Source organism: Microcoleus sp. F4-D5, from assembly GCF_036704885.1.
In the GTDB taxonomy this organism is placed as follows: domain Bacteria; phylum Cyanobacteriota; class Cyanobacteriia; order Cyanobacteriales; family Microcoleaceae; genus Microcoleus.
Window position 1 is genome coordinate 10,798 of record NZ_JAUBSX010000030.1, and the last position, 56,069, is coordinate 66,866.

At 45.6% G+C, this 56,069-nt stretch carries 65 protein-coding genes (1 of these 65 running past the window's edge); 37 read left to right on the top strand and 28 right to left on the bottom strand.

The window, feature by feature from the left end; translation table 11 throughout:
- A partial coding sequence (locus QUA80_RS15700) for a WD40 repeat domain-containing protein (protein ID WP_333425948.1) occupies positions 1-962 on the top strand: 962 nt, incomplete at its 5' end.
- A gap of 463 nt (positions 963-1,425) precedes the next feature.
- Entirely contained in the window at positions 1,426-3,081 is a 1,656-nt protein-coding gene (locus QUA80_RS15705; RefSeq protein WP_333425950.1) for a SpoIID/LytB domain-containing protein, read from the top strand.
- A gap of 265 nt (positions 3,082-3,346) precedes the next feature.
- Here QUA80_RS15705 and QUA80_RS15710 read toward each other — a convergent pair whose 3' ends face one another.
- Together QUA80_RS15710 and QUA80_RS15715 are read right to left on the bottom strand one after the other, a co-directional pair.
- The gene (locus tag QUA80_RS15710) at positions 3,347-3,646 is read right to left on the bottom strand and encodes a ferredoxin (RefSeq protein WP_333425952.1); all 300 of its coding nucleotides are present in this window, start codon (positions 3,644-3,646) and stop codon (positions 3,347-3,349) included.
- Between the two features lie 201 nt (positions 3,647-3,847).
- Positions 3,848-4,045 (bottom strand): hypothetical protein, encoded by a 198-nt coding sequence (locus tag QUA80_RS15715; protein WP_333425954.1) that lies wholly within the window; start codon positions 4,043-4,045, stop codon positions 3,848-3,850.
- A 129-nt stretch (positions 4,046-4,174) separates the two neighbouring features.
- Here QUA80_RS15715 and QUA80_RS15720 point away from each other — a divergent pair, with 129 nt between their 5' ends.
- Complete coding sequence (locus QUA80_RS15720; protein WP_333425956.1) at positions 4,175-5,188, top strand: Gfo/Idh/MocA family oxidoreductase; 1,014 nt, start codon at positions 4,175-4,177, stop codon at positions 5,186-5,188.
- Positions 5,189-5,239: 51 nt separating this feature from the next.
- Here QUA80_RS15720 and QUA80_RS15725 read toward each other — a convergent pair whose 3' ends face one another.
- From QUA80_RS15725 to QUA80_RS15735, 3 genes are all read right to left on the bottom strand, one after another.
- On the bottom strand, positions 5,240-5,845 hold the full coding sequence (locus tag QUA80_RS15725; RefSeq protein WP_333425957.1) for a glutathione S-transferase family protein: 606 nt from the start codon (positions 5,843-5,845) through the stop codon (positions 5,240-5,242).
- 446 nt (positions 5,846-6,291) lie between these two features.
- Positions 6,292-6,543 (bottom strand): hypothetical protein, encoded by a 252-nt coding sequence (locus QUA80_RS15730; protein WP_333425958.1) that lies wholly within the window; start codon positions 6,541-6,543, stop codon positions 6,292-6,294.
- A gap of 38 nt (positions 6,544-6,581) precedes the next feature.
- A complete protein-coding gene (locus QUA80_RS15735) occupies positions 6,582-6,713 on the bottom strand; it encodes a hypothetical protein (protein WP_333425959.1) in 132 nt (43 codons plus the stop codon).
- A gap of 179 nt (positions 6,714-6,892) precedes the next feature.
- On the opposite strand from QUA80_RS15735, the gene QUA80_RS15740 reads away from it, so the two are divergent.
- The 5 genes from QUA80_RS15740 to QUA80_RS15760 all read left to right on the top strand — a co-directional run bounded on the left by QUA80_RS15740 (position 6,893) and on the right by QUA80_RS15760 (position 9,850).
- Positions 6,893-7,024: a hypothetical protein gene (locus tag QUA80_RS15740; protein ID WP_333425961.1), complete on the top strand. Its 132-nt coding sequence runs from the start codon at positions 6,893-6,895 to the stop codon at positions 7,022-7,024.
- Positions 7,025-7,215: 191 nt separating this feature from the next.
- A complete protein-coding gene (locus QUA80_RS15745; protein WP_333425962.1) occupies positions 7,216-7,518 on the top strand; it encodes a pyridoxamine 5'-phosphate oxidase family protein in 303 nt (100 codons plus the stop codon).
- 154 nt (positions 7,519-7,672) lie between these two features.
- Entirely contained in the window at positions 7,673-8,026 is a 354-nt protein-coding gene (locus QUA80_RS15750; protein ID WP_333425964.1) for a DUF5335 family protein, read from the top strand.
- A gap of 83 nt (positions 8,027-8,109) precedes the next feature.
- Positions 8,110-8,805 (top strand): SDR family oxidoreductase, encoded by a 696-nt coding sequence (locus QUA80_RS15755; RefSeq protein ID WP_445302244.1) that lies wholly within the window; start codon positions 8,110-8,112, stop codon positions 8,803-8,805.
- Between the two features lie 61 nt (positions 8,806-8,866).
- Entirely contained in the window at positions 8,867-9,850 is a 984-nt protein-coding gene (locus QUA80_RS15760; protein ID WP_333425966.1) for an aldo/keto reductase, read from the top strand.
- Between the two features lie 800 nt (positions 9,851-10,650).
- Here the strand turns inward: QUA80_RS15760 and QUA80_RS15765 are convergent.
- Positions 10,651-11,613: a glycosyltransferase family 9 protein gene (locus QUA80_RS15765; protein WP_333426075.1), complete on the bottom strand. Its 963-nt coding sequence runs from the start codon at positions 11,611-11,613 to the stop codon at positions 10,651-10,653.
- A 169-nt stretch (positions 11,614-11,782) separates the two neighbouring features.
- On the opposite strand from QUA80_RS15765, the gene ispD reads away from it, so the two are divergent.
- The 3 genes from ispD (at position 11,783) to QUA80_RS15780 (ending at position 13,423) form a co-directional block, all read left to right on the top strand.
- Entirely contained in the window at positions 11,783-12,475 is a 693-nt protein-coding gene (gene ispD / locus QUA80_RS15770; RefSeq protein ID WP_333425968.1) for a 2-C-methyl-D-erythritol 4-phosphate cytidylyltransferase, read from the top strand.
- Between the two features lie 6 nt (positions 12,476-12,481).
- Entirely contained in the window at positions 12,482-12,652 is a 171-nt protein-coding gene (locus tag QUA80_RS15775; protein ID WP_333425970.1) for a hypothetical protein, read from the top strand.
- A 120-nt stretch (positions 12,653-12,772) separates the two neighbouring features.
- Positions 12,773-13,423, top strand: a complete 651-nt coding sequence (locus QUA80_RS15780) for a Uma2 family endonuclease (protein ID WP_333425972.1) — start codon at positions 12,773-12,775, stop codon at positions 13,421-13,423.
- Positions 13,424-13,498: 75 nt separating this feature from the next.
- On the opposite strand, the gene QUA80_RS15785 is transcribed toward QUA80_RS15780, so the two are convergent.
- Genes QUA80_RS15785 through QUA80_RS15795 form a run of 3 tightly spaced genes read right to left on the bottom strand, consistent with a single transcriptional unit; the run spans position 13,499 to position 14,993 of the window.
- Entirely contained in the window at positions 13,499-14,236 is a 738-nt protein-coding gene (locus QUA80_RS15785; protein WP_333425974.1) for an SDR family oxidoreductase, read from the bottom strand.
- Positions 14,237-14,245: 9 nt separating this feature from the next.
- A complete protein-coding gene (locus tag QUA80_RS15790) occupies positions 14,246-14,737 on the bottom strand; it encodes a carboxymuconolactone decarboxylase family protein (RefSeq protein ID WP_333425976.1) in 492 nt (163 codons plus the stop codon).
- A 37-nt stretch (positions 14,738-14,774) separates the two neighbouring features.
- Positions 14,775-14,993: an SDR family NAD(P)-dependent oxidoreductase gene (locus QUA80_RS15795; RefSeq protein WP_333425977.1), complete on the bottom strand. Its 219-nt coding sequence runs from the start codon at positions 14,991-14,993 to the stop codon at positions 14,775-14,777.
- Between the two features lie 173 nt (positions 14,994-15,166).
- On the opposite strand from QUA80_RS15795, the gene QUA80_RS15800 reads away from it, so the two are divergent.
- On the top strand, positions 15,167-16,102 hold the full coding sequence (locus tag QUA80_RS15800; protein WP_333425980.1) for an AraC family transcriptional regulator: 936 nt from the start codon (positions 15,167-15,169) through the stop codon (positions 16,100-16,102).
- 50 nt (positions 16,103-16,152) lie between these two features.
- Positions 16,153-16,485, top strand: a complete 333-nt coding sequence (locus QUA80_RS15805; protein ID WP_223300681.1) for a hypothetical protein — start codon at positions 16,153-16,155, stop codon at positions 16,483-16,485.
- A 166-nt stretch (positions 16,486-16,651) separates the two neighbouring features.
- Here the strand turns inward: QUA80_RS15805 and QUA80_RS15810 are convergent, their stop codons facing one another.
- Positions 16,652-17,584 (bottom strand): LysR family transcriptional regulator, encoded by a 933-nt coding sequence (locus tag QUA80_RS15810; RefSeq protein WP_333425983.1) that lies wholly within the window; start codon positions 17,582-17,584, stop codon positions 16,652-16,654.
- Between the two features lie 301 nt (positions 17,585-17,885).
- Here QUA80_RS15810 and QUA80_RS15815 point away from each other — a divergent pair, with 301 nt between their 5' ends.
- The 6 genes from QUA80_RS15815 (at position 17,886) to QUA80_RS15840 (ending at position 20,909) form a co-directional block, all read left to right on the top strand.
- Positions 17,886-18,140, top strand: coding sequence for a hypothetical protein (locus QUA80_RS15815; RefSeq protein ID WP_333425985.1), 255 nt, complete (start codon positions 17,886-17,888; stop codon positions 18,138-18,140).
- Positions 18,141-18,245: 105 nt separating this feature from the next.
- The gene (locus QUA80_RS15820; RefSeq protein ID WP_333425987.1) at positions 18,246-18,524 is read left to right on the top strand and encodes a hypothetical protein; all 279 of its coding nucleotides are present in this window, start codon (positions 18,246-18,248) and stop codon (positions 18,522-18,524) included.
- An 87-nt stretch (positions 18,525-18,611) separates the two neighbouring features.
- Entirely contained in the window at positions 18,612-19,676 is a 1,065-nt protein-coding gene (locus QUA80_RS15825) for a tetratricopeptide repeat protein (RefSeq protein ID WP_333425988.1), read from the top strand.
- A gap of 53 nt (positions 19,677-19,729) precedes the next feature.
- Positions 19,730-19,891: a hypothetical protein gene (locus tag QUA80_RS15830; protein WP_333425990.1), complete on the top strand. Its 162-nt coding sequence runs from the start codon at positions 19,730-19,732 to the stop codon at positions 19,889-19,891.
- 110 nt (positions 19,892-20,001) lie between these two features.
- Entirely contained in the window at positions 20,002-20,337 is a 336-nt protein-coding gene (locus QUA80_RS15835) for a clan AA aspartic protease (protein WP_333425992.1), read from the top strand.
- Between the two features lie 62 nt (positions 20,338-20,399).
- Positions 20,400-20,909 carry an N-acetyltransferase gene (locus QUA80_RS15840; protein WP_333425994.1) on the top strand — a complete coding sequence of 170 codons (510 nt, stop codon included), beginning with the start codon at positions 20,400-20,402 and terminating at the stop codon, positions 20,907-20,909.
- 254 nt (positions 20,910-21,163) lie between these two features.
- Here QUA80_RS15840 and QUA80_RS15845 read toward each other — a convergent pair whose 3' ends face one another.
- Positions 21,164-22,792 carry an adenylate/guanylate cyclase domain-containing protein gene (locus tag QUA80_RS15845; RefSeq protein WP_333425996.1) on the bottom strand — a complete coding sequence of 543 codons (1,629 nt, stop codon included), beginning with the start codon at positions 22,790-22,792 and terminating at the stop codon, positions 21,164-21,166.
- A gap of 37 nt (positions 22,793-22,829) precedes the next feature.
- Between QUA80_RS15845 and QUA80_RS15850 the strand changes: the two genes are divergently transcribed.
- The 9 genes from QUA80_RS15850 to QUA80_RS15890 all read left to right on the top strand — a co-directional run bounded on the left by QUA80_RS15850 (position 22,830) and on the right by QUA80_RS15890 (position 29,479).
- On the top strand, positions 22,830-23,090 hold the full coding sequence (locus QUA80_RS15850) for a hypothetical protein (protein WP_333425998.1): 261 nt from the start codon (positions 22,830-22,832) through the stop codon (positions 23,088-23,090).
- Positions 23,091-23,324: 234 nt separating this feature from the next.
- Positions 23,325-24,155, top strand: coding sequence for a prepilin peptidase (locus tag QUA80_RS15855; RefSeq protein WP_333425999.1), 831 nt, complete (start codon positions 23,325-23,327; stop codon positions 24,153-24,155).
- A 62-nt stretch (positions 24,156-24,217) separates the two neighbouring features.
- Complete coding sequence (locus QUA80_RS15860; RefSeq protein ID WP_172185103.1) at positions 24,218-24,439, top strand: hypothetical protein; 222 nt, start codon at positions 24,218-24,220, stop codon at positions 24,437-24,439.
- Between the two features lie 129 nt (positions 24,440-24,568).
- Positions 24,569-25,519, top strand: coding sequence for an acetyl-CoA carboxylase, carboxyltransferase subunit beta (gene accD, locus QUA80_RS15865; protein ID WP_333426001.1), 951 nt, complete (start codon positions 24,569-24,571; stop codon positions 25,517-25,519).
- A gap of 380 nt (positions 25,520-25,899) precedes the next feature.
- Positions 25,900-26,091, top strand: a complete 192-nt coding sequence (locus tag QUA80_RS15870; RefSeq protein WP_006633443.1) for a hypothetical protein — start codon at positions 25,900-25,902, stop codon at positions 26,089-26,091.
- A 145-nt stretch (positions 26,092-26,236) separates the two neighbouring features.
- Positions 26,237-26,725: a photosystem II cytochrome c-550 gene (psbV, locus tag QUA80_RS15875; protein ID WP_333426003.1), complete on the top strand. Its 489-nt coding sequence runs from the start codon at positions 26,237-26,239 to the stop codon at positions 26,723-26,725.
- A 157-nt stretch (positions 26,726-26,882) separates the two neighbouring features.
- Entirely contained in the window at positions 26,883-27,383 is a 501-nt protein-coding gene (gene psbV2, locus QUA80_RS15880) for a photosystem II cytochrome PsbV2 (RefSeq protein WP_333426004.1), read from the top strand.
- A 125-nt stretch (positions 27,384-27,508) separates the two neighbouring features.
- Positions 27,509-27,847: a cytochrome c6 PetJ gene (gene petJ, locus QUA80_RS15885; RefSeq protein ID WP_333426006.1), complete on the top strand. Its 339-nt coding sequence runs from the start codon at positions 27,509-27,511 to the stop codon at positions 27,845-27,847.
- Between the two features lie 612 nt (positions 27,848-28,459).
- Positions 28,460-29,479, top strand: coding sequence for a CHAD domain-containing protein (locus QUA80_RS15890; RefSeq protein WP_333426008.1), 1,020 nt, complete (start codon positions 28,460-28,462; stop codon positions 29,477-29,479).
- 236 nt (positions 29,480-29,715) lie between these two features.
- Here the strand turns inward: QUA80_RS15890 and QUA80_RS15895 are convergent, their stop codons facing one another.
- The 6 genes from QUA80_RS15895 to QUA80_RS15920 form a co-directional block, all read right to left on the bottom strand.
- Entirely contained in the window at positions 29,716-30,213 is a 498-nt protein-coding gene (locus QUA80_RS15895) for a 2TM domain-containing protein (protein WP_333426010.1), read from the bottom strand.
- A gap of 169 nt (positions 30,214-30,382) precedes the next feature.
- Entirely contained in the window at positions 30,383-31,084 is a 702-nt protein-coding gene (gene crtA / locus QUA80_RS15900; RefSeq protein ID WP_333426076.1) for a cyanoexosortase A, read from the bottom strand.
- Positions 31,047-31,208: a hypothetical protein gene (locus tag QUA80_RS15905; protein ID WP_333426012.1), complete on the bottom strand. Its 162-nt coding sequence runs from the start codon at positions 31,206-31,208 to the stop codon at positions 31,047-31,049. The genes crtA and QUA80_RS15905 overlap by 38 nt, the downstream gene beginning before the upstream one ends.
- A 1,016-nt stretch (positions 31,209-32,224) precedes the next feature.
- Positions 32,225-32,941 carry a PEP-CTERM sorting domain-containing protein gene (locus tag QUA80_RS15910; protein WP_333426014.1) on the bottom strand — a complete coding sequence of 239 codons (717 nt, stop codon included), beginning with the start codon at positions 32,939-32,941 and terminating at the stop codon, positions 32,225-32,227.
- A gap of 316 nt (positions 32,942-33,257) precedes the next feature.
- Entirely contained in the window at positions 33,258-33,539 is a 282-nt protein-coding gene (locus tag QUA80_RS15915; RefSeq protein WP_333426016.1) for a hypothetical protein, read from the bottom strand.
- Between the two features lie 633 nt (positions 33,540-34,172).
- Complete coding sequence (locus QUA80_RS15920) at positions 34,173-34,355, bottom strand: hypothetical protein (protein ID WP_333426018.1); 183 nt, start codon at positions 34,353-34,355, stop codon at positions 34,173-34,175.
- Between the two features lie 32 nt (positions 34,356-34,387).
- Here QUA80_RS15920 and QUA80_RS15925 point away from each other — a divergent pair, with 32 nt between their 5' ends.
- Entirely contained in the window at positions 34,388-35,602 is a 1,215-nt protein-coding gene (locus QUA80_RS15925) for a transposase (protein ID WP_333426020.1), read from the top strand.
- Between the two features lie 163 nt (positions 35,603-35,765).
- Here the strand turns inward: QUA80_RS15925 and QUA80_RS15930 are convergent, their stop codons facing one another.
- Both QUA80_RS15930 and QUA80_RS15935 read right to left on the bottom strand, forming a co-directional pair.
- Complete coding sequence (locus QUA80_RS15930) at positions 35,766-36,002, bottom strand: 2TM domain-containing protein (protein WP_333426022.1); 237 nt, start codon at positions 36,000-36,002, stop codon at positions 35,766-35,768.
- Positions 36,003-36,213: 211 nt separating this feature from the next.
- The gene (locus QUA80_RS15935; protein WP_333426024.1) at positions 36,214-37,788 is read right to left on the bottom strand and encodes an outer membrane protein assembly factor BamB family protein; all 1,575 of its coding nucleotides are present in this window, start codon (positions 37,786-37,788) and stop codon (positions 36,214-36,216) included.
- Between the two features lie 127 nt (positions 37,789-37,915).
- On the opposite strand from QUA80_RS15935, the gene QUA80_RS15940 reads away from it, so the two are divergent.
- Positions 37,916-40,003, top strand: a complete 2,088-nt coding sequence (locus QUA80_RS15940) for a thioredoxin domain-containing protein (protein ID WP_333426026.1) — start codon at positions 37,916-37,918, stop codon at positions 40,001-40,003.
- Positions 40,004-40,238: 235 nt separating this feature from the next.
- On the opposite strand, the gene QUA80_RS15945 is transcribed toward QUA80_RS15940, so the two are convergent.
- The 3 genes from QUA80_RS15945 to QUA80_RS15955 are packed head-to-tail and all read right to left on the bottom strand — an operon-like array spanning position 40,239 to position 40,903.
- Positions 40,239-40,451 (bottom strand): helix-turn-helix transcriptional regulator, encoded by a 213-nt coding sequence (locus tag QUA80_RS15945; protein WP_333426028.1) that lies wholly within the window; start codon positions 40,449-40,451, stop codon positions 40,239-40,241.
- Positions 40,452-40,468: 17 nt separating this feature from the next.
- Positions 40,469-40,651, bottom strand: coding sequence for a helix-turn-helix transcriptional regulator (locus tag QUA80_RS15950; RefSeq protein ID WP_333426029.1), 183 nt, complete (start codon positions 40,649-40,651; stop codon positions 40,469-40,471).
- A gap of 39 nt (positions 40,652-40,690) precedes the next feature.
- Positions 40,691-40,903 (bottom strand): helix-turn-helix transcriptional regulator, encoded by a 213-nt coding sequence (locus QUA80_RS15955; protein WP_333426031.1) that lies wholly within the window; start codon positions 40,901-40,903, stop codon positions 40,691-40,693.
- Positions 40,904-41,038: 135 nt separating this feature from the next.
- Between QUA80_RS15955 and QUA80_RS15960 the strand changes: the two genes are divergently transcribed.
- The 7 genes from QUA80_RS15960 to QUA80_RS15985 all read left to right on the top strand — a co-directional run bounded on the left by QUA80_RS15960 (position 41,039) and on the right by QUA80_RS15985 (position 46,363).
- Entirely contained in the window at positions 41,039-41,254 is a 216-nt protein-coding gene (locus QUA80_RS15960; RefSeq protein ID WP_333304516.1) for a hypothetical protein, read from the top strand.
- Positions 41,255-41,422: 168 nt separating this feature from the next.
- Positions 41,423-41,596, top strand: coding sequence for a DUF6888 family protein (locus tag QUA80_RS33825; RefSeq protein ID WP_445302245.1), 174 nt, complete (start codon positions 41,423-41,425; stop codon positions 41,594-41,596).
- A 456-nt stretch (positions 41,597-42,052) separates the two neighbouring features.
- Positions 42,053-42,244 (top strand): hypothetical protein, encoded by a 192-nt coding sequence (locus QUA80_RS15965; RefSeq protein ID WP_333426033.1) that lies wholly within the window; start codon positions 42,053-42,055, stop codon positions 42,242-42,244.
- Between the two features lie 192 nt (positions 42,245-42,436).
- A complete protein-coding gene (dxs, locus tag QUA80_RS15970; RefSeq protein ID WP_333426035.1) occupies positions 42,437-44,344 on the top strand; it encodes a 1-deoxy-D-xylulose-5-phosphate synthase in 1,908 nt (635 codons plus the stop codon).
- 108 nt (positions 44,345-44,452) lie between these two features.
- Complete coding sequence (locus tag QUA80_RS15975) at positions 44,453-44,770, top strand: hypothetical protein (RefSeq protein ID WP_333426037.1); 318 nt, start codon at positions 44,453-44,455, stop codon at positions 44,768-44,770.
- On the top strand, positions 44,767-45,135 hold the full coding sequence (locus tag QUA80_RS15980; RefSeq protein ID WP_333426039.1) for an aspartyl protease: 369 nt from the start codon (positions 44,767-44,769) through the stop codon (positions 45,133-45,135). The genes QUA80_RS15975 and QUA80_RS15980 overlap by 4 nt, the downstream gene beginning before the upstream one ends.
- Positions 45,136-45,142: 7 nt before the next feature.
- Complete coding sequence (locus QUA80_RS15985; RefSeq protein ID WP_333426041.1) at positions 45,143-46,363, top strand: NAD(P)/FAD-dependent oxidoreductase; 1,221 nt, start codon at positions 45,143-45,145, stop codon at positions 46,361-46,363.
- A 313-nt stretch (positions 46,364-46,676) separates the two neighbouring features.
- Here QUA80_RS15985 and QUA80_RS15990 read toward each other — a convergent pair whose 3' ends face one another.
- From QUA80_RS15990 to QUA80_RS16015, 6 genes are all read right to left on the bottom strand, one after another.
- On the bottom strand, positions 46,677-49,103 hold the full coding sequence (locus QUA80_RS15990; protein ID WP_333426042.1) for a sulfotransferase: 2,427 nt from the start codon (positions 49,101-49,103) through the stop codon (positions 46,677-46,679).
- A 133-nt stretch (positions 49,104-49,236) separates the two neighbouring features.
- Positions 49,237-51,309, bottom strand: coding sequence for a Wzt carbohydrate-binding domain-containing protein (locus tag QUA80_RS15995; protein ID WP_333426044.1), 2,073 nt, complete (start codon positions 51,307-51,309; stop codon positions 49,237-49,239).
- The gene (locus QUA80_RS16000) at positions 51,310-52,149 is read right to left on the bottom strand and encodes an ABC transporter permease (RefSeq protein WP_333426046.1); all 840 of its coding nucleotides are present in this window, start codon (positions 52,147-52,149) and stop codon (positions 51,310-51,312) included.
- 202 nt (positions 52,150-52,351) lie between these two features.
- Positions 52,352-53,704: a glycosyltransferase family 2 protein gene (locus QUA80_RS16005; RefSeq protein ID WP_333426048.1), complete on the bottom strand. Its 1,353-nt coding sequence runs from the start codon at positions 53,702-53,704 to the stop codon at positions 52,352-52,354.
- 192 nt (positions 53,705-53,896) lie between these two features.
- Complete coding sequence (locus QUA80_RS16010; RefSeq protein WP_333426050.1) at positions 53,897-55,102, bottom strand: glycosyltransferase; 1,206 nt, start codon at positions 55,100-55,102, stop codon at positions 53,897-53,899.
- 429 nt (positions 55,103-55,531) lie between these two features.
- On the bottom strand, positions 55,532-56,069 hold the 3' portion of the coding sequence (locus tag QUA80_RS16015) for a pentapeptide repeat-containing protein (protein WP_333426052.1). It continues 311 nt past the right edge of the window; the window shows 538 of its 849 coding nt (coding positions 312-849); its start codon lies beyond the right edge, outside the window; the stop codon is at positions 55,532-55,534.

Consider the following 56,069-nt stretch of genomic DNA (forward strand, 5'->3'; position numbering starts at 1 on the left):
CAGAATTTAAAGGACATCAAGATGGGGTATCGAGTGTCAGTTTTAGTCCTGACGGCAAATACATCGCTACGGCATCATGGGACAATACAGCCCGGTTGTGGGATTTAACAGGCAAGCTGATACCAGAATTTAAAGGACATCAAGATGGGGTATCGAGTGTCAGTTTTAGTCCTGACGGCAAATACATCGCTACGGCATCAGAGGACAAAACAGCCCGGTTGTGGGATATCAAAGGCAAGTGGATACAAGAATTTAAAGGACATCAAGATGCGGTATTGAGTGTCAGTTTTAGTCCCGACGGCAAATACATCGCTACGGCGTCACAAGACAAAACAGCCCGGTTGTGGGATTTAACAGGCAAGCTGATACAAGAATTTCAAGGACATCAAAGTTGGGTATCGAGTGTCAGTTTTAGTTCCGACGGCAAATACATCGCTACGGCATCAGAGGACAATACAGCAAGGTTGTGGGATTTAACAGGCAAGCTGATACAAGAATTTCAAGGACATCAAAGTTGGGTATCGAGTGTCAGTTTTAGTCCCGACGGCAAATACATCGCTACGGCATCAGAGGACAAAACAGCGCGATTGTGGGATTTAACAGGCAAGTTAATACAAGAATTTAAAGGACATCAACGTAGGGTATCGAGTGTCAGTTTTAGTCCTGACGGCAAATACATTGCTACGGCATCATCGGACAATACAGCAAGGTTGTGGGATTTAACAGGCAAGCTGATACAGGAATTTAAAGGACATCAAGAGGCGGTATTCAGTGTCAGTTTCAGTCACGACGGCAAATACATCGCTACGGCATCAGGGGACAATACAGCCCGGTTGTGGCAAATCAGAAGTTTAGATGAAATGCTGGTGCAAGGCTGCGATTGGCTGCACGACTATTTGCAGAATAATGCTGATGAAAGCGATAAACACCTCTGCGATGAGATTAGTGCTCAGAAAAAATGATTTGCCAATCAGTCGGTAGGTACAAATAAACCGGTGCGGTGTAACAGAATGTAAAACTCCCGTAACTTTTGCGATTCCTGCGTTTGATATCAAATCCGGTAGCATCGGAATTAATATTACCCACAGCCAGGACACCGCCAGTGCCTTTCGTCGTTTCAACTTAAGCTTTTTGTCCGCCAGTCCTCTCGCCCACCCGGCAGTCCGCCAGGGAATGAATTCCCTGTCTAATAGCGAAAGTCCTCTCAAAGAGGACTGAATCATTCATTAGTCCTCTTTGAGAGGACTTTCGCTTTGAGGCAGGGGTTTCAACCCCTGTCGGACTATCGGTTTAACGTTAAGTTGACTTAACAGAATTCTGGCAACCAAACCAGCCTATCTTCGGCAATTCCCCTATAGCAGCCGCCAAATGTGCTAACGTACAATCAAAAATCCCCCAATTTCAACTATCGCGAGACAGATAACCGTGTTCGCTCAAGCACCTCCCACTCCCAATTACAAATGGTTTAGCTGCATTTCTAGCACTGTGTTCGCCGCACTGTGCCTGTTGCCCATTTTCAGCGCTGCGGGATACGCCCAAACTCCCCAAAATAGACCGATCAAAATCGGCGTGGTGCAGCGGTTTGGCACCAAAGCAACCGACAAACTGACGCTGAAAGCATTACCGGGCGACAGCTTAACTTTGCGTTACAAAACTCCTCAAGGCATAGAAACCAAAACTGCTGCTAGCGTCAAGTTAGAAATAGCCCCGAAACCGCTGGAATCGCCCTTAGTAGAAGAACGAGTGGTACTCAGTTCTCACCGCAGTTTTGAGAGTGCGGAAGACAGCGCCAATCAGTGGCGCGCCCAGGGAATAGAAGTAGAAATTGCTCAACCTTTGCGCTGGCAAGTTTGGGCGAAAAGAGATACTTACAACTCTCCTTTGGTGCGGCGCTGGCTGTTGCAAAGTTTGCAAGCTCAAGGTAACAAAACAGCTTTTTTGGATTCCAAAGTTATTAAACAAATACCCCAGGCATTTTGGGTTTTAAACGGCTTTCGTTTCAACCGCAATGAGTTGGATGTGACGGCCGGGAAAAATGTAATTGAGGTATTGGAACAAACTACCCAAGAGGCGACAGCTACTGAACCGGAAAAAGCTATTCAACAAACTCGCCGTTATGGCGGCAGTTTGCGCCTGCAAAAAAATGCTTACGGCACTTATACTTTGGTGAATGAAGTGCTGACGGAAACTTATTTGCGGGGTGTTGTTCCTCACGAAATTGGAGCTTTTTCGCCTTACGCTGCGATTGTCGCTCAAACTATTTTGGCCAGAACCTACGCCCTGAGAAATTTGCGCCGGTTTGCTGTGGATAATTATGAGTTGTGCGCTGATGTTAACTGCCAAGTTTATCACGGTTTGACGGAGGTTTACCCGCAAAGCGATAAGGCGATCGCCCAAACGAGCGGTTTGGTGCTAACTTATCAAAATCAGCTAGTAGACGCGCTCTATTCCGCATCTAGCGGCGGCGTGACAGCCTCTTTTAACGATGTGTGGCACGGCCCGGAACGTCCGTATTTGCGATCGATCGTCGATTCCCCTAACAATGTATGGGATTTGTCCAAGCAGAGTTTGTCTGACGAAAACAATTTCCGCCGCTTTATCAGTTTGGAAAAAGGGTTTAATGAAGAAAAAGAAGACACTTTTCGGTGGCGCGAACCCGCTTCTTTGACGGCGATTGGTGGATTTCTCAAACAGTACCTTCAGAAGAAACAGCACCCGCTGGCTAATTTGAAAACTGTCACTCAGGTGGAAGTGGTGGAAAGGTCGCCCGCAGGTCGAGTTTTGAAAATGAAGGTTCAAACTGACTTGGGCCCGATCGATATCGACAAAGACGAGATTCGCAATGCTTTTTACCCGCCGATCAGCACGCTTTTTTACCTAGAACCAATTTACAATCCCGACAAAACTCTCAACGGTTACGCTTTTGTGGGAGGCGGTTTCGGGCACGGAGTGGGGATGAGTCAGACTGGTTCTTACAATTTGGCTAATTTGGGCTGGAACGGATCTCAAATTCTGAGCTTTTATTTTCCCGGCGCTCAAGTTGTGCCGCTCAGCGATGCCATTACATTTTGGGGCCAATAAATAAAATTAAACTCCCAAAATTGAGTGAGGACTTGCGTAAAAAATATCGAATGCAAGCAGGAGCAATGCAATCTCAATCCGGGATTTTTGGGTATTTTTAGCACAAGTCCTAAAATTTTGAGATTTTAGATTTTCGATTCTAGACTGGTTTTACGAGTCAGCTAAAATCTGCGATCTAAAATCTCAAATTATTCGGTCAGCTATCGCCTCAAACAGCTATTAATCAATAGCTTGGAGTTAGACGAGATTGCTGACTGCCCCGATTTTAGTAGAGCTCTTCTTCTTTGTGAGTTTCTATGGTGCAGTCAGACGTGGGATAGGCGACGCAGGTGAGAACCATTCCGGCCTCGATTTGGTCGTCGTCCAAGAAAGATTGGTCGGATTGGTCAACTGTGCCTGATATGATTTTGCCGGCGCAGGTGGAGCAAGCACCAGCGCGACAAGAGTAGGGGAGGTCGAGTCCTGCTTCTTCCGCAGCATCGAGAATGTAAGTATCTTCATCAACGTCAATGGTCTGGTTAAGTCCTTCGGCTTCGCTGACGAGGGTAACTTTGTAAGTTGCCATGCACTAATCCTCTCAAAAATTCAACAAAATTTATAATTTTTCCTAATGCAACCTTCAAGGCTCTATTAGCTTTGAGGTTAGGTCTTAGGTTCGTTCCCTCTATGATAGTAGGGGAAAGAAGCAAGGTTGCAACACTCATTTACCAAAAATTTGAATGGGATTAGTTATAACTTTTTCTAATTTCATCTTGATTGCTTATACCTATGTGGGGTTCAGCGGTGGGATACTGTTGCTGCCGGACTTGCGCCAAATCACCCGGCTGTTGGGAAAAATCCTGTTTTGAGTCGCTAAATACACCCAAAAACCCGCTTTTTGGTTTGCGGTACGCCGATCGAGTTTCTGCAATACTTGCTGCAAGGCAAGTCCCAGCAGGCGGTGAAATGTATAGTTAGATCGCATTCAGACTTGGGTGTTAAAGGCTCGATCGAATAAATCGCACCACAACCACAGTTTAAAATCTGGGCGATGGCAACCTCAACCATTGCACCGCAAGTCTGTAACTATCTAAAATGTCGCATCTAAAATCCCATGACCAATATTGATACTCGCTTTGGTTTTTCAGTTAATTCTCCAATTCGCGTGGGGATTGTGGGTACTGGTTTTGCCGCTAAGTTGAGGGCCGAGACGGTTCAAGCTAATGGGCGATCGCACTTAGTAGCGATTGCTGGCCGCAACCCGGAGAAAACCGCAGCATTTTGTCAGGGATTCGGGGCCGAAGCTGCTGTTTCTTGGCGCAAGCTGGTAGAAAGAGACGATTTAGATTTGGTAATCGTCTGTACGGTGAACCGGGATCACGGGGCGATCGTCCTGGCGGCCTTAGAAAATGACAAGCACGTTGTGGTCGAATATCCTCTATCTTTAGAAGTATCTGAGGCCGAAAGGGCGATCGAACTTGCCGCCCAAAAGCAAAAACTCCTCCACATCGAACACATCGAACTGTTAGGCGGTTTGCACCTAGCAATCAAAGAATCTTTGCCCTTAATCGGTAAAGTGTTTTACGCCCGCTACCTGACTGTTAATCCTCAACATCCAGCCCCGCAGCGGTGGACTTATCAACATTCCCTCTTTGGATTTCCGTTAGTTGGTGCAATTTCGCGACTGCACCGATTTACCGATTTATTCGGGGAAGTCACAAGCGTTAACTGTCAAGCTCAATTTTGGGACACTCAGCCGGATTTGTACAAAGCTTGTTTGTGCAATGCACAGTTGCGCTTTGCCAATGGCCTTGTTGCTGAAGCTGTTTACGGAAAAGGAGAGACTTTTTGGCAGTCTGAAAACATTTTTACAATTTACGGAGAAGAAGGAACGCTGATTTTCACTCCAGAATCCGGTCAATTAATTCAGGGAGACAACCGGCAAACCATCAAAGTAGGAACGCGGCGCGGTTTGTTTGCTAAAGACACCGATATGGTGTTGGAACATTTGTTAAACGGTACGCCTTTGTACGTGAATAATGCCAGTAGTTTGTACGCTTTGAAGGTGGGAGATGCTGCGAGGCGATCGAGCGAAACTAGGCAAAATGTAGCCATTAGCAATTCATAAATATAATTTATCTACAGACTCTACGGGTGCGGAGTCCGCACCTTACTAATTTTAAGTTGATTGTGTAATGCTGATATATCGAGGTTGACTTTTTATGCGATCGATCCAAGTTTGAATTGCTGGAAATCTGGTTAAATCAAATCCGCCTTCGCCCGCAACATGAGTGTAAGCAAATAAACCGATGTCAGCAATCGTATAAAAATCACCAACAAAAAAGTCATGTTTTTCTAAATGCTGTTCCATCACCCCCAAAGCAGCATAACCGGGTGCTTGTTTTTGTTGCAGTGCTTCTCGATATTCTTCAGCTTTTCCTGTCATGTACCAAAACCGAGAAGTCGCAATAAAAGGTTCGTGGCTGTATTGTTCAAAAAATAACCACTGCATGACTTGAGCTCGTTCAAATTTCTCAGTCGGGAAAAACTTAGTACCTTCGCTCAAATAAAATATAATCGCATTGGATTCAAAGAGAAATTGATCCGGTTCTATTTCTAAAACAGGAATACGCCCATTAGGGTTTTTGACTAAAAATTCAGGAGTTCGACTTTCTCCTTTGAGAATATCAATTTCGATCCTAGCGAACGAAATATTCAGTTGATTTAAAAGCAAGCGGACTTTGTAGCAATTCCCAGAAAGCGAATATTCGTATAGTTTCAACATAAGCACTTGTTTAGATCGCAGAGAACACAAAACACGCAGAGTTAACAAACAAAGAGAAGTTCACAAGTTATTATTGTAGCATTTGCGAGTAAGAGCAGCTTTGCTACTTTCATAACTAATATGGGTAAGGTGCGCCACAGAACACCTAAACTCATCGAAATTGGAGATTCCCTGAAATTATACTGGAAAATTTCTCTCTAAAATGCGGAAACTATCGGCTTAACTTACGCAGTCATGGACGCACGCTTCCAAACAAGCGGTTTCTCGCTGTCACGTTTGAGCTAATACAAGCAAATTACATCAAACAACCGGGTTTTTGCATCTATGACTGTTACGGTTTTTGGGGCGTAGTTGGATTCAGCTTGACACTACCAGCAACCAGAGTCGCTGTCCTAGATTTAGACCTGATTTTTGTTGGTTCGGGACGCGGATTAGTAGCAGCTATACTAGCAGGAGTTACTCTGGGGTTCACCCATCAACCCGTTCCCTAAGAACAGCAATTTAGGAGTTGATTGGCTGTCGGATTTGAGTGTTTTGGGATTTTCGGTACTATCGGCTTGGGCAATGCAGCAAGTACCTGCTGCCCACGGTTCTGTGGTGTTAAGATTTTTGCCTTTAGCAACAGCGATAGCGCGGGTTTTGCGATCGCGCGATCGCCCTGATTTCACTTTTTGGATGGCTAGTATTTTCGGTAACACAACGGTTGTCTGTTTTGGATTAGCGGTGCGGGACACCTTCAACCGGCAGATTTAGCTTTGTTTGGATCTGTAATTGCTGCGGCTGTTGCCTCTGCTGAAGGTGGGGAATTAGCTAAAGCTAAGGTTTGAGGTGGATGGCAAGTTATCAGTTGGGCGTTAGTGATTGTCACTAATTTCGAGATTTTACTAACAATATTTGTTGTTTAAACTAAGCTATAATAACTGCATTTATCGCATAGTTGTGTTTTGCATATTTCAATTTATTCAATCAATTTTTAGCGTTTTTTGCTGGTTTAGGCATAATATTTAGTAATTTTAATATAGTTCAATTCAGTTATTTCTGCCATTTTTGACGCTCATTGTTGCGGTAATTTTGCTTGGTGAAACTGGGGAGCCGATCGCCCTAGTCACGACCTGTTTGGTTGTTGCTAGCCTAACTGTGGGTAAAAAAGCATCAATTAAGCGGGCAGCAGATTTGTGAGGCGATCGAGTCTATCTAACGATAGATGTAAAGCGCGGAGTATTTCTATTCAATACTATTAATAAAATTATAGGAAAATAGTAATGTTAGATATTGATGAAATGAGTTCAAAAGAAATAGACGAGCTGCTCTACAAAGTAGGGTAAGGTCATCTTGGCTGCATACACGAAGGCAAACCCTACGTGATGCCAATGAATTATTATCTCGAAGATTCGGACATCTACCTGTTTACCACCGAAGGCATGAAGACTAATGACACAGACGCGAATCCAGAAATCTGCCTGCTGGTTGAAGAAATACACGATCGGCTTTATTGGCGCAGCGCGATCGTAAATGGTCGAGCCGCGCGCCTCACTCTTGAGGAAGATATCGATCGGGCAATGCACTCGATCGAAGATCGCAATCCAACGCTGTCACCTGCGATCGCACCTAGATTGATGCTCGGGGACTTTCAGAAGCGATCGCCCTCTACCGCATCCACGCCAGTGAAATGAGCGGACGCACGACAGATGGAGTCAGTAGTCGGTAAGAAGCGAGATCCCTCAAACGTTGAGAATCTTGAGGGAAACCCCATTCTCTTAGGTCGAGAGTTTACAATAATGAATCCATGGCTTTGATTCTTTTTACTATTTTTTCACAACGAATCCTATGACAAACAAAATTAAGATAAACAAATCTGTGCCGCGCGAGCGATGGGGTGAATTTTTCGATCAGTTTTCAGATGGTAATCGCGGGCGGCATATTGCCATCGAAATCATCAATTCAGAACTCGGTGATGCAGAACTGATTAAGAACGCACCATTGATGGCGATGGTTTACGATCCCCCTGGAAAGGGAGATGATTTGGTGATTGAAGTGGGTAAAGATGTGGTGACTTACGCTCACACGATCGATTCACCAACTGAAATTTTAACGGCACAGGACTCAAACGGCGTGATGATGGCGCTTCGGATTAGTGACGCTGCTGGGACACAAACATTGATCAAGCTACAAGCTAGTTGAGCTAGAAGTTGAATAATGCTGAGTTTAGTTGATTTCAGTACCAATGTTTCGTGGCACACACTCAATAGCCCACAGAAGTTAATATGTCTGAAATTCAAAACAAAGTAGCAATCATCACCGGAGCCAGCAGTGGGTTAGGTGAGGCAACCGCGAGGCGACTTGCTGCTAGTGGAGCCAAACTAATGTTAGCTGCCCGCCGCGAAGATAGGCTCAAACAACTTGTTGCCCCGATCGCCCAATCAGGGGGAAGAGCAACCTACCAAGTGACAGATGCGGCAGATTGTGCACAGGTGGAAGCCTTGGCGCAAAAAACTTTGAGTACCTGTGGCCGCATCGACGTACTCGTAAATAATGCCGGCTTGATGCGGCTCTCTCCCCTCGACCAAGTAAAGGTGGAGGAGTGGGATCGGACGATCGATGTCAACATCAAGGGCGTTCTGTACGGGATGGCTGCCCTGTTGCCAACTGTGCGCCAGCAAAAGTCTGGTCACGTCATTAACCTATCTTCTGTGGCCGGACATAAGGTGTTTTCGGGGTCAGCGGTCTACTGTGCTACCAAGTACGCAGTGCGAGCGATCTCTGAAGGGCTGCGGCTAGAGTCAAACGGTGAAATCCGTTCGACTAATATCTCACCAAGAGCCGTTGCTACTGAGTTGACCGACACGATTGACGATCGAGATACAGCAGCGAGAATGAACTTTATGCGATCGCCATTGATGCAGATGCCATTGCCCGTGCGATCGCCCATGCCATTGAGCAGCCCGGTGATGTTGATATAAATGAAACGATCGTGCGTCCGACTCGTCAACGTCAAACACTTTAAAGTCAGAGGAGAATATCATGAAACAGCGAAAACTCGGCAATCAAGGATTACTGGTATCGGAACTAGGACTCGGCTGTATGGGGATGTCCGAGTTCTACGGCACAGCCGATGAGTCAGAAGCGATCGCCACCATTCATCGCGCCTTAGAGCTAGGCGTGACTTTGCTCGACACGGCTGATATGTATGGTATCGGTCACAATGAGGAGTTGGTTGGCAAAGCAATTAAAGGGCATCGCGATCGAGTCATCATCGCCACCAAGTTTGGCAATGTACGCGGTAGCGACGGCAGCTTTCTAGGCGTGAATGGCAAACCCGAATATGTCCGCTCTTGCTGCGATGCCAGTCTCAAGCGTCTGGGCGTAGATGCGATCGATCTTTACTACCAGCACCGAGTCGATCCAAACACTCCCATCGAAGAAACCGTAGGTGCAATGGCGCAGCTCGTCCAAGCGGGGAAAGTTCGCTACCTTGGGCTTTCCGAAGCCGCGAGCGCCACGATCCGCCGCGCCCATGCAGTGCATCCTATTTCGGCACTCCAGACTGAATATTCGCTCTGGAGCCGCGAGCCTGAAGCCGAGATTTTGCCCACCTGTCGAGAGTTAGGGATTGGATTTGTGCCTTATAGCCCTCTGGGGCGCGGGTTTCTCACAGGCAAAATCAAGAGCCTCGACACGCTATCTGAGGGAGACTATCGCGCACAACGATCTCCTCGCTTTCAAGACGATAATCTCCAGCAAAATCTGCAGCTAGTCGAGCAGATTGAGCAGATGGCTGCAGCTAAGGGCATCAAAGCTGGACAGTTGGCACTGGCTTGGGTTTTAGCGCAGGGCGAAGACATTGTGCCGATTCCAGGCACCAAACGCCGCACCTATTTAGAAGAAAACATTGCCGCAGCCGCTGTGACGCTGACTGCAGCAGAACTAGACCAGCTCGGGAAAGCGCTACCATTAGGAATTGCCGCGGGCGATCGCTACCCCGATATGAGCAGCGTCAATCTTTAGGAATTAGCGCGAGTAAAGTATGAGGCGTTGCTGATTAACGGTACGAACCAAATTTTTTCGGAAGTTACAAAACTCACCCGACTTGGCTGATGGCAATTCGGAACTATTGAATTGAGCCCTGTATTAAGCAACGCCAAGTATTCTTAACTATGGCTAAATTTTTGATTCAGGAGCGATCGATCGTGTCAAAAATTTTGGTTTGGGGAACACCCGTCAGTACCTACAGCAGATTGCAAGTAGATAGAGTACACTCGTGTCAGTACACAAACAGGTAAAATCAAACTTTACTCAATCGCATGAGCGATAAAAAGTAGTCAAAGCCTACGAGTCAGAAAATACATCAATTGAAAATTAGTCGCGCAATTTGATGTGAGTAAAGCTTTTGTACACAGACTACTGAAACAAAATCAAATAAAAGGTTATGTACAACCAGAAAAATAAGGTGGCACGATGAAAAGTGAGTTAGACGGATACTCGGCTCAACTTGCTCAGATAGTGACAAATATCCAGATACCACCCGCTCGGAATACCGTGAATACTTATGCAACTTCATGTAAATTTGGTATTACTTTTAGAGGATGATGGATGATTGGGAAGACTAACATAGAGTTTGAGATACCCGACTTCTTTCCTCGTCCCCGGCTCTGCCTGGGGACACAGACAAGCGAGGCTGTGCCTCTTGTGCAGCCCAGACAAGCGAGGCAGAGCCTCTAGATATGGGTTCCCAGGCAGAGCCTGGAAACCAGCTAAATTGTAGGGACAGGGCACGGCGCCGTGTCCTGACTTAGATATCCTAGTTTCTAGCCGCCCCAAACTTTCTTTAAAACCTCTTGAGGAGAGATGTCTGCCATTTTGCCAGTAGGAGATTTAATGCCCAAAAATCGATCGCTCTTTGGCAGCAATTTCGCCGGTTCAGTCGGGCCGAACAAAGCTATTGTATAAGTTTGAACCGCCACAGCTAAGTGCATCGGCGCACTGTCAGTACATATCATCAAATTAGCAGCAGCAATAGTGGCCGCCAACTTGCCGACATCATCAGGCGAGATCACTTTTACCTTGGGACATAACTCGACTAACTTTGTCACGAAGTCTGCATCTTCGGGGCCTTTCACAACAACAACAGGCAAATTCGGCTGCCGCTGCTGACAGTCTTCGATGATTTGCTTCCAGTTGTCTGTAGGGTAAATTTTGTCAATACCTTTAGACACAGCTAATTGACTGGAACCGCCGTGAATGAGAATGTAACCGCTCTCTTTGATTCCCAACCGCTGCTGTTCGGCTTCCGCCCACTGAATGTCCTGTTTTGGTACATTAATTGCCAGCGGCGGACAAGGATTTTTAATGTTGAATCCTTGCAACAAATCGTGGTACATTGAAGCCGCGTACTGTTCAGTTTTCAGCGGTACGGCAGCGGTGAGAAATCGAGCGCCGTTGGTTCCGGAATAGCCAACTCTCTGCGGAATGCCAGTCAGCCACAGCAGAAGTCCTACAGTCCAACGCTGGCCGAGGGAAATCACTGCTTCGTATTCGCGATCGCGAATTACGCCCAGTAAATTGCCCAAATCTGCCAGAGCGTTGCGGTCTTTGAAATTGTACGTCAAGACTTCTTTGACGGACTTGCAGACTCGGTAAGCGCCCTTCGCCCTCGGTTCCACGATGACATCAATTTGCGCCTCTGGATAAGACTGCTTGAGGTCATCGAGGGTGGGGAAAAATAAAATTTGGTCGCCAATCCCGCCTGGGACAAGTGCTAGTATTCGCATCATAAACGATCGGCTATTATCTATCGAGGTAGCTCTGTGCGATCGGCCTTCAGCTATCAGCTTATAGTATTTCTAGACATTAAAAGCTACTGGCTGACAGCTAAACAACTGACCCAAAAGTACAGGACGCTCTTAATATATACCTAGTTGGGTTAAGAACGGTTAGTTAATGCACTTATTAATTCCTGCGGCGGGTTCGGGGCGACGGATGGGGAGTCAGCGGAACAAACTGCTGCTGACTTTGCTGGGAAAACCTTTGCTGAGTTGGACTTTGGCTGCGGCTGAAGCTTCGCAGCACATTAGCTGGATTGGCATTATGGGCCAGCCAGACGATTTTCCTGATTTTAAAGCAATTCTGAGCGATTTATCTTTGGTTAAGCCCGTGGAACTGATTAAAGGAGGCGCCACCAGGCAAGAGTCAGTTTACAACGGTTTGCAGGCTTTGCCGCCCAATGCCGATCGAGTGTTGATTCACGACGGCGCGAGGTGTTTGGCAACTGCTGAATTGTTCGATCGATCGGCAGAGGCCCTCTTGACCTGTCCGGGCTTGATTGTAGCCGTCCCGGTCAAGGATACGATTAAGGTCGTAGATGAGCGTCGGATCGTGCGAGACACCCCTGAAAGAAGCAATTTGTGGGCAGCCCAGACTCCCCAAGGATTTGAAGTGAAATTGTTAAAGCAGTGTCACCAACAAGGGCGACAGAAAGGTTGGGAAGTTACCGACGATGCGGCTTTGTTTGAAAAATGCGGTTTACCAGTGCAAATTGTGGAGGGAGAAGAGACGAATTTGAAAGTCACAACACCCGTTGATTTAGCACTAGCGGAATTTATTTTGCGGCAGAGAACAGAGCAGAGTAAATAGAATTTGTTGAGTATTTTTAATAACGGCAAAGATGCCCGTTCCACAATCAAAAATTTGTTAGTTGTGGCACAGGCATCTTGCCCGTTCAATAATAATTTGTTAGTTGTGGAACAAGCATCTTGCCTGTTCAATAATAATTTGTTAGTTGTGGAACAGGCCGAAGAGCCCGTTCAATAATAATTTGTTAGTTGTGGAACAGGCCGAAGAGCCCGTTCAATAATAATTTGTTAGTTGTGGCACAGGCATCTTGCCTGTTCCTTATGTTATCTTAGAAATATCATATCTGGAAGTAAACATATGATTTCTGTTGCGCCGATCGCACCTCCGTTACTCATAGGCGAAAAGCGAGTATTGTTGAGAAATATTACTTGGCAGGGTTATCAACAACTGCTACAGATTTTAGGCGATAACCGAGCGGCTACATTGATATTCGATCGGGGGATTTTAGAAATTACCATGCCTTTAGAAGAACACGAATTTTCAGCACGCTTAATCGAACGACTGATTATTATTTTGGCTGTAGAGCTAGGTTTAAAAATCAAAACAATGGGTTCGACAACCCTGGATCGATCGGACTTAGAGCGCGGTGCAGAACCAGATAATGCCTATTACATCCAAAATCAGCCCCTCGTCGCCGGTCGTACAGTAGATCTAGCCACAGATCCGCCACCCGATTTAGTCGTAGAAATAGATATCACCCATACCGATATTGATAAGCCAGCTCTCTATGCCAGTATGGGAGTACCCGAGTTTTGGCGGTACAATGGTAGAGAATGGCGAATTTATAAGCTAGAGAACGATGAGTATTTGGAAGTATCGGTCAGCCCCACTTTTGCGATACTTCCCAAGGAAAAGCTCTACGAATTCTTGGCAACAGCGCAGCTAGATGAAGTAGAAGCGGAGGTTAATTTCCGCAACTGGGTGAGAGATATGACGAAATCTAACTAGGGAATTGGGCATTAGCGGCCGCCAAATTACGAGCTTCATCATACCGTATTTTCAAGAGAGAAGTTTCCTGTTTCGTTAGTAAGGGCTTGCTGTTGGTCTGACGATAATTTCGCTAACATCAACATCGTCAGGTTGTTCGATCGCAAATACAATCGATCGCGCGATCGCAGCAGCAGGAATAGCTATTTTGCGAAATTCTTGCATTCCCGATCTTGCAGTTTCATCAGTGATGCTCTCGGCTAACTCAGACTCCGTTACTCCAGGAGAAATCACCGTCACCCGAATGTCGCCCCCAACTTCTTGTCTCAAGCCTTCTGAGATGGCTCTAACGGCGAATTTAGTAGCACAGTAAACAGCAGCAGTAGGAGAAACCGCGTGTCCGCCGATCGAGGAAAGATTAATAATCTGACCAGATTTTTGTGCTTTCATGACAGGAAGTGCCGCCGCGATGCCGTACAAAACACCTTTGATATTGACATCAATCATGCGATCCCATTCCTCAACTTTCAGTTGTTCGAGTGCAGATAGGGGCATGACTCCAGCATTGTTAATCAGGACATCTACGCGATCGAACTTACTTTGGGCAAATTGAACGATCGCCTCCATTTGACTGCGTTGCGTCACATCTAGAGCCTGGTATTCGACTGTTCCACCCTCGGTGTAAATGTCCTTGGCGATCGCTTCTAGGCGATCGGTGCGACGTGCGCCTAAAACCACTCGCGCGCCGTTTTTAGCAAGCAATTTAGCAGTGGCTTCACCAATTCCGCTACTCGCTCCAGTGATGATAATGACCTTTCCATTTAAGTTTGACATTGATATCTCCTATTTTTGTGATGTTACTGGGAATTTGATGTTATTTTCCTGAAACAACTCTTTGAGAGTTCCTGCCGCAATCAAGGCGCGGGGGAAACCGGAAGTCACTGTGGTGATATAAATAACTTCCATCAGCTCTTCCGGCGTAGCACCGTAATTCAAGGCATATTGAGCGTGAACTTTGAATTGCGGCATTGTGCCTTGTGCCGCAAACCCTGCAAGTGATATAAGCTGGCGGGTTTTATTATCAAGCACCTCACGAGCCCAGATATCGCCTAGGGAATATTTGAGCGTCATGTCGGCAAGTTCTGGGAAATCTTTTTGAAGCTGAACAAAATGCGGCGGCAAACCTTTTCCACCTGACAAACTATTCAGAACTTTTTCGCCCCGATCTTGGCGTGTGATTGTTTCAGAAGGTTGTAGAACTGTTTCTGGCGATCGGGTAGGTGAAACCATAAATATTGATCCCGCTACGGTGAAAGTTAAAAATTGCTTGTTCATGATTTTGCCTCGCTTATAGATTTGCTAACATTTTCCTTCAAGCGAGGTTGATTTTAATTAAAGAAACATATTGCAGTGCAACAGCTTTAGCCCCGATCGCTTCGATCGCACATACAACACTTTTGGCTTCTTCATCGCTGTTGCGATCGGTCACGATCGCATCGACCCCTTTCTTGGCCCGACTCAACGCGGTATTTTTGCCAAGCCCTCTGCTCGCCCCTGTTACCAATGCGATTTTTGTCTTCTCTTCGGTCATTGCCTTATCCTTTTACTGTTTTATTCGCCTGCCTTCATAGTATGAGTAAGAGCAAGAATCCTAAATACACAGACCTCGCACTTTATTGCCTAATCCTCCAAACCCAGATTTCCCGAACCGATAAAGATGCTCTATAATGCAAAAGAGAATGGTTAAATCAATCAAAAACTAGCATGGCGATTGAAAAGGTCAACCAAGCAATCAACCAAAATGCGATCGGCGATCGGTGTAAAGAATTGGCGGCATTAGTAACCAGGCACACCGACGGCAAGGGGAACGGTTTTCATAAAACAGCTATAGATAAGCTGGAATTTACGCGAGAATCTGCTGTTCCCGCCGCACTGTACGGTATCTATCAACCTATTTTCTGCATTGTCGTTCAGGGCAAAAAAGAAGCGTTGCTGGGTGATGAAACTTATCGTTATGGTGAGGCTCAATATCTTGCGATATCAGTTGATTTACCTCTGAGTGGATTTGTTGTAGAGGCCACTCCAGACAAGCCGTATTTAGGATTCAAGCTGAATTTAGACCCACGCCAACTCTGCGATATTATCACTGCCCAAACCAAGCCAAGCGCCAGCAAGAAAGAAAACTCTGTCAGAGGTTTGTTTGTCAGCAATGCCGATGCACCATTGCTCGATTGCGCCCTCAGACTGACACGACTTTTGGATACGCCGCAGGATATCCCGATGCTGGCACCGATGATTATCCGCGAAATCTATTATCGTCTTTTAATGGGTGAGCAAGGCGAAGCTGTCCGCCAAATCGCAACATCTGGCAGCAATATGCAGCGCATCGCTGAGGTGCTCAAACTGATTAAAACTGATTTTGCAAAACCGATGCGGGTTGAGGATTTGGCAGGAAAAGCCAAAATGTCTCCTTCATCTTTCCATTACCATTTCAAGGAAGTGACATCGATGAGTCCACTTCAATATCAAAAGCAATTAAGACTATTAGAAGCACGTCGCCTGATGCTTGCCGAAAACTTCGATGCGGCAAATGCTGCCTATCAGGTGGGTTATGAAAGCCCCTCACAGTTCAGCCGCGAATATTCTCGTATGTTTGGTGCACCGCCGATCCGGGATATTGAGCGTTTGCGTACTGCTTGAGCGTAACTGTTTCGACTATATTGGTTTTGTTCGGTTAATACAAGTGGAGGATGAAACGAATGCAATATAGCGGTAAATGGCGGATCGCAGAGATGGAACTGTGGGATAGTGATTACTTAGACATGGAAGTTGAAGCCTATATTGAGATTGAACCCACAGGTTCGGGAGAATTTCAATTCGGTTTAGTATCAGGTCAAATTGACGGCGAAGTGGTAAAAGATCGAGATGATGAGCGATTCGAGTTTACATGGGATGGCAATGACGAATGTGAGCCTGCATCTGGTAGCGGTTGGCTGAGATTAAAGGGTAAAAATTCACTAGACGGTCGAATCAAATTCCACCAAGGCGACAGTTCTAGTCTTGTTGCAAAACGCATGAAATAGGCAATCAGCGATCGTACTATTGCTGATGCGAATTTTTTTAAACCGCAGATGAAAGCAGATAAACGCACATACAATCCCATCCGCGTTCATCTGTGTTCATCTGCCGATATCTGCGGTAACAAAATCCCAATCTCACCAATAACCAATAACAACTGACTTAAGTTAATCATGAAGGATTAATCGGAAAATCGCCCTCACTATCAACCTCTGCGGCACTTTTAACTAAATCCAAAAACGCAAACACGGCCGGAATCAACAACCCATCCCTCAAAACAGCCACCCCAATTACCCTTTCAAAATCGGCAGGCAAACTGCAAACTTTCACCGAAGTAGGTATCGGTTCCGCAGCCAAACGGGGAAGAATTGCTGTACCCAAACCTTGCATCACCATACTGACAATCGTTGAATCTTCGCTGAGTTCGTAAGCGATATTTAAGGGAAACCCCGAAGTTGTCAAATATTTTCGCAGCGGTACAGAACAAGAATTTTCGACCGGCTGCAAAATCAACGGATAAGCCGCTAATTCTTTCCAGGTAATCTTAGCACTTGACAATTTGGCAGTTGGCGGCAGCAACACAACATATTTATCCCGCAAAATTTCTCTAGTTTCAAATTCATGGGAGATGGGAAGAGAGACAAAACCGATGTCTGCTTTGCCCGATCGCAAAGCCTCTTCCACAGCTTGCGTATAATAAACTTCGGTAATACTGACCGCAATTTTGGGAAAGCAACTGCGAAATTTTGCAATAATACCCGGTAGGATATGAGTTGCGACACTCCGAAAAGTAACTATCCGTACCTGGCCTCCCTGCAAACCTTTTTCTAAATCCGCTTCTTTTACCATCATTTCTAAGGCGCGGGCTATTTGACGCCCGTGATTCACTACCCTTTCCCCCACCGGCGTCAGTTGAGCACCGTGTCGCCCCCGGTGGAACAGTTGAACTCCCAATTCTGTTTCTAAAGACGCGATGGCGTGGCTGACTGCGGACTGGGACAGTTCCAATTGCAAAGCCGCCTCGCTAAAGTTTTCACAGTCTGCTACTGCTAGCAAAGCCTGAATTTGAGAGAGTTTCATCCGCCGCGTATTGATTTCGTTCATAGCGTGTGTGCCAGTAGTACCCAAATTGTCACAATGGCTTCTATCAATCTATCGATTTTATTCATATAACCTATGCAAGCAATGCTTTGATTGTCAATTGCCGCAGAGTTAAGGTTAATTTATCAGGTAACAGATAGACTTCAACAAAAGTTGCAGGACAACAATATTAGGCGGTAATTGTCATGACAATATTGCATTTTTAAGCTATTGTCGGTCATTTTATGGATGCAATTTTTGTAGAAATTATAATTTCAAGGTGTGGGCTATGTCTACTTGCAGAAATCCGACCGATACCCCAACAATGAAAGTTGTTTCGATTGCCGATCGAGCTAAACCATCGGAAAAACATCTAGGACGATCTGTCTTTTGGGTGATGAATCAAATTTGGCAGTTTTTTTTCGCGGCCGACGGCCCCGACGAGCTGAGAATTTGGCAGACCTCAGATAATGATGGTAACACTTGGTGGCACGGTTGCGATCGAGCTACAGGTCGCTCGATCTACGCCGCAACTGACGATGAAATGCGCGATTGGATCGCTCGGCGTTACTGCCAATAGTCGATTGTCGGTTGTGTGGAAATGAAGTGAAATACAGTCTTCGATTAGCAATTTCCAATTAGCAATTTCCAATTACCAATTCCCAATTACCAAGTAGGAGATGCTATGCTTCAAATATCTTCCGAGTTGGCAGCGCCCGTTAGCGGAACCCTCGAAGAGGATCGCATTATGTTGATGGAAAACGAGGTATACAGATTGCCTCAAACTCATCGAGAAATTCAAGTTTTGTCAGGAACTGCTTGGATCACGGTTGACAGACAGGACATCATCTTGCAAAGCCATGAAAAAGCATCGCTTCCACCCAGTAAAAACTTTGCGGTCATCTCCGCACTCAACAATATGCCGCTAATTTTGGCAGTCAGGCAAGACAAAAAACAACTCTGAACTTAGCGATTGAGAAAAAATTCGGCAGGAACGCCCCAAAAAGCTCTATCTTAATAGTTATCACTTAGCTATTGGAGGACTCGATCGGTGTACTGCCGCTCTTACCACTTCAGCTATCTCGCAGCTATAAGTATTGTCTTATCGCCCGCACTCAGCCTGCTGCCAATGTCAGACGCTCGGGCTTATGCCCCAATTATAAATGCGCGGCGCGCCCAAGGGAGCTATCGCGCCCAAGCAACAGACCCCAAAACGCAAGCAGACCAACTCTTTGAAACAGGGGTAAAACAGCACCGCGAGGGTTTGTTTCGAGAAGCAATCGAGACTTTTGAGCAAGTTTTGGCAATTCGCAAGCAACTCGGCGACCAAGCCGGAATCGGAGAAACCCTCAACAATATGGGGGAAGTTTATGGCGAAATGGGTTTGAGGCCCAAAGCTTTGGAAGTTTTGGGGCAAGCTTTAGTCATTCACCGAGAAATCAGCGGAGGGCGTCGTATCGCGCGCACTCTCAATCTCATCGGTTTCGTCAACCGGATTGGGGACAATTTTTCCGAAGCGATGAAACTGCACCAAGAAGCTTTGGAACTTGCCAAAACTGCCAACGACCAAATTGAAATTGGAGAATCCCTCCACAACATCGCCGCCGTGTACGGAGAACAGGCAGATTACGCTAAGGCGATCGAATTTTACCAACAAGCGCGCACGATTCGCACTACCTCCGGCGATCGCCGCGATTTAGGCCGTACCCTCAATAACATGGGCGGCGTCTACTACAACATCGGCGACTTTAATAGAGCGATGGAATTTTACCACCAAGCTTTAGCAATTCGCCGGGAAATCGGAGACAGGGCTGGCGTCGGCCGCCTCCTCAACAACATGGCACTTACCTCTCGCAAACTCGGTAAAGATACTCAAGCGCTGATCTATTTTCAGCAAGCGATACCCATGTTAGAAGCAATCGGCGACAAGACAAGTATCGGACGCTTGCTCAACAATATGGGCGCGATTTATGAAAGTATCGGTCAATATGCTAAAGCTCTTGAATCCTACGAAGGAGCTTTAAAAATTGCCCGTGAGGGCGGTGATAAAGTCGGAGAAACTACAGCGATGGAGGGTATTAAGCGATTGTCTTCCGGTCAGCTTGTGCCGCAATAATTGCTGTGAAGCGCTATAATTTGATTAACATTGCGATCGACGAAAGGTGAAATATGCAAAGCTCCATTCTGCTGGGCAGCGAAGAAGTTGCAAGGCGTGCCCAGAGGCTCTACGACGAGCAAATCCGTCAAGAAGTAGAGCGAGAAGAGAATATCGGCAAAATGGTCATCATTGATATCGAAACAGGCGATTATGCAGTAGACAAAATGGGTTGAGAATCAGCACGGCAGTTGCGGAAAAAGAATCCTAACGGTCGGTTCTTTGGGATTCGGATTGGGTTCAATGTTGCGGCCGCAATCGGTGGATTGATGGAGCGGGTTTCAGAGTGATTTCTGGAATCGTAACGGATAGGCACGCGACGGTTTCTGTACCATTTCGTCTGCCCGATAGACCCGACGTTACAATTGAATTTGTGATAGATACAGGATTTACCGACTTTCTCTGCTTACCTCTGGAAGTTGTATCCATCTTGGGATTGCCTTTTGAGTACAATATGCGTGCGAATCTGGCTGACAATAGCAATGTATTGCTTCCGGTACATACCGCTACGATTCTTTGGACTGCAGAGGAGCGAGATGTTCGCGTACTTGCAACAGGAGCAAGACCGCTACTTGGAACTGCTTTGCTGGATGGATATGAACTGGTTGTGCAGTTTACATAAGGTGGACTGGTTACTATTGAAGAGTTGTAAGTTTTTAATAACTCCCTTAATCAATCTAAGCTATGGATATCCGTACCGAAAAGCCAGAAGATTTAGAGGCAGTGCGCCAAGTTAATATTGCGGCATTCGGGCGAGAAAATGAGGCCAACTTAGTCGATCGATTGCGGGGAATGGAATCTACATTTTCCTTCGTTGCCGTACAATCCGATCGCATTGTCGGACACATTTTATTCAGTCCGGTTGTTCTCGCAGGAAAATGTTCCAGCAATTTGTCGATTCTGGGGTTGGCACCAGTCGCAGTTCTTCCCGAATACCAGCGCCAAGGTATAGGAACGCTGCTGATCCAGCAGGGTTTAGAAGAGTGCAGGCGATCGGGATTTCAGGCAGTGGTTGTGCTCGGTCATCCAGATTTATATTCGCGTTTTGGGTTCATTCCTGCTAGTAGAAAAAGCTTGAAATGCGAATACGATGTGCCAGATGAGGCTTTTATGGTTTTGGAGTTAGAAAGTGGATCTTTGCAGGATTGCAGCGGAACGGTGAAGTATCGATCGGAGTTTAGTCTATGCGAGTGACTTTCGCGGCGGTTTTTCTGACGATGTATCGTACAACCAACATTACACAATTGAGATTTAGGAATTAGAGTGGAAAGCTGTTGTGCTGTACTTGCTTTTGTGAAGCATAAAATTTCCACAACTATTGCCCAGCAAAATTATAGCGCTTCTCATAAAGATGAGGTATTTATTAATTAATTAACAATTCCTCAATCCCCCAATCCCCCAATCCCCCAATCTAAACTTGTACCTCATCTATCTGAAAAAGGCTATATTTAAACGCCCCCTTTTCCCCTCTCCACGTTTGCACCGTGCAAAGCAAAAACCGGAGTCGGAGCAGATTTCCCCTTCAGAGAAACAGCTCCCAAAGCCTCGCAAATGAAGTTTAGCTCGATCGACTCACACACCCTTTCAGCAATCAAAATTTGGTTTTCCCCCGCCTTGCTCATCAACCGAGCCGCCGTATTCACCGTATCGCCGAGGATATTAAACTCCCTGCGCCCTCGCGGTTCCCCAACCTCAGCAGCAAACACCGGCCCCAGGGACAGCCCAATTTGACAGCTTACTTTGATTTCTTGACCCTCGATAATTACCGGAGGCAAGGCGACAATAATATCTCGGATTGCAATTGCCGCACTAGCGGCGCGGCTGGCGTCATCGGTGTGAGCGTCGGGTACGCCAAAATAAATCAGCATATCCGAACCGTCTAAGTGCGCCGTTACTTTTTGCAACACGCCCCCTTGAGCTGACACTACAGCATCAATCGACGCAAACACCCGAGAAAAACCCAGTACCAGATTGACTTCTTCCTCCAGCGAAGCTTTGTCCACAGACTCGGGTAAACCAATCAAGTTGACAAACATCACCGTCGGTTCGGGAAAATCCGGCGGGATTTTCCGCCTGTCAGCATTTTCCACCAGCAGTCTCAGAATGGCTTTGGGAATATAACTAGCAAGGGGTTCAAGCCGCTTCACAGCTTCCCCGATTTCTTTTACCAAGCCCGAAACGCTGCGATCGAGCAATACCGAACTCGGCATCCGCCGCCCAGTCAAAGTGATATCATACTCTCCGAGTCGATCGTCGGTGAAATCGTCCGCCACCAAAAAATAACCCGGTTTTCCGGGTTCAAAACGAAATTGCTCTCCCAAAGACTCTCTAGCAGTTTCAGTCAAACACACCCGCCCCACAGTTCCAGAACCCTCAGTTTGCTTGGCTTGCTGGACTGAATGCCCCAGCAGTACGTGAGCCATCCGCTGCGGGGTGCCAATGTCAGCACTAATGTAGCGGCCGCAGTGGATGCCCACCCGCATTTTCAAAGACAAAACACCCCGCGCTGTTTCAATATTGGCAAATTCAGCCATCGCCCGCTGCATCCGCAAACCCGCCCGCACCGCCCTGGCTGTATCCTCTTGGTGAATTCCTGACAGAAACTGCACCAGCATTGCATCTCCGGTAAACTCCAGCAAATCCCCGCCGGATTTGCTGACAATTTCAATCATCGAGGCAAAATAGTCGTTAATCACGCCCAGCAGCTTTTCAGCTCCCTTGCGCCCTTGGGCCGCGTTCGCTTCCAACAGCGACGTAAACCCTTCTAAATCGGTGAACAGCAAGGTGCCTGTTTGCCACTGGTAGCGCACCTCGCCGGGGTTGGGCGGAGATTCCGACACCGGCCTGGGCACGTAGTCGTGGAGGATGTAGCGGAGAGTGCGGAGGTGCTCGAAAACTCCCATGAGCGTTGCGGGGGACGGATCTACCCACGCAGCAGCGTACAGTTGCGCAGAAAGGAGCGCTCGCAGCCGCAGTTCGATCGCAGCCAAGGGAGGATTGTAGGTTAATCTATTAATAATTTCCACCTCGTCTATTCTTAAAAAATAAGGTAAGTTCGATCGCTCTAGAGGCAACACCAATAACTCGACTTAATACCATTATGATAAGTTTCCAGTGAACCCATACCAACCCAACCCAGAACCCGCGATAGAAACTTCCAAAAGTCACAGTTTGCTAGCTCCCGATTTGATCGAAGCTGCTCGATCGGCCTATGGTATGTATCTAAAAGTGCATTCCGACCAGATGCAGCGTCCGGCCGGTGTAGTTGTCAGTCAAGGCAGCGATCGAGGTCAGCTAATTTTTGCTTCGCAGCCCGTTTTGTTGCCCGGTGAACGTTTTGTTACTTTTGACGAAATTGAATCTCAAATGTATTAATGGGTAATTGGTAATTGGTCATTAATCATTGGTAACTAATATTATGTCCGCTCCTGCGATTGCCATAAAATAGGTTTCTAGTGCAGGCATAAGTTTTCAGGATTTTATGAAAACTTGCATTCTTGACTGTTAACACCTTTTATGATGGGTAACTGACCGGACACGATCTAAAAAATAACAACTAACAAGCGACACATAACCACAGTCAACAATGAACAGTCAACATACAACTTAATGGAAATAATCTTTAATTGCCTTGTCACGGCGATCGTCTTTATTGTCGGAGCGGCTATTGGCAGTTTTCTAAATGTGGTAGTCTATCGGTTGCCTGCGGGTTTGTCGGTGATACACCCTCCTTCTCGCTGTCCCAAATGTTTAAATCAACTCAGAAATTACGAAAATATACCCGTGTTCGGTTGGCTGTGGCTGCGGGGACGCTGCAATCACTGCCGCAGTAGGATTTCGGCCCGCTATCCGCTGGTGGAAGCAGCTACGGGTTTGCTGTTTTTGCTAATCTTTTGGCGGTTTGGCGTAACAGTGCAAACTCTGGGTTTTTGGGCTTTGTTTAGCTGGCTGTTGGCTTTGTCTTTGATTGATTGCGATACAATGACTTTGCCTAATTCTTTAACTCGATCGGGTTTGGTTCTCGGATTGGTTTTCCAGGTGGCGAAAGGTTGGTGGCCGACATTTAGTCCGATCGACTCGGTACACTATCTGGTACTCGACGGGATCGCGGGATCGGTTGTGGGGTTGTGGCTGTTTGACGCAATCGGACTCGCCGGGACGATCGGCCTGGGGCAGAATGCGATGGGGGCCGGGGATACCAAATTGGCGGCCTTGATGGGAGCTTGGCTGGGCTGGAAATATTTGCTGCTAGCGGGATTCATCGCCTGTGTAGCCGGGGCTTTTGCTGGTGGCGGGGCGATCGCCCTCGGGTTGCTAGATCGGCGTCAACCTATGCCTTTCGGCCCGTTTCTGGCTTTCGGTGCAGCAATTACTGCTTTGTGGGGCGAAGCCATCTTATCTACTTACTTGCAGTTGTTTTTTCCGAATTTTAGTTTGTGATCGGCTGCTGATCTAGCGATCGAACTTCATAATATCGGTTCATAAATTGGTAAAATTGTCCCGTGTCTTGGATTACACTTAAAACCACTAGCTTTCGCTGGGAAGCGGAATTAATGCAGCAGCTCCTGGCTGCTCATCAAATCCCGGCTCGGATTGTAGACTTGGGCATAGCATCTTATTTGGGGGCTGGAAGTGCTACAGCCCTGCAAGTTCTTCCAGAACACCAGCGAACTGCATCGCTCCTCATCAGTCCCGTTGAAGATGAGCCAGAATCTGGTGATTAGTCATTAGTCATTAGTCATTAGTCACTAAACAACTAGCAATTGACAACTAGCAACTGACAACTAACAACTACTAATTACCAATTACCAATTCCCCATTACCAATTACCAATTACCAATTACCAAGTTTTAATGTCTCTATTTGATTGGTTTGCAAATCGACGAAAATCAGTACCGAACTCCCAAGAACGGCCGGAACGAGAAATTGCGGACGGACTTTGGAATAAATGCGAAGCTTGCGGTGCCCTGAGTTATACCAAAGACCTGCGAGCAAATCAAATGGTTTGCTTGGAATGCGGGCATCATATCAGAGTTTACAGTGACGATCGCATCGAGCAGTTGATCGATCCCAATACCTGGGTGCCCCTTGACGAAGGACTGCACGCCACCGATCCCCTGAAATTTCGCGATCGAAAAAAATATAGCGATCGACTCCGAGAATTTCAAGAAAAAACAGGCCACCTAGACGCCGTACAAACAGGCGTCGGCAAACTGGAAAATTTGCCTGTCGCCCTCGGAGTCATGGAATTTCAGTTCATCGGCGGCAGCATGGGATCGGTAGTCGGAGAAAAGCTGACTCGCCTCATCGAACACGCCACGCGGGAACGCTTGCCCGCGATCGTGGTCTGCGCTTCCGGTGGTGCGAGAATGCAAGAAGGAATGCTCAGCTTGATGCAAATGGCTAAAATTTCCGGGGCTCTGGAACGCCACCGGGAAGCGAGACTGCTTTACATCCCGATTTTGACCCACCCGACGACCGGCGGCGTCACCGCCAGTTTTGCCATGCTGGGAGACATTATAATTGCAGAGCCAAAAGCTACTGTGGCTTTTACGGGGGGCAGGGTAATCGAGCAAACTCTGCGCGAAAAGCTGCCGGAAAATTATCAAACTTCCGAATACTCTTTCGCCCACGGTTTTGTAGACTTGATTGTACCCCGGACTCAATTAAAGAAAACTCTCGGTCAGCTCATCAGCCTCCACCAGCCGCAGCCTTTCTTGGCAGGCTCGGAATTCCCCCCCCTCGAAGCCAGCGATAACCACGCTTTGCCCCCGCAGACTCGCGCTTTCAAACTTTCTCCCTAAGCTGCTGCGCCGGATGGTTGTCTGTTGGTGAGTCTGGGGCTCAGAGGGAAATTGCTGAGGAATTGGGAAAAACCCGGCTTCTACGAAAAATATTGAGTTTGGTAACGAGACGTTCACGCAGACACCGGGTTTTGAGCCCCGCGCGCGCAAGTCCTATTGGTAATAACGACGCAGCAGTGGGATGATATTGATCGGAAGTTGATTGGCCCTGAAAATTGGCTGGGCAAAAATGCCTAGTCGCAGTTAGCGGTTAGTTAGCTGGCGATCGAACAAAATCTCAGAACAAACTAACACAACAAGCTAACAGCGCTTTCTAAAATTGTCCGGCTTTCAGTTAATAGCCGTCAACTCAATTTTGACCTGTCAGCGACCTAAAAATTATGGGTTTTGCAGACCTGTCCATCGCAGAAATAGCAGAGGACTTCAACGTCCCTGTTGAAGACGTGATCCGCTTGTGCGACGAGTTGGAAATTGCCTACAAGCACCCTCAAACCCGTTTGGCTTTGGAGGATGTTAAGGCAATTATGTCCACTCTCGAAAAAAGGCGCGACTCAAAACTTCTTGCAGATTAGATCGCAAAATTCCTCTACCTTTAAAGGTATGGCTGCACAAACTTTCGCCAGTTATTGCAGGATCGGGGAATTTTGAACACAAATCTGTTTGCCAGGTACGATCTCTTAGCGTTCAATAATTTGCCGGATTTTTTTAAGGAGAACCATGCTTAAAAGATATTTCATTGCTCTGACCGCTGTATTCTTGAGCTTTCAGTTATTTGTCAGCAGTGCGATGGCTGTCGAACTGAGTCCTGAACTTCGCACTGTGACTTTGAATGACAAGGGTGCTCCGGTGGTGCTGAGCCTCAAACAAGTTCAGCAAGGCAAACGCCTGTTCAATTCGGCTTGCGCTCAATGTCACGCTGCGGGCATGACAAAAACTGACCCCAACGTGAATTTGAGTCCGGAAACTCTGGCTTTGGCCAACCCGCCCCGGAATAATATTGAGTCGCTGGTGGATTACATGAAAAATCCCACCACTTATGACGGGTTTGAGGAAATTTCGGAACTGCATCCGAGCATGAAGAGCGCGGATATTTTCGCTGAGATGAGAAATCTCTCGGATGAGGATTTGTACGCCATTGCCGGTCACATTCTGTTGATGCCGAAAGTTGTCGGATCGCAGTGGGCTGGTGGCAAAGGTGCTCGCTAAGCGATTTTAGATTTTAAATTTTAGATTTTGGATTTTGGATTGGGAGAGGGCTGAAGTTCGGCAATAATAATTGCTGGCCGGTCGTTTTTCGCTCTAAAATCTGAAATCTAAGATTTACCTCCTGCTCATTGATTATCGCAAAAGGTTGTAGTCCCTCATGCTGCGTCGTGGTGCTTTTGTCTGCTTTCTGTTGGGGATGTTAATTATTTTGCCGATCGTGCTGTTGGCTCCTCAACCTGTTTTGGCTGCTGCCGATTCTTACGTGAATAGGTATTTACAAGCCAGCGAACCTGTGGCTCTGGAGTTGGACTCTGAGGGACATACTCGCTTGTTTTCGGCTCAGGATTTGTCTGCGGGCAAGGTATTGTTCGAACAAAATTGCCTCAATTGTCACGTCGGAGGAGTTAATTTGCCCGATCCGACGATATCTCTGTCTTTGGCTGACCTCAAGGGGGCAACACCTCCTCGGAACAACATCAATAGTTTGGTGGCGTATCTGAGAGAACCGATGACTTATGACGGTACTGAGGAGACTTTTTGGTGCCGGCAAGTGCCGGAAAGCTGGATGCCGCAGGCTGAGATTGAAAATTTAGCGGCTTTTGTGATCCGGGCTGCTCAAAAAGCTCCGGGCTGGGGCGTGGAGAATTTTGAGAGTTGAACTGCCACTGCCAAAAAGTGGTAAATTACTCGGGAGAAGGCGATACGAGTGCGCGATCGCGCCTGTTTTAACAGGTAAAATATCTAAAGAATCACCCTTTACGTGTCCATTAGAGGAGAACTGCGTTGAAAAGACTCTTATCTATCGCTCTGTTAGCGCTCGCAATTTTTACCGTCGGCTTTGGCCGCCCTGCTTTGGCAGGTGATGCTGCTAAAGGAGCTAAAATCTTTAGCGCTAACTGTTCTGCTTGTCACATCGGTGGCGGCAACGTGGTTATGGCCATGAAAACCTTGAAAAAGGAAGCTCTTGAGAAGTACGGCATGAATTCTATCGAGGCTATTACCACTCAGGTAACAAAGGGCAAAAATGCTATGCCTGCTTTCGCCGGCCGCTTGAAGCCGGAACAAATCGAGGATGTAGCAACCTACGTCCTCTCGCAATCTGAGAAAGACTGGAAAGGCTAAACTGCTTCTTTGAAGTCGGACAAGCTGGGCGGGCTTGATTTAATTTAAAACTTGTCCTCCCGATCGCACCCTCTCTCACTTTTTGGCGAATAAATGTCGGTTTGCAGGGATCTTAACCTATTTGGGAAAGTGCGCCAGAAATCTGATTTTTATCGGCCCAAGAGCGAGGGAGGGTAATTTGATTTTAGATTTTAGATTTTAGATTTTAGATTGAAGATTTTAGATTTTATATTGAAGATTTTAGATTTTAGATTGAAGATTTTAGATTTTATATTGAAGATTTTAGATTTTATATTGAAGATTGAAGATTTTATATTGAAGATTTGAAATTTGAGGCTAAATGCTGATTTTGGATAAATTGTCCAGCACCTTACATTAACAAGGCTTACGCATAGGGGCTAAAAACCGGGTTTCTACGAAAAATCGTGGATTTAATTAAAGAAATATAGGAAGAAACCGGGTTTCTGAGGTTGCAAGTGCGATCGAGAATTAATTAAGATTTATTATTTATCCGGTTCATAAATTAAAGTATGTGCTAGGATATAACCCCTTATTAGCAAAGCTTTGAAATCGAAATTAAAGTCGATCAGCAAAGTGGAATCTACACCTGCCATGAACGTAAAAACATCAGCAAAAGTTAAAACTCAAGTTAAAACTCTCGGAGACGCTGCATCTGAGGCGATTGAGAAATATTTCCGCAAAAGTGTAGCGCACGAGGCTGAAGTTATCAAAGACCAAGACGCCGAAGAACTTCATCAAATGCGCGTGGGATTGAGACGTTTGCGATCGGCTGTGACTGGTTTTGCTCCGGTTTTAGATTGGCCAAAAGAGGCTTCTGAACGTAAAATTGGTAAGGTGGGGCGGATTCTGGGAACTCTCAGGGATTTGGATGTGATGCTCGAAAGTCTCCAAAACCGCTATTACCCGAATTTGCCGACTCAAGAACAGAAAGTTTTGGATAAAGCTTTGTTGAATTTGCTCAAACAGCGAAACCGGGCTTTGAAAGAGGTGAGGGCGATTTTAGAGCACAAAAGCTACGAATTGATAAAGGAGTCGATCGAGGATTGGTTGGAAAAACCGAAGTATAGGGCGATCGAACATTTGCCAATTGGTGAGATTTTGCCAGATTTACTGTTACCTCAAGTCAGTGAGTTTTTCCTGCATCCGGCTTGGCTGTTGGGTACAGAATATGAGGATGGCAAAGTTAAAGTTGCTGATGATTTGAATGCTGAGGCTGTCGAAGAGAAGTTAGCAGCCGAGGGAACTATTCTGCACGATTTGCGGAAGCAAGCTAAGCGAGTTCGCTATTTGATGAATCTGTTTGGGGATTTTTACAGCGAGACTTACGAAGTTTATGTCGAAGATGTGAAAGCTGTTCAGGAATGTTTGGGCGATATTCAAGACAGTGAAGTTTTAGGCGAATTTCTGACAGATTTTGTCGATCGCGGTCTTAAAAAAGAGTTGCCGAAATTGGCTGGTTTGTTGGCTGAAAATCGCTACGCAGCTTGGCAAAAATGGCAGGTTTTGCAGCGCAGGTATTTGAATTCGGAAATTCGGCAAGGTTTTCGATCTGTTTTAATTCATCCTGTGGTTGAAGATGCTGCTAAGGGAAATTTGCCGCAGGAAAGTTAGGTTTTTCGGGCGGTGAAAATGCGATCGACTGCCGGGAGGGGCTAAAAGAGGGATATTTGTAGGGACACGGCATTGCAGTGTCCTTCATTGTGTAACTCAATAAAGGGCGATCGATCTTGGGGATAGGTTGAAGAAAAAACCTTAACAATTAGTCTTTCCCGTAACGAGTTAAAATCCGAATTACTTCACCAGTGTGAAGTAAAAGAAAGGGCGATCGCGTTTTTTACCATAGCAAATCACGACTGCAACCACTTCATAAACTTATCCGCCGCCGTACCGATAGACTCACCGACTTGTTTCTTCAACCGCCACCGCTGAAACGCTTGTTCGTAATCTTCCCCTTCAGTTTGATAAACATTCCAAGCATTCAGCGACAATCCCAATCCCCACGTTAGTAAAATGAACAGCGACCAAGAAAGCTCGTGCGAACCTGCTAGATTAAACAAAACTAGAAAAGTATTGATAATGCCGTACTTTGTCACATTTTTCTGCAATTTGCGACGACGGTAAGTGTTAAAAACTAGCTTTTCTTGAACTTCTCCTCTAGTTGCTAACCATTGCTGTTCCGCCGCCAGAATATCCTGTTCGGAAATGCCCAATTCCGCTGCAATCTCGAAAAGCTGCACTCTGGATAGTTCTCCTTCATCCTGCCGCCGCGCGATCGCAAGCTGTAAAATACCTTGAGCATCCTCTGAACCGTAAACTTGACTTATTTGATTTTCATTTGTCGCCATAACAGGTTTCCTATAATTCCTGACATCCTTTCTATGATAGATATAAGCGCCGTTAAATGGCAGGTAGTGAGATTGGCGGATTTCAACACCCGGACATTTGAGCGATCGAGACTCCTGACTATTGGAGGGGAAATCGAATAACCGATATATTACCTCAAATTGCAACTAATTAAGTTCCCGAACTTTGACTAAGTTTGCTATCTCGTTTCAACATAAATTGATAAAATATCCCAAACACAATCACCGCAATCATTCCCACCACTAAAGAACCTTCACCCTCGTGCAAATATTTAAACAAATATAGGCAATTACATGCAACCAAAAATGCCATTTTAGACACTCTAAAAACATTAATAATAAAACCAAAAATTACAGCAAAACCTATTACCAAGACCTTATTTTGTTTAGTAGGAAACATCAACAAATAAATTACAGCTAAACCTAATAAGTAATTCATTGCCTCTATACCAGAACCACCCCTATTTACCAACGCCCTTCCTGTCGGTAAAGCAACATAATTACCGTCACTTGTTACATTAAAACCGACATACCACAAAGAATAATAAGCAAATTTAGCAGTAAGTGAGGTAATAAAATCGACTAAAGGTAACGTAATTACACTGGGGGTGCCATGAAAAAATAGTATTACCAATTCACGCCAATATAGTTTTAAGTTCTGAAAACCAACCGAAAGTAGACTCAAACCTAAACCAGACAAAAAAGGTGCAAGTCTTAAAAAAGGATCTAATTTACTGGAAACCGCAGCACTTTTAAATAAAATAAAAGCTATTAATAGCGTCCCTGCTACTCTCGATAATAGGTCACTTTTTATCTCACTTTGTTTGAGAATATCCTGGTTGTCCCAAAGCAGCGAACCAAAAAACTATACTCATCCAAAAATGAGCAATATCGCCCAGTTTCCACAGGAGTGTCATATTCAGAGTTACTAAAGCTGTGGCGATAATGATGAGCCAAAAAAGTTTTGTCTTGAACATTCTAGATATTAGTTATTAGTTGATTGATGAGAGCCATACTTCGGACATTGTTTGATTGCCAACCGTAGAATAATTGGTTTCAAGGCGATTCGGCAATCAAAGTCCCGACGGAAAATCGAAGGTTTCAGACTGCGAACTAAAAACAGTCCAGACTATTCTTAGATAGTATCATAAAAATAGTAGGGTATGCGGACAACTCAGTAGCTTGAACCGCTCCTTCGGAAAGGAATCGGAGGATTTTAAAGGCCGTAAATTTTGGAGATCTGGTTAGTAGATACTCGGGAATTTGATGGGTGGTGAAACTCAGATGCAACGGATAGCTCAGCATTAGGACACCTAGTGAAAATACTGCGACTCAAAATGATTGGTTGAGTGTCTAGCGCTTGCTTACTTACCCCCCTGTAAGCAAAGACTAAAAAGGGAGCGAATCAACAAAAATTAAAAATAAGTAGCCTCAATGAGGCTTGCATTTGTTGAGAGTAGACGCAATTTGCACCGCGCACAGTGTGACACTGAGGTTCGAGTAAATACGGCTGAGCGAGTTAGAGTTCGAGCAACATCGATGGTGATTATCTCCTTTTAAAGAAGCTCAGTGTCTTTAGATCGTAAATTATTAAGAAACAGCCTTACGGTAGTTCTTAAATACGCTGTATAGGGGCGACTTGACGTTCAATACTACTACCATGGGATGTTGTAATTACGCCACCCATACAGCGATTATTCGCCCTTGAACTGTTCCTCATCAATTCGGATTAGTCCGTTGCAGGGATTGCTCGCCCTCTAAGATGTTTCAACGCCTAGTTGATAAACTTGATTCCCAGGACTCAATTATAAATCTTAATCACAGCGGTAATGCTACAACTGCGTTTCATCTCGCCTTAAAAGTCAGGGGTTTTCACGGCTGCGCTATCAGATAATAAGAAACCTGGTTTCACCAAGAAACCAGGTTTTTAGCTCCTCCATACAATAATCAGTGTGCCATCAAGCCAGGATCGAAAACCTGTTCAAACGATCGCCTATTCAGCTTTTTGAGCCTGAGTGCGTTGCTTTTTGAAGATAGTACCAAACCCAACAGCAGCAGCAGCAAGAATTGTTAAAAGTTCAGGAGTATCTTGAGTGTTGCTAGTGCTGCTGCTGATGTAAGAATCGCTTGCACCATTGGGTAAGGCTTGAACGTGCAAGCCTAATTTTAAGGCACCGCTATTTAAAGCGGAAATGACATTAGCATAATTTCCAGTAAAGGTGACTCCCAAACTTTTGCCAGCTTGGACACCCCATTTATTACCACCACCATTATCCCTTGTGAACGCATAGTCTGTAGTGAAACCATTACCACCTTGAGGCAACTGATCGTTACCAGCACCACCACTAAAGGATATATCACCAACGTTACCAACGTTAGCCATGGCATTAGACAGATAGCCATTATCATCAAAGAGAACTTTGCCGATAAACATACTAGGAGATGCGGCATCTCCCGAGTTGATGATGTTAAAAAGAACTGATGAACCCTGGTCAATTACGTCAAATGAAAAGCTATTTACATAGGCATCTCCCGGCGTATCCCCACCCACGATATTACCAAAGCTGAAGGCAGAGGCAGGTGCTGCGGATACTGCACTAACAGCGGCGACACCGACAACAGCTAAAATAGATTTGACTAAGTTTAATTGGAATTTCATGGTTGAAACCTTTATTTTTATGTTGACTGGAAGCAGGTTTTTTCCCTTCACATATTCAATCTAAACTGAAGCACAAGTTAATGCAAGTAGGTTTGACAAAGATTCGATCAAAATTGAAAATACGCTGATTTGATTTAGCAAAAATGCCTAAATTGATGACCTCTAGCCAGCTATTTTTTATTGCGTAAATCAAAAAAATATGGGTGTTACCAACCGAATTTTAGTCGTGATTTTTATCTATTGAAAAAAGCTATAAGTCAAATTTCCAAACAGGGTTTCACACAGCATAATTACCGATTAAAGTGTTTTAAACCTCTAATTTATGCCCTTAAAAAGTTTTTGATCCGTTAATGTACTGCATAAAATTTTAAGTGATAGCTTGATTGCTGGGTAAAAATAGGTAAAAACCGATGGTGACAGTTGAAGCTGCGGAATGTGGGCTATAACTCAGGACAAAATCTTGGATCGTATTAGGTGCGTCGATTCTCGCTTTCTGATTCAGCAACAAGCGCCATTTAGACTGATATGTTGCACCATTATTAAGAACGCGCTCTCCGGCCCGTGAAGCGAAGAATGAGTTTTCTTGTGGGGAATATAGGTTAGGCAGGAGAGGCCGCCCAAAACAGGCCGATCGATCGTGGTGCAACATCTCAGTTTAGAGACCAATGGTTTCGGTGGTCGTTATTATCTGTGACGCCGGAACTTTCGCCCAGTAAACGGATGACTAGACTTTCTGGGACATAGTTTTCGGAACGCCTCTACCGTCAGGGCTGTTTCATTCTCAGGAAAACCAGCCTTTTGTACGGGTCGTGCCCTGAATGCCGACCCATCCAAGATTTGTTAGGCATTTGGTGGGATGGGGGCTGCCACGGGGGGCTGCCCCTACAAAAGAATGAAACAGCCCTGCGTCTACTGTAGAAGGCGCGGTGGTCGTTATCTAAAAATTTTGGGACTAATAATTCTATTTCTGGGTCTGCTTTCGCTAAAAATTGGTTAATATTATTTTTCCGAAAAAGCTCGATTCCAAAATTTAACGTGCGATCGGTAAGTAGAAATACTTGACGCAGTAAGGGTTTGAGTAGCTTGTCATCAAAAAAATGCGTGCGTGCGATCGCTAATTTTTAGACTTTCTGCAGGGTCTAATCACGATTGTTCGCGTTCGCTACCATCAAAATGGTCAATTAACTTGTGATGATTACTACTCTCTTGAGGGAGGTTCAAAAGCCTAAACCCTCTAAAGATCGAGGTTTCAGCGGGTTTCTCACTCCGTCAATTCCCAGATTCAGTTTGGGACTGTTTGAGGACGGCAGGAGGAACCGCCGCAGTCAGCAAAAATTTTCCCAGCCGTTGATTGAAGGTTTTCCGACACGATCGACTCGTTTGACCAAGAAACTGGGTACAAGCCTCGCCCTTCTAGGGCGACTTTAGTTAAGAGTTGTGAATAAGCGTTCCGACCTTTCTTCACGACTGTATAATCAGAGTAGGAGGATAGAGCAAGTGTTTAACTTAACCTACGAGTACAAATTAAGACCAACGCCAGCGCAAGCAGCCATTTTTGAAGATTGGCTGGAACAGTGTCGTCGCGTCTACAACTACGCATTGGCAGAGCGCAAGCATTGGTTTGAGTCTCGTAGTTGCCCGGTTAACGCTTGCTCTATCCGCTCTGAATTTATTATTGGGGCCGAAACAAAACGACCAACTTATGCTAGTCAGTGCAAGAACTTAACCGCAGCCAGGGCAAGTATATCGGCTTTGGGTGCCGTGGCCGTACACGTTTTGCAACAAACATTGAGACGGCTTGAAAAAGCGTTTGTCAGTATGTGGGAACAAAAGCACGGTTTTCCTCGCTTTAAAAAAGCGGGAACAATGCGGTCTTTTGTCTTCCCTCAATTGGGGGTTGATCCGGTTCAGAATGGAAAAGTAAAATTACCCAAGATTGGATTGGTTAAACTTCACCAATCGCGTCCTATTCCTGATGGGGCAACTATCAAACAAGTCAGAATCGTCAAGAGAGCCAGCGGTTGGTATGTAATGCTAACCCTACAATGGGACGTGTCAGTGCCGTCGGTTATGCCACACGGCGAGGGGATTGGGATTGATGTTGGCTTAACTAATTTCATAGCAATTTCTAACGGTCTTTTAGTCAAGCGCCAAAAGTTTTTCGCTGAGGCCGAACGCAAGCTGAAATTGCTGCAACAGCGCGTCAGTCGGAAAAAGTTAGGCTCAAATAATTGGAAAAAGGCTCAGAAGAAAGTTTCTCAACTGCACGAGGACATTGCAAACTGTCGCTCATACTGGCACTGGAAATTGTCTCACCAACTCTGTAAAGATGTGGGGATGATATTTGTTGAGGACTTGAACCTAGTAGGATTGTCTAGAGCAATACTAGGTAAACATTGCTTAGATGCAAGCTGGGGTCAGTTCTTCGCAATATTAGAGCAAACCTGTTTTAAGCATGGCGTGTACTTCCAGAAAGTAAGCGCTCATAAAACAAGTCAGATTTGTCCTGGTTGCGGTGTAGAAACGGGCAAAAAAGAATTGTCAGAGCGCACCCACACCTGCTCAAGCTGTAACTACACAACTGATAGGGATATTGCAGCAGCTCAAGTAGTTCTTATTAGAGGACTTGCAGCCGTAGGGCATACGGTCAAGATGCTTTCTGAGGGTAAATTCGTCGGAATCCCTGTGAAGGAAGAATCCTCGTACCTTTAGGTCGAGGATTGTCAAATCTAAATTATCAGCGATCGCCTGATTGATATGGCGATCGACCGTCCTCACTCTTTTAAGATACAAGGGTGATGGAAGGGGAAGCATTTTGCGATCGCGCGATCGTCCAATACATGAATTCGCAATTTATACCGATAAAAAGCGCTTTTCACTGTCCCACCTGTTTCTTCAACCGCCACCGCCCAAACGCTTTTTCGTACTCTTCCCCTTCAGTTCGATCGACATTCCAAGCAGTCAGCGACAATCCCAAGCCCCACCTTAGTAAAATCAACAGCGACCAATCAAGCCCGCGCACTGCTGCTATAGCAATTCTTGCAGGAGTCGTAAATTTTTTCCCCCACCCCAACCCTCCCCGAACTCGCTTGCTAGGGAGTAAGAACTTCACAAATGATGCGAGGATTGCTATAACAAGTTTCCGATAATTCCTGACATCTTTTATATGAAAGATATAAGCGCAGTTAAACGGCAGTTAGTGGCATTTGCGGATTTCAACACCCTTTTAAGAACAGGTTTTTCGGCCTGTTACACAACAGAGTTTACTTATTGTATAACAGGCCGAAAAGCCTGTTCCCGATAGAGGTACAAAATACCAATAACTAACCCAAAGTATACATCCAGCCATCCCTCGCGCAAATCCTCACAATTCCGTCCCAAACTACAGGTGTCGCCTCAAATGACAAACCGGGTTTAAATCTCCCCGAGTCTATTACTTTCAAACGGTAAAACTCCCCTTTAGCATTTTTCAAAGCATTCCGATCCCCAGACTTCGCTCGTTCCCAATTCAAATTGAACAAATAAACACCGTTGTATCCCGCACTTATCAGTTTATTGCCATCGGTAAAAATCGGAGTTGAAATTGAAGAACCAATGGCTTTTTTAAATACTATTACCGGAGTATCGTAAGACTGGTTTCGCCAAGGTACAGCAATTTTTTTTCCTGTAATCATATCTTGGGAACCGATGTACAAATTGCCGTCGATCGCATTTGTGGCAAACAGCGCCGGAAACTCCCCTGAATTGTACTCGTCATTCAACGCCACCGAGCCAATTATCCCGCCTTCCCAGCTAGAAAGTCGGCGATTTCCGGTAGGCAAAAACCATTCGACGCTGGCATTCGGTTCCTTGTTTGGATTCAGCTTCAGCACTCCGCCGTTGCCCTGAATGTATTGTTTTTCAATCGCACAAAAAAGTTTTCCTGATTTAGAAATTACTGCACTACCATCCAAATCTGAACCAGTATAAAAATCCCAAACTATCTTTTTAGTTTCAATGCTAATACCGTAAATATGACCGGAACCAGCAGCTACAAATATTCTATCTTTGAGCCGTGAGGGCGATGATTCCGCTACCAAGTTTCCGCCGTGCTTGCTGATATCTCCTGCTGCATAAAGCTGTACTTCTGACAAGATATTTGGCTGCTTGATGCCTTGTTTGATTTTTGCATTGCTTGTGGAACTATCGAGAAAATAGCCGATCGCATTTTCCCCCGCATTGAACAAAACTCCACCGCCGATGTCCAAAGCGCTGCTGTCATTATCCCGGCTGTAGCTGGGCGTTCTCCTGATGTCCAATTTCCAAAGTTCCTTGCCAGTTCTAAAAGATATTGCCCTAAAACTCGGCACGACACTTTTGCCACCGCCACCGCTGCGGCTGCCCTGCAAAATCACAATTCTGTTTTCGGCGCTAGCTTTTTCATCGATATAAATTGTTGATGAACCTTTGATTATATCATCAAATTTATATCGCCAAACTTCTTTATTCGTAGCAATATCTATTTTTCGCAAATTGTGGTCATAAGCACCTATAATTAAATAAGTTTTTCCCCCGTCTCTGGTAATTGTCGGCTGTCCCGTCCAACCGGCACCGCTCCAAACTACAGACCGCCTTCCCAGAAAAGTCCGTCCGCTTCCTAGCTCAAATTTGTCGATTAACTTCAAACTTTTCGGAACACCTCGGCCGTAGAACCGACGCTTGTCGTTACCTAAAAAGGTCGGGACTAATAATTCTATTTCTGGGTCTGCTTTAGCCAGGAAATTGTTAAGATTAGTATCTAATAAAGCTTGCTCCGGTGAGGCAGTTTGGTAGAGTTTGAGAACAGCAGGAGGAACAGCAGCACTCAGCAAAAATTGTCCTAGGTGTTGATTGAAGGTTCTCCGAGATGATAAACTCATGTTAGATCGAGATAATCAGCCATAATATTAAAACATAATTATCAGCAACAACTCAATTAAAACATCTCGCGCTAAACTGCTAGAGAACTGACAAGCTTACTCAGCACGAGTTAAAGTGGATTTGATTATGGTCAACCGTCTTGCTCAATCCCAAAGCCTTTACCTGCGGAAACACGCCGAAAATCCGATCGACTGGTGGCCTTGGTGCGACGAAGCTTTGGAAGCGGCCCGAAGCGAAAATAAACCGATTTTCCTGTCAATTGGCTACTCTAGCTGCCACTGGTGTACGGTGATGGAAGGGGAAGCATTTTCCGATCGCGCGATCGCCCAATACATGAATTCGCACTTTATACCGATAAAAGTCGATCGCGAAGAACGCCCGGATATCGACAGCATTTACATGCAAACCTTGCAAATGATGACAGGTCAAGGCGGTTGGCCTCTCAACGTTTTTCTGACTCCAGACGAGCGAGTTCCGTTCTACGGAGGCACTTATTTCCCCGTAGAACCGCGCTACGGGCGGCCCGGATTTTTAGAAGTTTTGCAAGCAATTCGCCGATTTTACGACACAGAAAAAGGCAAAGTAGAAGCATTCAAAGCAGAGATTTTAAGCAACCTCAAACAGTCGGCAGCGCTATCAGGAGTAACCGCAGAATTAAATCGCGAAATCTTTCAAAAAGGCTTAGAAATAAACACCGGAATTGTGGCAGGCCACAACCCCGGGCCCAGTTTTCCCATGATACCTTATGCTGAGCTAGCACTGCGGGGAACCCGATTTAATTTTGAATCAAAATACGACAGCAAACAAGTCTGCACTCAGCGCGGATTAGATTTAGCATTGGGCGGCATTTACGACCACGTAGGAGGTGGATTTCACCGCTACACGGTTGACACGACATGGACTGTCCCGCACTTTGAAAAAATGCTCTACGACAACGGTCAAATTGTTGAATATTTGGCGAATTTGTGGAGCGCGGGAATACAAGAACCCGCTTTTGAAAGGGCGATCGCGGGGACAGTAGAATGGTTGAAGCGAGAAATGATTGCGCCAACAGGCTATTTTTATGCTGCACAGGATGCGGACAGCTTTAACACTTGTGAAGAAGTTGAACCGGAAGAAGGAGCATTTTATGTCTGGACTTATGCCGAACTGGAACAACTATTAACTGCTGAGGAATTGGCGGAAATTAAAGCACAGTTTACTGTTAGTCGCAGCGGCAATTTTGAAGGCAAGAATGTATTGCAGCGCCGCCATCCGGGAAAACTGAGCGACACGGTAGAAACGGCTTTGGCTAAACTCTTTGCTGTCCGCTACGGCGGCCATCCCGATAGTGTCAAAACCTTTCCGCCAGCCCGCAACAATCAAGAAGCTAAAAACGACAGTTGGCCGGGTAGAATTCCCGCCGTTACTGACACGAAAATGATTGCTGCTTGGAATAGCTTAATGATTTCGGGTTTGGCCCGCGCTGCGGCCGTTTTTGGGAATTGGGAATATCTCGAATTAGCTGTGACAACTGCTAATTTTATTTTAGACAATCAGTGGAGGGATGGGCGGTTTCAGCGGTTGAATTATGACGGACAATCTGCTGTAACCGCGCAGTCGGAAGATTATGCTTTGTTTGTGAAAGCATTGTTGGATTTGCACCAAGCGAGTTTGACTTTAGGCAATGGGGAAGAGGCAAAACAGTTGCCAAATTCTCAGTTTTGGTTGGAGAAAGCTGTGCAGGTGCAAGAAGAATTTGATGAGTTTTTGTGGAGCGTGGAATTGGGAGGATATTACAATACTGCTAAGGATGCTAGCGGAGATTTGTTGGTGCGGGAACGCAGCTATATAGACAACGCAACTCCGGCGGCGAATGGAATTGCGATCGCCTCTTTGGTTCGCCTCGCACTGTTGGGCCAGAATTTGGAATATCTCGATCGCGCGGAGCAAGCTTTGCAAGCTTTCAGCAGTATTGTACAAGATGCTCCGCAAGCTTGTCCGAGTCTACTTTCGGCGATCGACTGGTATCAACATTCTACCTTGATTCGCACGTCACCCGACCAGATTTCCGGGTTGATTTCGCAGTATTATCCGACTGCTGTCTGTCAGATCGAGGCTGATTTGCCTGAAGGTGTTATCGGGTTAGTTTGCGAGTGTTTGACTTGCAAAGAACCCGCGAAAAGTCAAGAGCGGTTGTTGGCAGAAATCTTGCAAAGTCAAACGCGAGTATAGCACGGGGAGCGGGTTTACGAGATTCTTAGTTTTCAGGCGACGCATTTTGTATGGTGCGTCGCCTATGAGATTATCGATCTGATGTGAATATCTGCGATTGAGCCGCACCCGCTGGGTATTTTGTAATATCAAATCCGTTGACATCGGAATTATTATCTCTATCTTCTCTTTCTCTGTGTCCTCTGTGCCCTCTGTGGTTTAATCATTCCGATCTAACCGGAATTGATATGAGTCCTCAATCTTCCAAAATCTCGACCAAATCTTCAATCGTCACGTCGAAGGCGCGGGCTATTTTGCAGACAGCAGACAGATCGACTGTGTTCAAAGCATCCCGCCTCCCGTAGCTTTTTACCGTGTTGTAATTGACTCCCGATCGATCGGCAACTTCTCTAAATGTCCAACCCTTTTGCTCAGCTAGTTCTCGAATCCGCAGTCTAACGTAGCCCATTAGTGCGATCGCCCCTACTATTCCAAAAACTCGACCAAATCTTCAATCATTACGTCAAAAGCAAGGGCGATCTTCTGAACGGCGCTAAGGTCAACCGTACTCATGCCGTCATCTCGTCTAGCATAACCCTTAACCTTGTTGTAATTAACCCCTGAGCGATCGGCCACGTTTTGCAGCGTCCAGCCCTTTTCTTCTGCCAACTCTCGAATTTTAGCCTAACTCGCCCCATTAGTGCGTCCTCAATCTTCCAAAATCTCGACCAAATCTTCCATTGTTACATCGAAGGCGCGGGCAATTTTGTAGACAGCAGAGAGATCGACTGTGTTTAAGGTATCGCGCTGAACGTAGCTTCTGACAGTGTTGTAATTCACTCCTGAGCGATCCGCAACTTGCTTTAGGCTCCAACCCCTCTTCTCAGCTAGTTCTCGAATCCGCAGTCTCACGTATCCCATGTTTTAACTTGACATTGATGCGTATGCAACAGATAATATCTATGTACACTGAAAACGATCGCCCACCTAGCCTCGAAAACTTGAGGGCGATCGCCTTTTTTACCGCACCCCGCAAACGCGGGGAAGGATTACCCTATGATACCAACATCAAAGCCCAAATTAAACACTCATCCCTGGTGTATCGTGCGGCAATTGCCGAATATGCAGCGATTGGTAGTTGCTCGGTTCCACCGCCGGGGCGATGCTGAGGGATATATGCAGATTTTACGGCGGTTGTTGCCCGCGGCCAAACACGCGATCGTATTTGATACGACAGGGGCCGAGAAATTGCCAGAAGTGCGACTGAATTAGAGTGAATGCTGTAATAGATAAGTGCGATCGCCCTTTTGTGTTTGAATTGGAAAGTAATAAATCGTGAAGGGCGATCGTCCTTTCCTTTTTGCTAAAAATTCTCGCCATTCTGCACGCTTGCCGCACCCAACTTTACAATTAGCGTTACAATAAACGAGGAGTTGTGACTTGCCAACGCAGAAACAATCCAAATTCCTCTATCAGTTGCTTTCAAATTTGTATCAGCCTATCAATGTTTTTCGTTACGATCGCCACTTAAAAACACTCTACATCCAGGCTGGGATGAGTGATGAAATAGCGATACTAATAGATGAAAATGGAAATTGGAGCTTTGTTATATGACGCAAAACTTACACCTGATAACGAATGCGAAATAGAAACACTACCTTTCAAAGCATAGAAACGACCGCGAAGAATTCGGGCTGGCACTGCAAGTTTTGCTCGGTCGCCGCGATGCTAATGCTGCAAGCCAACCTTATCCTTTTGACCTTGCGCTCCAGAGAGCGAGGTGAGAGCAATTTTAACCGAGAAATCGATCTGTCAACAACCGCTCAACCCGTTAGGGTAGTTTACTAAAATCTCTATCTTCTGATTAATCTCGGAGAGAGCTTAACAGGAGAAAGGATTCTAATTGATACTTACACATTTGACCCCCAATTAATCAAGGGAGATACCGTCTGCATCAAGGATTGGAAAGTAGGAGTTGCAGCGGACGCAGGACTAGAAAATAAAGCTTTTTATTTTGATGCAACTGTCATTGACGTACAAAAGACTGTAGTCCGGCATCAACATTTCTCTGTGGATATCATTCTAGAATCACCCGATCGAGAGATAGTAGCTCAACTGAGAGATGCCTTGACATTAATCTACAAAATTTTGGACAAAATAATCGCATTGAATCTCAACATTTTTAGAGTTGAATTTGAACTCCCAATAGTTTTAATCGGCAATATTTCCGCTCTCACTAGCGACGATCGAATTACAATATAAGCATTTTTTATATTGACTTTGTAATATTTATTTACTATAATTCCCAGGTCAGAAATAATAAAATTGTTACGCCTCACAGTTTTTCCCAAATAACAGTTAAACTATTCTAACGTTTGTGCGTCCCCAACGTCGCAGGCTCAACCTATAGCTGTTAAGGATTCGTTCTGATTCACAGGAGCAAGATTTTAAAATATGCATCTGAGCGAACTGACTCACCCAAACCAATTACACGGTCTCTCGATTCATCAACTCGAACAAATTGCCCGACAAATTCGAGAAAAGCATTTAGAAACTGTAGCTGCCACTGGCGGCCACCTCGGTCCCGGACTGGGTGTAGTGGAACTGACTTTAGCACTCTACCAAACACTCGACCTCGATCGCGACAAAGTTACCTGGGATGTCGGCCACCAAGCTTATCCTCACAAATTGATAACCGGCCGCTACAACCAATTCCACACCCTGCGCCAAAAAGACGGCGTTGCAGGCTATCTCAAGCGCTGCGAGAGCAAATTTGACCATTTTGGTGCTGGCCACGCTTCTACGAGCATTTCCGCAGCCCTAGGAATGGCGATGGCGCGCGACCTCAAAGGGGAAAACTTTAAAACAGTAGCAGTCATCGGCGACGGTGCATTGACTGGCGGCATGGCACTCGAAGCAATCAACCACGCGGGCCATATGCCGAAAACCAATCTGATGGTAGTGCTCAACGACAACGAGATGTCAATCTCGCCCAATGTCGGCGCGATTACCCGCTATTTGAACAAGATGCGACTCTCGCAGCCGGTGCAGTTTCTCAAAGATAACTTAGAGGAACAATTCAAACACATTCCCTTTGTCGGCGAAACTTTTACCCCAGAAATGGAACGCCTCAAAGAAAGCATGAAACGCTTGGCAGTTTCCAAAGTTGGAGCCGTAATTGAAGAATTGGGCTTTACCTACATGGGCCCGGTAGACGGACACAATTTGGCAGAATTAATTGCCACTTTCAAACAAGGTCATACCATCCAAGGCCCGGTGCTAGTTCACGTGGTGACTGTGAAGGGCAAAGGATATGCGATCGCCGAAAAAGATCAAGTAGGATATCACGCCCAAAATCCCTTTAACTTAGCCACCGGCAAAGGCATTCCCTCCACCAAACCCAAGCCTCCAGCTTACTCGAAAGTCTTTACCCACGCCCTGGTCAAGCTAGCAGAAAATAATCCCAAAATTGTCGGCATTACCGCTGCAATGGCAACCGGAACCGGCCTTGACAAACTTCAGGAAAAACTGCCAAAACAGTACATCGATGTCGGCATTGCCGAACAGCACGCCGTGACTTTATCGGCTGGTTTAGCCTGCGAAGGAATGCGCCCCGTTGTAGCAATTTACTCGACATTTTTGCAGCGGGCATACGACCAAATAATTCACGATGTCTGCATCCAAAATTTGCCCGTTTTCTTCTGTTTGGATCGGGCCGGCATTGTCGGTGCTGACGGCCCCACTCACCAAGGAATGTACGATATTTCCTACTTGCGCTGTCTGCCAAATATGACAATTATGGCACCCAAAGACGAGGCAGAATTGCAGCGGATGGTAGTCACGGGAATCAATCACACCAGCGGTCCGATCGCCATGCGTTACCCGCGCGGCAACGGTTACGGCGTGCCTCTGATGGAGGAAGGTTGGGAAGAATTGCCGATCGGCAAAGGCGAAATCCTCCGCAACGGCGACGATTTGCTGATATTGGGTTACGGTTCAATGGTTTATCCGGCAATGCAAACCGCCGAGATTTTGAGCGAACACGGCATTGAAGCAACCGTTATCAATGCGCGTTTTGTCAAGCCTTTAGATACGGAATTAATCTTGCCTTTGGCACAGCGAATCGGGCGAGTTGTCACTTTAGAAGAAGGCTGTTTGATGGGTGGATTCGGTTCAGCAGTAGCCGAATCTTTCCTCGACAACAATATCCTCGTGCCACTGATGCGTCTGGGCGTACCGGATATATTAGTAGATCATGCAACGCCTGAGCAATCATTTGCAAGTTTAGGGTTAACTCCACCGCAAATTGCCGATCGCATTTTGGCAACCTTCAGCCGCAAACAGTCACCCGTTAGCGTGTAATTAGGTAGAATTGTAGGGTGCAGCGCACCCTACAATTCTAGATCCGATGTCTGACAGTGAAAGAGCAGCATGATTGAAGGAAGATTTGAGGATAAGGGAGAACAAACAATGACTAACGTGAAACCAAATCGTACCGTGCGGCGGGGAAGACTGTTCCCAGAGATTCAGTGGTCCGAAGAAAAAAAAGCCCAGTGGCGAGCCGAAAGAGCGGCATTTCGCAAGCGTTGCAAACTAATTTTCGATCGCCTTAAACCAGACTTAATTGACACTCACTACAACTGGTACATGGCGGTTGAACCTGATAGCGGGGAATATTTTATCGACAAGGATGACATGGCGGCTACCAAAATGTGCCGCCAGAAACACCCAAATGCTATCCCCTACCTTTTCCGCATCAACAACACAGGGGCGTGCGGCTCAATATGATTGAAGGAAGATTTGGTGATGAGGACGAGCTATTTTTTGAAATTGAATTGATTGCTAATAACGGCTTAGAATTACCTGTAGATGCTCTGCTAGATACAGGTTTTTCGGGCTGGTTAGCAATGGACGAGCAAGATTTCGAGGGACTTGATTGGATTTATATTAGGCGACAAGAAATGCGGACAGCAAAGGGAGAATTTGATTTCGATCTTTATGCAGGAAAAGTACGCATAGATGAGCAAGAATTTGACATTCCCGTTCATGTGGGTGACGGAGTACCGGAAATTTTAATCGGCCGCCAGTGGCTAAAAAATCGGCGGTTAGTAGTTTATATATCTGCGGGTATTTTGACATTGGAAGCGTGTTAAAAGCAAAATGAATTTAAAAAGTTTTGACATAGTAATAGTAGGAGCAGGCCCAGCAGGCGGTCACTGCGCGAGAATCCTAGCCAAATCCGGTCACAAAGTCTTGCTTGCAGAGCAAAACGACAACTTTAATAAAAATGACTTTTCCAGCGCCGCCACGCCTCTAGAAACCCTCTCTAAATTCGATTTACCCGAATCCGTTATCGGCAGTTTTTGGCACAAACTAACTATTGAAACTAGCAAAGTCAGTCAAACTTGGGAGTCTCCCGAAAGCTTAGGTGTTGTTCTCAATTTTGCTAAATTTAGAGCATTTTTGGCCGGCGAAGTTGAGCGATTTGGCGGTGAAGTTTGGCTTGGTTATCGCTACACCGGACATTTACAAGCCAAGGGCGAAACAACAGTAGAGTTTAAACAGTTATCCGACGGTCAAATTATCAATGTTAGCACGAAAGTATTGGTTGATGCTACTGGCTTTGCTAGGGCGATCATGTACGAAAGAGAGAAGGATAAGCCTGATTTTTTGTCGGGAACCGGAATAGAATATTTAATTGAAGTTGAACCAGAAATTTACCATAAATACAGCGGTGATTTAATCTTCTTTTTGGGCGATAAATGGATGCCGAAGGGTTATTCCTGGATATTCCCAATGGAACAAAACAGGCTGAAAGTTGGTGCGGGTCGCATTTTTTTAGACCCGAAAACGGTGAGGCATTTGTCACCGCTGAAAAAATATATTGATTTACTGATTGATGAATATCTGAAGTCTAAAAATTATAGAATTATTGACAAACACGGTTCGACACTGAAGTACAGTCCTGGTTTGAAGGATATTTATTGCAAGCATAATATAATTGCGATCGGCGATACTGTCTCGACAGTAAATTTTTTGGGCGGCGAAGGGATTAGACACGGGATGGATGGTGCGGAAATTGCGGGGAAATATATTCAAAGGTATTTGGAGGGTAAAATCTCAGATTTTCGGGATTATGAGAGGGAAATGCACCGCAAGTTTGATAAAAAATGGAATATTTCGGAAAGGTTGGCTGTGAGAAAATATATTGATGATGTTAATGATGAACTGACAGATAAAATGATTTCTTATTTAAAGAATATGAAAACTGAAGATGTTATGGATATTTTATTTTATTATAAGTTTGAGAAAATTTACCGAGGGTTAGGCGGTTATTTGCAGCGGAAAATCAAGGGATTGATTAAGCAATTTCACTTGTAAGGTGCGTCATATCGTTTCCGGTTGCACTCAGGCATGATATTAAATCTCTTAGCATCGGAATTCTTCAGATATCTATTCTCGACCTCTGTGTGAATGTGCGTCAATCCCTTGTCCGGAGCGGTTAATACATTCTCTTTTTTTTACCGCAGATGAGGGCAGATTAACACAGATTAACGCAGATGAATTAGATCGATTTCGGTTGCACCCTCCGTGATTTTGACTGTTGAATGGATTGTACCAGTAGGATGCTAAGAGATTTGATATCAGTTGAGAGATGGTTAGTTGTGGGAAAAATATCGCTGGCTGACGCACCCTACAAACCTAATTGCCATAAAAATTTTTCGGCTGTAACTTGAAGGCGCGGCAGCGACAGTAAAGCATCGTCAAAACTGCTAAATTTTGACCTATATGATACGCCAAAGGTATACCCACTCGCTCCAATTAAATGGGCTACAATTGGATCGACATCCCCGTAAGGATAGGCAAAACATTTAACAGATTTCTCTAATCCCCCTTCCAAGATAGCACGGGATTTTGCTCCCTCCCGCACAATTTCTGTCGGCGACAATGCAGTTAGAGGTTGATAAGTAGCAGACATAGAACCGAATTCAATCCCTGCATCCCGCAGTTGGTGAATTTCCGGCCATCCCATTAACTGCACTTCTTCAAATTCGGCTTTTTCCCAACTATTTGTCTTTCCTATCGACTCCGCTACCAGAAAAACAGTCGCTGTAAAATCAAAGCGTTTTAGCAGAGGCCAAGCATATTGGAAAAAGTCAAGATAGCCACCGTCAAAAGTGATCGATACAGCTTTACCTGGTAAAGGAGTTTTATCCAGTTTCGCACTTCGCCAATCTTCCCAACTTGCACTATAATAAGCACGGTCTTTGAGATACTGCAACTGTTGTTCTAAAACCTGGGGAGTAACTGCATCTAAACCATCAGGAGAAATGCGGCGGTAGGCGAGAATGGGCAGCCTTTGTGTAAGGCTATGATTGTCAAAAACTTGAGGTTTCACCGAGTGAGAAACTTCTCCATACGGCGATTTTCGCCCAATAATTTCCGGTGCGTAAAATACTTGCTTTGGAAACTCGTTTTCTGAGGCAATTTGCATTGTTGTTTCCCCCGCAATTGCCGCCGCTGACGCGATTTCCCGCAGCGCCGCCGCCGGGAGTGCTGCCCGGCGGCTGACACTCGTCCCGATCGCACCCGATCGCCTGCCGAACATCACCGCATTTGGCGGATAAATGCCGCCAGCACCCGCTGCATTCAAACTGTCGGGCAAATTTGACCTTTGTCGAGCACAAGAGGCTAAGCGCGATCGCAGCGATTGCTTGCCGTTGAGCGGTTTTCCCAGCAAAGCTTCTCGCACCGTGGCGACGCACAACTCAAAACCGCTATTTCGAGTAATTGTCGATCGCAATTTTTGAGCCGAAACAAAATTATTTTCCACCGCTACAGTGACAATACCGACAGCAACGCTGCCTACTGTCACTAGCACGTCAATTTCAGAAAGCTCAACTTTTATATTAGCCAATTCCTCGCTAACTTCTACAGCAATGAAATCTTTTTCGAGCGTAATTGTTGGCACTTCTTCGGCTATTTCTGGCTTGTAGAAATCCTGCAAATGCCAATGCGGACGCCCCCATAATTCTTGCAAAAATAGCGTCCAGTCATTTTTTTTGTGCAATGGTTCCAGCAAAGTTTGCCACAATCTATTGCGTTTTTCGCTGCGATTGCGTTGAAAGAAGCGATCGAGAATTTGCCAAGCAAACTGGGCTGCGATCGCATCCGCCAACACCGCACCGACAACCGTGCCATCGCAGACGGGCAATTCAAGAATACCGAGTTTAATTCCTTCTAGTTCGATCGTACAGCACAGGCGATCGCATATTTGGGGAAGAGCGCAAATATCCAAAATTGGTTCGCTCACTTCTACCGTAACTTTCCAAGCAATTTCACCCTTGACTCGCTTAATCTTATTTAAAATATATTTAATTTCATTTTTTGTAAAAATTTTATGATATTTGTGAACCTTACGACTTTTAACCTCTCTCTCAATCCCTTGATGCCAAGGTAAATTCAAACTGAGACTAGCTGCTGTTTCTTGATAAGCTTCCAGCATTTGAGCGTCATATTCAACGCCCAAAAAATGACAAATCTCCTCTAACTTTTTGAGCTTATTATCGAGTATTTCCTCATAATTGACTAATAGATGATTGGATTTATTAGCATATTTGTGACTAATTAACATCGCCTGTTTCCAGCGATCGATACAGTGGTTTAAATCCCAACCAGGCCCCCACAAATCATGATAACTGCTAGTAGCCTCATGCAGAGAAGCTATTGTATCCATACCGTTTCGCAAAATATGTATGAATTTCGCATCCGGTAAAAATCGCTCTATGTCATCAATAAAATATATGTGTTCCGGCGTTTTTTCCAACCAAATGCTTTTGTTTTTTTCCGCCGCCAAACCATCCAAAACTCCGACAAACCAACTAACTTTAGTTCCTACACTTTGAGTATCATCAAAATTTTGCAAAAGTTCAGGGCGATAAATCTCATCCTTAAAAAAAGCTTGCAGCCTACCTGGCAACTTTCCCGCAAACTTCTTGTACAGTAAATAGTGAAAAAACTTAGATTCAGGAAAAGAAATAATTTGAGGATGAGCAGCCAATAAACTTTGAAGCATGGTTGTGCCGCTTCTCGGAGAGCCTACTAAAAATATCCGTTTCATTTTTATACTTGATAAATTGTTTGTGGATGAGATTTTTTTATGAACCGCAGAGAGCACAGAGGGCACATAGGAAGAGAAGAAAGAGGTATGATTCCTGTTCCTCTCTGCGCTCTCTGCGTTTAAAACTCTTTTCCTAACTCCAACTAAAATCCTCCTTCAACAAATCAGAAAGTTCCTGATTGTAAGGTTTGAAATAATCAGTCAATTCTTGTTCGATTTCCGGTGGCATTTTGCTGTATTCATCGACATGATTAATTTCATATTCTTTACTTGGACTCGCACTAATATCCAAAAAATTTAATACTTCTGAAAAGACTTTGCCTGTATGTGTGTAAAAATCTTCGCTCTTGATAATTAGCAACTGTTCTCTAGGAAAATAGTCGAGCCAATTTTTGATTTGTTCTACATAAATTCCCCGCGCCAAATAGGAATAATGCTGGTGGTTAAAACTGTAATAACCTTCATCAGCTTTAATTTTTTCAATCTCACCTTTGAGTCGATCGGGTTCAGAAGCGATCGCCTTTTCAAAATCCAACTTTTCGCAGCCGATCGCCACTTCTAAATGATAGTGCATCCACGCTCGTTTTACCGGGTTTCGCAGCATCACAATCAGCTTAACATCGGGGAAACACTTGTAAACTCGCTCCGCCACCAAAGGATGATAAATATAGTAAGGAGTCATTTCCCACAGCAGCACCTTTTCACCGGCTACACTGCGAGTCAACTGTTTGTTATACCAATTAACACCGCGCTCAAAATTTAAATCAAAAAAGTGAATTTCCCGGGAACCTTCTTTGATAATTTGCAAGTGATTTTCAAGATGGCTGTATAGAGATTCCGTGCCGCAATTTTGAGCGCCAATCATTAAAAAGTCAGGTTTTTGCTTGTTTTCCAACTGAGTCAAAATCTTGGCGTAGCCGGGATTATTCTTATCCAAATTATAAGTTGCAGCGGCTGGTTCGGCTAAATCCAAAAGCGGCATTTTGCCCTCAAATTCCCAGCGGTACGGCGGACAAAGAATCGTTTTTTGGTTTACAGTCGATCGCACGTACAGCGGATAAACCTGCCAATGATAATCGTAGGCGTAAGCCAAAGTTTCCTCGTAAACCCCAGCATTCACGTAATACTGACCGTTTCCTAAATCCAGCCTGTCTATTTGCAGCCGGATTTTACCTTTCCCTTTCACCAGCGGCAGCAGTCTGCCCATTTGATTAGTATTAGTCTCAAAACAACTTTGACCATCATCCCTGCTGATTGTCACGGCAAAAATAGCAGCCGAAATTTCCTGCGACACCGAATAATAGATTTCAATGCTAATAGCATCACCGCTATCTATTTCTGAATCTGGCAACACTTGAACATCGGTAATTTCTACTTCTAAAGAACCGAAGCGATTCTGATGACCTCGCTGTGACGAGCCGCTACTCGTAGCTTCACCAGCACGCAGTGGAGTACGATTTGGTGTGGACGATCGCATTTCTGACAAATACTGACCGACTACCACTTCCGGTTCGCCATAAGCCACGATTTCACCTGATTTCAGCCACAAAGCCCGATCGCACATTTTCTGAATTTGCGACGCGGTGTGAGAAATCAAAACAATCGCACATCCTTGATTCTTAAACTCAGTTATCTTATTCAAACATTTAGTTTGAAAAGCCACATCACCAACCGACAAATGTTCATCAACTAACAGCACTTCTGGATCGGTATGCACCGCCACCGAAAAAGCCAGCCGCATTTTCATCCCCGTACTGTAAGTCCGCATCGGGCTGTCAATAAACTGTTTTAACTCTGCAAATTCCACTATATCGTCAAACCTGCGCGCCACTTCCCGGCGAGTCAAACCGGCCACCACTGCACCCACAAACACGTTTTCTCTACCCGTTAGATCCGTGTGAAAACCCGCACCCAAATCTAACAAACCGCCAATTCTGCCATTAACTTTAATAGTTCCTTCGTCAGCATGACCGATCCCGCCGACAAGTTGCAGCAGCGTTGATTTTCCCGCGCCATTCTTGCCAAGAATTCCCAGCATTTCCCCAGGAGAAACAGTAAAATTTATATTCCGCAGCGCCCAAAAACTAGCCTCCGGCTTCAGCTTCCACCAACCGGACAAAGCGGCTTCCATAATCGTATAAGGTTTTGCCGTAGAGTAGCGGTTAAAACGCTTACCCAAACCCTTGACAATAATTGCTTCACGCATTTACAATTCCTCCACAAAATGATCGCTTTGCCGTCTAAAAATTCCCAGTCCGATGGGCAAAATAGCCGCCACAACCAAGCTCAAAATTAACAGAGCAGGCCAATCCGGCTGCATACCTTTGAGAAGTATGGCGCGGTAAGCTTCAATCAGCGACACCATGGGATTTAAGTAATAGAACATCTGAAATTGTTTCGGTACGCTGTTGATGTCGTAGAAAATTGGAGTTAGGTAAAACATCATCTGCAAAACTACTCCCAAAGTGTGCTGAGTGTCGCGAAAAGTGACATTCAAAGCGGCAAGGGGATAAGCAAAACTAACTGTCAACAAAAACTGAATAATCATCAGCAGCGGCAACAAAAGTAGCACTGAATTCAGATGAACGCCATCTATTGCCAGAAAAATAATTAACACCGGCAAAGCTAACACAAAGTGAATTAGCCCTGTCATCGTCGTGACTACTGGCAAAATTGCCGTGGGGAAATTTGGCTGCCTGATTAGTGCTTTATTAGTGGTAATTAATCCCGTTGATTTAAATAATGCCGTTTGAGACCAACTCCAGATTAACAAACCGCTGAAAGCAAAGGAAGAAAATTTGGGAATATTCAGCGGTACGACAGAGCGAAACAAAAAGGAAAATACAGCCAACTGTAACAGCGGACTGATTAAAGTCCAAGCAATCCCCAACGTCGATCGCTTGTAAAGTAATTTCATATCGCGATCGACCAACACCCGCAGCAAATCAAACCAATGAGCCATTTTGCGCCGATAAAGCAGCGTTCCCGCATTTCTCACCGCACACCTCCTGCAGCTATCTGAGGTTGTGGCTCGGATGCCTCCCATGGCTGAATCTTAACCAAATTCTGAGTCGGCACCTGGGTCAGCTTGTCAGCAATTGGTTCTAAAAAATCAGCTTCAATCAATTTTATTGCCATAATTACCATTTTTGATTTTTGTGTTTTTAAGCTTTAATCTCTATTTATTTAGACTTACTTCAATGCTTCATTACACCTCTATTTTCGGTTGCCGATCCAGCCTAATTATGTCAGTTATAGGAAGGATTTTTTAGTTGTTTTTTGTCCAATACTGTAAATAACTGTAGATGTTGAAGAAGAGTGCTGTCAACTAAACTAGGCTCAGCATGAGCTGCACTTTTGGGCATACCTTTAACCGCGATCGCCCGAGCCAGTGGTTCGGCAAAGTCAAGCGCTAGAATCGATCGCAAGTGAGCGCCCCGCAGTGGCTCTACACCGAATTTGGGAGTGACGTGACCGACTGACAGTTCACCGTAACGGAGGTAAATTCCATCGGGTTTTTGCTCGTCAATCATTCGTTCTGCTGCTTCCCAACCTTCCTGCAAATCGATTTCAATTTCATGTCTGCCCAAATCGCCGCTAGCCGTTCCTTCTTGCATAAAACTAGAAAGAGCCGATCGACTTTTCAACTCATCGATGACACCCCGCAAATACCAATAACCGCGCAATTTTGGCCGCAACCACCGCCAAGTTCCCCGCATCCGCAAGCTTTCGAGTAAATCAAGAGATTTCCTCAGTCCCAGGGCCAGCCAATCCACAGCAGCCGGCCAGAAAAACGTGACCGCCACCACAATTTTATCTACCAACGAGTCAGCAGTTTCGTAGAGTGCTACCGGCAGTATCGGTCTAAGTTCCGGGTGTCGGCGGCCGATCAAAACATCCGATCGCCCTTCCTGACGAGCTCGGCCAAAAGAGCGATCGAGATTATTCGTTTCATGTTCGTAATGATAACCAACAGCATCCCCCGCTACAGCAAAAGGTACATCAGCTTTCAGCAAACGCACCCCAAACTCGTAATCTTCCCGGGCGTTCCCGAAAGTCGCATCGAAGCCATCGAGACGAGCAAACAGTTCTGCATCCAAAGAAAGGTTGCCGCTGAGCAAATCTTGATAAGTAAATCGGTGAGTCGGCTGGCTCATCCGATCGAACTTGTCTTCCCACCACGCTCGCACTTCTACGCCAAAAAATCTAGTTTCTCCCTGCAACTTAGGCGGATAGGGGCCGATGACAGCACAGCCCGGACGCTCTCGGTGAACCCGGGCGTGGCTTTCCACCAAGGGCGGCATTGCTTCGATATCGTCATCGAGAAACAGCAGCAATTTCCCGGTAGCCGAAGCTGCTCCGGTATTGCGGGTTATTGAAGCGCTCCGGCAATTTACCTCGATCGCCTGCACTTTAAACGGAGCTTTGTAGTCTTGCAGCATTGCCAAAGTATCGTCAATGCAGCTATCTGCGACTACAATAACTTCCATTAGGTCGATCGGATAAGTCTGCGAGTGCAAAGCATCAAGAGCTCGCCGCAGCGAAGAACATCGATTGTGACTGGGAATAATTACGCTAACTGTAGGATTTTCTCTATTCATATTGAATTGATTATTGGAACATTGAAGTCATCAGTCATCAGTCATTAGTGATCCGTTGTTGGTTGTTATTCAGAACGAATAAGAAAGAAGAAAGAGGAAAAAAACAGTTTTCCGTGTATGCGTGACTTCCGTGTTCTGAATAAAGATAATTGGTAATTGGAAATTTAAAACAGTCTTCCCTCCGACTACTGACTAATGACTGCTGACTGCTGACTTCTTCCCTTTAACTTCCTGCAACCACTTCCTAGAAGCAAAATAAGCCATCGGCCCACTCACGCAGCCCCGCAGTTGAGCCAACAGCAAATCGCTCGGAATCGCATCCGGCTGCTTCCGCAAAGAAGCAAATAATTCAGGAATTTGCTTGGAATACAGCCATCCCAAAGCTAATCGCACCACCCCTAATTCGCGATTTTTCACCAAAGTCCGCGTCCAGAAAGCGTAGACTCCAACTCCGTAGCAGTACATAGTTTTGCGCAAGTCTTCCCAATCGCGTCGGTGGCGGTGCCAACTCAGGGCTCTCGGTTCGTAAACAATGCGGTAGCCAGCGGTGAGAATCCGAGCATACAGTTCGTGATCTTCCCCGCATTTAGCCGGCGTCCCCACGCCCAAAGCTTCGTCAAACAATCCTATAAAGTCGATCGAACTTTTGCGTAAAGCCATGCTTGCCGAAACCCCCACCAGATAGACAACCAGAGGGTTGCAGTGCGCCCCGTCAAAAAATCGGCGCTCAAAGCCCCGCCCGTGGGGGCTGTAGCGCTCGAACCATTCTTGCGCTTCTGTTTCCAGTTCCAAGGGCATCACCAGCCCCGTAACGCACATAACTCGGGGATCGCTGAAATTTCGCAAGAGCGATCGCAGCCAGTTCGGATCGGGTACTGCATCGTCATCTGTAAACGCTACGAATTCGTGTTTAGCTTCGCGTAAAGCTCGGTTGCGGGCAGCGCTGGAGCCCGGTAGGTCTTCGCGCACATAGCGGACTTTTGGGTAATTTTTGATTAGTTCCTCGGTAGCGTCCGTAGCGGGACAATTGTCAATTACCAAGTATTCCTGACCGTCGTCTGGGAGCTGCATCAGCGCGTCCATACAGCGCCGCAAATCTTCCGGGCGATCGCGCGTGCAAACTGCTACTGTGGCGATCGGCATTGCCTGCACGGGCCCGCGTTCATCCCATGCGAGGGCATCGTAGAGCCAATTTTTCCAAAGGTTCTCGCCCGCTGCATTTATCAGTGTTTCCCGCAATTGGGAGCCGTCTGTGCGACCTCCGACTAGCGATAACAGAGCTTGCCCGATCGGTTTTCCGTGCAGTCGAATTAAAACTAAGGCTTTGCTGTAACGCTCCTCAACCTTAATTTCTGGCGGGAGTTTCGAGATTTCCAGGTCGAGAATAGCTGTTGCCATGAGTTATGCCATTTTAGATTTTAGATTTTGATTTTAGATTGCAAAAAACTCATAGATACTCCGTATTTTACCGGATGTATTTTAGCCGAAATTGTTTTAGGGATAGCAACTTATCAATGCCATACTTGCCGGTCGCCGATCGCGAATTAAACATAAAGCCTCATTTTTTTTATGGCTGTTATTTATTTTTACTTTCTATGACCGACTGATGTCAACTTTTTTTCCTAGAGAATATTTGTCCTCGAAAACGATCGCTCGTTGAGGCTGGTGTCAATTACAGGTGTTATTGGTTGTCGGCGCGCTACCAAGTCTCGCCATTAATGCCAAATCTAAAAACCCGATTTTGCGATAAAACCGGGTTTGTGCGATCGCTCCTCATTTCAGTTTGAATTGCGATCGGGTACTATTCAAGGGCAACATACCAAACAATTAAACAGTCTCGCAATTCAAACTTTCGCGAGTAGTAGTTCTAGTATAAGAATTCCAACTATCCAACTCCTCCGAACTCCGGTGACAAAGCATCGCCCTCACCGCCTCGCCAAGTCCCCGAACCCCAGTAAAATCCGCACCTTCAATGCTAGTAACGTGATCCAAACTAGCACCAGTCAAATCAGCCCCTCGAAAATCAACTTCCTGCAATTCCGCACCATTTAACCGCGCATCCCGCAAGCAAGCACCTGTCAGAAAAGCCCTCCGCAAATTAGCACCGCTCAAACCCGCACCTTGCAGATTAGCACCAGTCAAATCAGCCCCGCTCAAGTAAGCGCCCAGCAAATTAGCACCGCTCAAATCCACAAACCGCAAATTAGCCGTATTCAAAAAAGCCCCGCTCAACAGAGCTCCGGGCCCCACAGCCCCGCAACTTTTGTATCTAAAACCCGAGGGCCAAACTGTCAGCGAGTCGTAGAGAGCAACTTGCAATTTCGAGCCGTTCAAATCAGCCTCGCTCAGATTAGCATTCCGCAAA

Bases quoted from the DNA above. Each gene is read 5' to 3' on its own strand.
- QUA80_RS15710 (WP_333425952.1), bottom strand. From the start codon at position 3,646: ATGGCAACTTACAAAGTTACCCTCGTCAGCGAAGCCGAAGGACTTAAC.
- QUA80_RS15715 (WP_333425954.1), bottom strand. From the start codon at position 4,045: ATGCGATCTAACTATACATTTCACCGCCTGCTGGGACTTGCCTTGCAG.
- QUA80_RS15720 (WP_333425956.1), top strand. From the start codon at position 4,175: ATGACCAATATTGATACTCGCTTTGGTTTTTCAGTTAATTCTCCAATT.
- QUA80_RS15725 (WP_333425957.1), bottom strand. From the start codon at position 5,845: ATGTTGAAACTATACGAATATTCGCTTTCTGGGAATTGCTACAAAGTC.
- QUA80_RS15745 (WP_333425962.1), top strand. From the start codon at position 7,216: ATGAATTATTATCTCGAAGATTCGGACATCTACCTGTTTACCACCGAA.
- QUA80_RS15750 (WP_333425964.1), top strand. From the start codon at position 7,673: ATGACAAACAAAATTAAGATAAACAAATCTGTGCCGCGCGAGCGATGG.
- QUA80_RS15755 (WP_445302244.1), top strand. From the start codon at position 8,110: ATGTCTGAAATTCAAAACAAAGTAGCAATCATCACCGGAGCCAGCAGT.
- QUA80_RS15760 (WP_333425966.1), top strand. From the start codon at position 8,867: ATGAAACAGCGAAAACTCGGCAATCAAGGATTACTGGTATCGGAACTA.
- QUA80_RS15765 (WP_333426075.1), bottom strand. From the start codon at position 11,613: ATGCGAATACTAGCACTTGTCCCAGGCGGGATTGGCGACCAAATTTTA.
- ispD (WP_333425968.1), top strand. From the start codon at position 11,783: ATGCACTTATTAATTCCTGCGGCGGGTTCGGGGCGACGGATGGGGAGT.
- QUA80_RS15780 (WP_333425972.1), top strand. From the start codon at position 12,773: ATGATTTCTGTTGCGCCGATCGCACCTCCGTTACTCATAGGCGAAAAG.
- QUA80_RS15785 (WP_333425974.1), bottom strand. From the start codon at position 14,236: ATGTCAAACTTAAATGGAAAGGTCATTATCATCACTGGAGCGAGTAGC.
- QUA80_RS15790 (WP_333425976.1), bottom strand. From the start codon at position 14,737: ATGAACAAGCAATTTTTAACTTTCACCGTAGCGGGATCAATATTTATG.
- QUA80_RS15795 (WP_333425977.1), bottom strand. From the start codon at position 14,993: ATGACCGAAGAGAAGACAAAAATCGCATTGGTAACAGGGGCGAGCAGA.
- QUA80_RS15800 (WP_333425980.1), top strand. From the start codon at position 15,167: ATGGCGATTGAAAAGGTCAACCAAGCAATCAACCAAAATGCGATCGGC.
- QUA80_RS15805 (WP_223300681.1), top strand. From the start codon at position 16,153: ATGAAACGAATGCAATATAGCGGTAAATGGCGGATCGCAGAGATGGAA.
- QUA80_RS15810 (WP_333425983.1), bottom strand. From the start codon at position 17,584: ATGAACGAAATCAATACGCGGCGGATGAAACTCTCTCAAATTCAGGCT.
- QUA80_RS15815 (WP_333425985.1), top strand. From the start codon at position 17,886: ATGAAAGTTGTTTCGATTGCCGATCGAGCTAAACCATCGGAAAAACAT.
- QUA80_RS15820 (WP_333425987.1), top strand. From the start codon at position 18,246: ATGCTTCAAATATCTTCCGAGTTGGCAGCGCCCGTTAGCGGAACCCTC.
- QUA80_RS15830 (WP_333425990.1), top strand. From the start codon at position 19,730: ATGCAAAGCTCCATTCTGCTGGGCAGCGAAGAAGTTGCAAGGCGTGCC.
- QUA80_RS15840 (WP_333425994.1), top strand. From the start codon at position 20,400: ATGGATATCCGTACCGAAAAGCCAGAAGATTTAGAGGCAGTGCGCCAA.
- QUA80_RS15855 (WP_333425999.1), top strand. From the start codon at position 23,325: ATGGAAATAATCTTTAATTGCCTTGTCACGGCGATCGTCTTTATTGTC.
- accD (WP_333426001.1), top strand. From the start codon at position 24,569: ATGTCTCTATTTGATTGGTTTGCAAATCGACGAAAATCAGTACCGAAC.
- QUA80_RS15870 (WP_006633443.1), top strand. From the start codon at position 25,900: ATGGGTTTTGCAGACCTGTCCATCGCAGAAATAGCAGAGGACTTCAAC.
- psbV (WP_333426003.1), top strand. From the start codon at position 26,237: ATGCTTAAAAGATATTTCATTGCTCTGACCGCTGTATTCTTGAGCTTT.
- psbV2 (WP_333426004.1), top strand. From the start codon at position 26,883: ATGCTGCGTCGTGGTGCTTTTGTCTGCTTTCTGTTGGGGATGTTAATT.
- QUA80_RS15890 (WP_333426008.1), top strand. From the start codon at position 28,460: ATGAACGTAAAAACATCAGCAAAAGTTAAAACTCAAGTTAAAACTCTC.
- QUA80_RS15895 (WP_333426010.1), bottom strand. From the start codon at position 30,213: ATGGCGACAAATGAAAATCAAATAAGTCAAGTTTACGGTTCAGAGGAT.
- QUA80_RS15905 (WP_333426012.1), bottom strand. From the start codon at position 31,208: ATGTTCAAGACAAAACTTTTTTGGCTCATCATTATCGCCACAGCTTTA.
- QUA80_RS15915 (WP_333426016.1), bottom strand. From the start codon at position 33,539: ATGTTGCACCACGATCGATCGGCCTGTTTTGGGCGGCCTCTCCTGCCT.
- QUA80_RS15935 (WP_333426024.1), bottom strand. From the start codon at position 37,788: ATGAGTTTATCATCTCGGAGAACCTTCAATCAACACCTAGGACAATTT.
- QUA80_RS15940 (WP_333426026.1), top strand. From the start codon at position 37,916: ATGGTCAACCGTCTTGCTCAATCCCAAAGCCTTTACCTGCGGAAACAC.
- QUA80_RS15945 (WP_333426028.1), bottom strand. From the start codon at position 40,451: ATGGGCTACGTTAGACTGCGGATTCGAGAACTAGCTGAGCAAAAGGGT.
- QUA80_RS15955 (WP_333426031.1), bottom strand. From the start codon at position 40,903: ATGGGATACGTGAGACTGCGGATTCGAGAACTAGCTGAGAAGAGGGGT.
- QUA80_RS15960 (WP_333304516.1), top strand. From the start codon at position 41,039: ATGATACCAACATCAAAGCCCAAATTAAACACTCATCCCTGGTGTATC.
- dxs (WP_333426035.1), top strand. From the start codon at position 42,437: ATGCATCTGAGCGAACTGACTCACCCAAACCAATTACACGGTCTCTCG.
- QUA80_RS15975 (WP_333426037.1), top strand. From the start codon at position 44,453: ATGACTAACGTGAAACCAAATCGTACCGTGCGGCGGGGAAGACTGTTC.
- QUA80_RS15980 (WP_333426039.1), top strand. From the start codon at position 44,767: ATGATTGAAGGAAGATTTGGTGATGAGGACGAGCTATTTTTTGAAATT.
- QUA80_RS15985 (WP_333426041.1), top strand. From the start codon at position 45,143: ATGAATTTAAAAAGTTTTGACATAGTAATAGTAGGAGCAGGCCCAGCA.
- QUA80_RS15990 (WP_333426042.1), bottom strand. From the start codon at position 49,103: ATGAAACGGATATTTTTAGTAGGCTCTCCGAGAAGCGGCACAACCATG.
- QUA80_RS15995 (WP_333426044.1), bottom strand. From the start codon at position 51,309: ATGCGTGAAGCAATTATTGTCAAGGGTTTGGGTAAGCGTTTTAACCGC.
- QUA80_RS16000 (WP_333426046.1), bottom strand. From the start codon at position 52,149: ATGGGAGGCATCCGAGCCACAACCTCAGATAGCTGCAGGAGGTGTGCG.
- QUA80_RS16005 (WP_333426048.1), bottom strand. From the start codon at position 53,704: ATGAATAGAGAAAATCCTACAGTTAGCGTAATTATTCCCAGTCACAAT.
- QUA80_RS16010 (WP_333426050.1), bottom strand. From the start codon at position 55,102: ATGGCAACAGCTATTCTCGACCTGGAAATCTCGAAACTCCCGCCAGAA.